72 protein-coding genes and 1 pseudogene (2 of these 73 cut by a window edge) are annotated in these 57008 nt (G+C 36.9%); 70 read left to right on the top strand and 3 right to left on the bottom strand.

Features of this window, described 5'->3' with window-relative positions:
* The 42 genes and pseudogenes from fusA to murB all read left to right on the top strand — a co-directional run.
* Positions 1 to 153, top strand: partial view of an elongation factor G gene (gene fusA, locus G7081_RS02030; protein ID WP_166006971.1) — the 3' end only. It extends 1932 nt beyond the left edge of the window; only the last 153 of its 2085 coding nucleotides appear in the window; its start codon lies off the left edge, out of view; the stop codon is at positions 151 to 153.
* Positions 154 to 259: 106 nt separating this feature from the next.
* Positions 260 to 1447, top strand: coding sequence for an elongation factor Tu (gene tuf / locus G7081_RS02025; protein ID WP_166006969.1), 1188 nt, complete (start codon positions 260 to 262; stop codon positions 1445 to 1447).
* 492 nt (positions 1448 to 1939) lie between these two features.
* Complete coding sequence (gene rpsJ, locus G7081_RS02020; protein WP_126831842.1) at positions 1940 to 2248, top strand: 30S ribosomal protein S10; 309 nt, start codon at positions 1940 to 1942, stop codon at positions 2246 to 2248.
* A gap of 25 nt (positions 2249 to 2273) precedes the next feature.
* Positions 2274 to 2903, top strand: a complete 630-nt coding sequence (gene rplC, locus G7081_RS02015) for a 50S ribosomal protein L3 (protein WP_166006967.1) — start codon at positions 2274 to 2276, stop codon at positions 2901 to 2903.
* Positions 2904 to 2928: 25 nt separating this feature from the next.
* Positions 2929 to 3552 (top strand): 50S ribosomal protein L4, encoded by a 624-nt coding sequence (gene rplD / locus G7081_RS02010; protein WP_166006965.1) that lies wholly within the window; start codon positions 2929 to 2931, stop codon positions 3550 to 3552.
* Positions 3552 to 3842: a 50S ribosomal protein L23 gene (locus tag G7081_RS02005; protein ID WP_166006963.1), complete on the top strand. Its 291-nt coding sequence runs from the start codon at positions 3552 to 3554 to the stop codon at positions 3840 to 3842. The genes rplD and G7081_RS02005 overlap by 1 nt, the downstream gene beginning before the upstream one ends.
* Before the next feature lie 43 nt (positions 3843 to 3885).
* Positions 3886 to 4719: a 50S ribosomal protein L2 gene (gene rplB, locus G7081_RS02000; protein ID WP_166006961.1), complete on the top strand. Its 834-nt coding sequence runs from the start codon at positions 3886 to 3888 to the stop codon at positions 4717 to 4719.
* A 49-nt stretch (positions 4720 to 4768) separates the two neighbouring features.
* A complete protein-coding gene (rpsS, locus tag G7081_RS01995) occupies positions 4769 to 5047 on the top strand; it encodes a 30S ribosomal protein S19 (RefSeq protein ID WP_166006959.1) in 279 nt (92 codons plus the stop codon).
* A 22-nt stretch (positions 5048 to 5069) separates the two neighbouring features.
* Complete coding sequence (rplV, locus tag G7081_RS01990) at positions 5070 to 5417, top strand: 50S ribosomal protein L22 (protein WP_166006957.1); 348 nt, start codon at positions 5070 to 5072, stop codon at positions 5415 to 5417.
* Positions 5418 to 5435: 18 nt separating this feature from the next.
* On the top strand, positions 5436 to 6101 hold the full coding sequence (rpsC, locus tag G7081_RS01985) for a 30S ribosomal protein S3 (protein ID WP_166006955.1): 666 nt from the start codon (positions 5436 to 5438) through the stop codon (positions 6099 to 6101).
* A gap of 2 nt (positions 6102 to 6103) precedes the next feature.
* Positions 6104 to 6538 carry a 50S ribosomal protein L16 gene (rplP, locus tag G7081_RS01980; RefSeq protein ID WP_166006953.1) on the top strand — a complete coding sequence of 145 codons (435 nt, stop codon included), beginning with the start codon at positions 6104 to 6106 and terminating at the stop codon, positions 6536 to 6538.
* Positions 6528 to 6716, top strand: a complete 189-nt coding sequence (gene rpmC / locus G7081_RS01975; protein ID WP_166006950.1) for a 50S ribosomal protein L29 — start codon at positions 6528 to 6530, stop codon at positions 6714 to 6716. The genes rplP and rpmC overlap by 11 nt, the downstream gene beginning before the upstream one ends.
* Before the next feature lie 23 nt (positions 6717 to 6739).
* Positions 6740 to 7012: a 30S ribosomal protein S17 gene (rpsQ, locus tag G7081_RS01970; protein ID WP_166006948.1), complete on the top strand. Its 273-nt coding sequence runs from the start codon at positions 6740 to 6742 to the stop codon at positions 7010 to 7012.
* Positions 7013 to 7065: 53 nt separating this feature from the next.
* A complete protein-coding gene (gene rplN / locus G7081_RS01965) occupies positions 7066 to 7434 on the top strand; it encodes a 50S ribosomal protein L14 (RefSeq protein ID WP_166006946.1) in 369 nt (122 codons plus the stop codon).
* Between the two features lie 33 nt (positions 7435 to 7467).
* Positions 7468 to 7779 (top strand): 50S ribosomal protein L24, encoded by a 312-nt coding sequence (rplX, locus tag G7081_RS01960; RefSeq protein ID WP_166006943.1) that lies wholly within the window; start codon positions 7468 to 7470, stop codon positions 7777 to 7779.
* A 24-nt stretch (positions 7780 to 7803) separates the two neighbouring features.
* Positions 7804 to 8346 carry a 50S ribosomal protein L5 gene (rplE, locus tag G7081_RS01955; protein ID WP_238786666.1) on the top strand — a complete coding sequence of 181 codons (543 nt, stop codon included), beginning with the start codon at positions 7804 to 7806 and terminating at the stop codon, positions 8344 to 8346.
* A gap of 18 nt (positions 8347 to 8364) precedes the next feature.
* Positions 8365 to 8550, top strand: coding sequence for a type Z 30S ribosomal protein S14 (locus G7081_RS01950; RefSeq protein ID WP_016184192.1), 186 nt, complete (start codon positions 8365 to 8367; stop codon positions 8548 to 8550).
* 33 nt (positions 8551 to 8583) lie between these two features.
* Complete coding sequence (rpsH, locus tag G7081_RS01945) at positions 8584 to 8982, top strand: 30S ribosomal protein S8 (protein WP_166006938.1); 399 nt, start codon at positions 8584 to 8586, stop codon at positions 8980 to 8982.
* A 29-nt stretch (positions 8983 to 9011) separates the two neighbouring features.
* The gene (gene rplF, locus G7081_RS01940) at positions 9012 to 9548 is read left to right on the top strand and encodes a 50S ribosomal protein L6 (RefSeq protein ID WP_166006935.1); all 537 of its coding nucleotides are present in this window, start codon (positions 9012 to 9014) and stop codon (positions 9546 to 9548) included.
* An 87-nt stretch (positions 9549 to 9635) separates the two neighbouring features.
* Positions 9636 to 9989 carry a 50S ribosomal protein L18 gene (gene rplR, locus G7081_RS01935; RefSeq protein ID WP_166006933.1) on the top strand — a complete coding sequence of 118 codons (354 nt, stop codon included), beginning with the start codon at positions 9636 to 9638 and terminating at the stop codon, positions 9987 to 9989.
* Between the two features lie 20 nt (positions 9990 to 10009).
* Positions 10010 to 10510 (top strand): 30S ribosomal protein S5, encoded by a 501-nt coding sequence (gene rpsE / locus G7081_RS01930; RefSeq protein ID WP_166006931.1) that lies wholly within the window; start codon positions 10010 to 10012, stop codon positions 10508 to 10510.
* 13 nt (positions 10511 to 10523) lie between these two features.
* Complete coding sequence (rpmD, locus tag G7081_RS01925) at positions 10524 to 10703, top strand: 50S ribosomal protein L30 (RefSeq protein WP_166006928.1); 180 nt, start codon at positions 10524 to 10526, stop codon at positions 10701 to 10703.
* 38 nt (positions 10704 to 10741) lie between these two features.
* The gene (gene rplO / locus G7081_RS01920) at positions 10742 to 11182 is read left to right on the top strand and encodes a 50S ribosomal protein L15 (protein ID WP_166006926.1); all 441 of its coding nucleotides are present in this window, start codon (positions 10742 to 10744) and stop codon (positions 11180 to 11182) included.
* A complete protein-coding gene (gene secY / locus G7081_RS01915; protein WP_166006924.1) occupies positions 11182 to 12486 on the top strand; it encodes a preprotein translocase subunit SecY in 1305 nt (434 codons plus the stop codon). The genes rplO and secY overlap by 1 nt, the downstream gene beginning before the upstream one ends.
* 38 nt (positions 12487 to 12524) lie before the next feature.
* Entirely contained in the window at positions 12525 to 13175 is a 651-nt protein-coding gene (locus G7081_RS01910; RefSeq protein ID WP_166006922.1) for an adenylate kinase, read from the top strand.
* Between the two features lie 203 nt (positions 13176 to 13378).
* Entirely contained in the window at positions 13379 to 13597 is a 219-nt protein-coding gene (gene infA / locus G7081_RS01905; RefSeq protein WP_077275915.1) for a translation initiation factor IF-1, read from the top strand.
* 32 nt (positions 13598 to 13629) lie between these two features.
* On the top strand, positions 13630 to 13743 hold the full coding sequence (rpmJ, locus tag G7081_RS01900; protein WP_009488082.1) for a 50S ribosomal protein L36: 114 nt from the start codon (positions 13630 to 13632) through the stop codon (positions 13741 to 13743).
* A 16-nt stretch (positions 13744 to 13759) separates the two neighbouring features.
* Complete coding sequence (rpsM, locus tag G7081_RS01895) at positions 13760 to 14125, top strand: 30S ribosomal protein S13 (protein ID WP_166006920.1); 366 nt, start codon at positions 13760 to 13762, stop codon at positions 14123 to 14125.
* Between the two features lie 27 nt (positions 14126 to 14152).
* Positions 14153 to 14542 (top strand): 30S ribosomal protein S11, encoded by a 390-nt coding sequence (gene rpsK / locus G7081_RS01890; RefSeq protein ID WP_166006918.1) that lies wholly within the window; start codon positions 14153 to 14155, stop codon positions 14540 to 14542.
* A gap of 80 nt (positions 14543 to 14622) precedes the next feature.
* Positions 14623 to 15561 carry a DNA-directed RNA polymerase subunit alpha gene (locus tag G7081_RS01885; protein WP_166006915.1) on the top strand — a complete coding sequence of 313 codons (939 nt, stop codon included), beginning with the start codon at positions 14623 to 14625 and terminating at the stop codon, positions 15559 to 15561.
* A 26-nt stretch (positions 15562 to 15587) separates the two neighbouring features.
* Positions 15588 to 15968 (top strand): 50S ribosomal protein L17, encoded by a 381-nt coding sequence (gene rplQ, locus G7081_RS01880; RefSeq protein ID WP_166006913.1) that lies wholly within the window; start codon positions 15588 to 15590, stop codon positions 15966 to 15968.
* A 352-nt stretch (positions 15969 to 16320) separates the two neighbouring features.
* Complete coding sequence (locus G7081_RS01875) at positions 16321 to 17160, top strand: energy-coupling factor ABC transporter ATP-binding protein (protein WP_166006911.1); 840 nt, start codon at positions 16321 to 16323, stop codon at positions 17158 to 17160.
* Positions 17136 to 18011 carry an energy-coupling factor ABC transporter ATP-binding protein gene (locus G7081_RS01870; protein ID WP_166006909.1) on the top strand — a complete coding sequence of 292 codons (876 nt, stop codon included), beginning with the start codon at positions 17136 to 17138 and terminating at the stop codon, positions 18009 to 18011. Before G7081_RS01875 ends, G7081_RS01870 begins: the two co-directional genes overlap by 25 nt.
* Positions 18005 to 18802, top strand: a complete 798-nt coding sequence (locus G7081_RS01865; protein WP_166006907.1) for an energy-coupling factor transporter transmembrane component T family protein — start codon at positions 18005 to 18007, stop codon at positions 18800 to 18802. The genes G7081_RS01870 and G7081_RS01865 overlap by 7 nt, the downstream gene beginning before the upstream one ends.
* Before the next feature lie 48 nt (positions 18803 to 18850).
* Entirely contained in the window at positions 18851 to 19594 is a 744-nt protein-coding gene (gene truA, locus G7081_RS01860; RefSeq protein WP_166006905.1) for a tRNA pseudouridine(38-40) synthase TruA, read from the top strand.
* A 164-nt stretch (positions 19595 to 19758) separates the two neighbouring features.
* Positions 19759 to 20187 carry a 50S ribosomal protein L13 gene (gene rplM, locus G7081_RS01855; protein ID WP_338064556.1) on the top strand — a complete coding sequence of 143 codons (429 nt, stop codon included), beginning with the start codon at positions 19759 to 19761 and terminating at the stop codon, positions 20185 to 20187.
* Positions 20188 to 20200: 13 nt separating this feature from the next.
* Positions 20201 to 20593 carry a 30S ribosomal protein S9 gene (rpsI, locus tag G7081_RS01850; protein ID WP_166006901.1) on the top strand — a complete coding sequence of 131 codons (393 nt, stop codon included), beginning with the start codon at positions 20201 to 20203 and terminating at the stop codon, positions 20591 to 20593.
* Between the two features lie 113 nt (positions 20594 to 20706).
* Positions 20707 to 21702 (top strand): ribose utilization transcriptional repressor RbsR, encoded by a 996-nt coding sequence (gene rbsR, locus G7081_RS01845; RefSeq protein WP_238786653.1) that lies wholly within the window; start codon positions 20707 to 20709, stop codon positions 21700 to 21702.
* Between the two features lie 108 nt (positions 21703 to 21810).
* A complete protein-coding gene (rbsK, locus tag G7081_RS01840) occupies positions 21811 to 22719 on the top strand; it encodes a ribokinase (protein ID WP_166006899.1) in 909 nt (302 codons plus the stop codon).
* A 19-nt stretch (positions 22720 to 22738) separates the two neighbouring features.
* Positions 22739 to 23134 (top strand): D-ribose pyranase, encoded by a 396-nt coding sequence (gene rbsD / locus G7081_RS01835; RefSeq protein ID WP_166006897.1) that lies wholly within the window; start codon positions 22739 to 22741, stop codon positions 23132 to 23134.
* Between the two features lie 50 nt (positions 23135 to 23184).
* Positions 23185 to 24066, top strand: a complete 882-nt coding sequence (gene rbsU / locus G7081_RS01830) for a ribose/proton symporter RbsU (protein ID WP_166006895.1) — start codon at positions 23185 to 23187, stop codon at positions 24064 to 24066.
* A 103-nt stretch (positions 24067 to 24169) separates the two neighbouring features.
* Positions 24170 to 25068 (top strand): annotated as a pseudogene (gene murB, locus G7081_RS01825) (UDP-N-acetylmuramate dehydrogenase).
* Between the two features lie 27 nt (positions 25069 to 25095).
* On the opposite strand, the gene G7081_RS01820 reads toward murB, so the two are convergent.
* On the bottom strand, positions 25096 to 25707 hold the full coding sequence (locus tag G7081_RS01820) for an ECF transporter S component (protein ID WP_166006893.1): 612 nt from the start codon (positions 25705 to 25707) through the stop codon (positions 25096 to 25098).
* A gap of 86 nt (positions 25708 to 25793) precedes the next feature.
* A complete protein-coding gene (locus tag G7081_RS01815; protein ID WP_166006891.1) occupies positions 25794 to 26801 on the bottom strand; it encodes an acrylyl-CoA reductase family protein in 1008 nt (335 codons plus the stop codon).
* A gap of 174 nt (positions 26802 to 26975) precedes the next feature.
* On the opposite strand from G7081_RS01815, the gene G7081_RS01810 reads away from it, so the two are divergent.
* The 11 genes from G7081_RS01810 (at position 26976) to G7081_RS01760 (ending at position 37273) form a co-directional block, all read left to right on the top strand.
* A complete protein-coding gene (locus G7081_RS01810; protein ID WP_166006888.1) occupies positions 26976 to 27518 on the top strand; it encodes a helix-turn-helix domain-containing protein in 543 nt (180 codons plus the stop codon).
* 15 nt (positions 27519 to 27533) lie between these two features.
* On the top strand, positions 27534 to 28622 hold the full coding sequence (locus G7081_RS01805) for an ABC transporter ATP-binding protein (protein WP_166006886.1): 1089 nt from the start codon (positions 27534 to 27536) through the stop codon (positions 28620 to 28622).
* Between the two features lie 11 nt (positions 28623 to 28633).
* Positions 28634 to 29446, top strand: a complete 813-nt coding sequence (locus tag G7081_RS01800; RefSeq protein WP_166006884.1) for an ABC transporter permease — start codon at positions 28634 to 28636, stop codon at positions 29444 to 29446.
* Positions 29446 to 30270: an ABC transporter permease gene (locus G7081_RS01795; protein ID WP_166006882.1), complete on the top strand. Its 825-nt coding sequence runs from the start codon at positions 29446 to 29448 to the stop codon at positions 30268 to 30270. The genes G7081_RS01800 and G7081_RS01795 overlap by 1 nt, the downstream gene beginning before the upstream one ends.
* Position 30271: 1 nt before the next feature.
* Positions 30272 to 31345 carry an ABC transporter substrate-binding protein gene (locus G7081_RS01790; RefSeq protein WP_166006881.1) on the top strand — a complete coding sequence of 358 codons (1074 nt, stop codon included), beginning with the start codon at positions 30272 to 30274 and terminating at the stop codon, positions 31343 to 31345.
* A 72-nt stretch (positions 31346 to 31417) separates the two neighbouring features.
* Positions 31418 to 32272, top strand: a complete 855-nt coding sequence (gene ispE, locus G7081_RS01785) for a 4-(cytidine 5'-diphospho)-2-C-methyl-D-erythritol kinase (RefSeq protein WP_166008364.1) — start codon at positions 31418 to 31420, stop codon at positions 32270 to 32272.
* Positions 32273 to 32384: 112 nt separating this feature from the next.
* Positions 32385 to 33071, top strand: a complete 687-nt coding sequence (locus G7081_RS01780; protein ID WP_166006879.1) for a metal ABC transporter ATP-binding protein — start codon at positions 32385 to 32387, stop codon at positions 33069 to 33071.
* Positions 33044 to 33883 (top strand): metal ABC transporter permease, encoded by an 840-nt coding sequence (locus tag G7081_RS01775; RefSeq protein ID WP_166006877.1) that lies wholly within the window; start codon positions 33044 to 33046, stop codon positions 33881 to 33883. The genes G7081_RS01780 and G7081_RS01775 overlap by 28 nt, the downstream gene beginning before the upstream one ends.
* Positions 33884 to 34002: 119 nt before the next feature.
* The gene (gene purR / locus G7081_RS01770; RefSeq protein WP_166008363.1) at positions 34003 to 34818 is read left to right on the top strand and encodes a pur operon repressor; all 816 of its coding nucleotides are present in this window, start codon (positions 34003 to 34005) and stop codon (positions 34816 to 34818) included.
* A gap of 20 nt (positions 34819 to 34838) precedes the next feature.
* A complete protein-coding gene (gene glmU, locus G7081_RS01765) occupies positions 34839 to 36212 on the top strand; it encodes a bifunctional UDP-N-acetylglucosamine diphosphorylase/glucosamine-1-phosphate N-acetyltransferase GlmU (RefSeq protein ID WP_166006876.1) in 1374 nt (457 codons plus the stop codon).
* 86 nt (positions 36213 to 36298) lie between these two features.
* A complete protein-coding gene (locus tag G7081_RS01760) occupies positions 36299 to 37273 on the top strand; it encodes a ribose-phosphate diphosphokinase (protein ID WP_166006874.1) in 975 nt (324 codons plus the stop codon).
* 53 nt (positions 37274 to 37326) lie between these two features.
* Here the strand turns inward: G7081_RS01760 and mscL are convergent, their stop codons facing one another.
* On the bottom strand, positions 37327 to 37722 hold the full coding sequence (gene mscL, locus G7081_RS01755) for a large conductance mechanosensitive channel protein MscL (RefSeq protein WP_166006872.1): 396 nt from the start codon (positions 37720 to 37722) through the stop codon (positions 37327 to 37329).
* A gap of 183 nt (positions 37723 to 37905) precedes the next feature.
* Between mscL and yfmF the strand changes: the two genes are divergently transcribed.
* The 17 genes from yfmF to G7081_RS01670 form a co-directional block, all read left to right on the top strand.
* Positions 37906 to 39168: an EF-P 5-aminopentanol modification-associated protein YfmF gene (gene yfmF, locus G7081_RS01750; RefSeq protein WP_166006870.1), complete on the top strand. Its 1263-nt coding sequence runs from the start codon at positions 37906 to 37908 to the stop codon at positions 39166 to 39168.
* A complete protein-coding gene (gene yfmH, locus G7081_RS01745) occupies positions 39169 to 40473 on the top strand; it encodes an EF-P 5-aminopentanol modification-associated protein YfmH (protein WP_166006868.1) in 1305 nt (434 codons plus the stop codon). It abuts the gene before it with no gap.
* A 113-nt stretch (positions 40474 to 40586) separates the two neighbouring features.
* The gene (locus tag G7081_RS01740) at positions 40587 to 41441 is read left to right on the top strand and encodes a helix-turn-helix domain-containing protein (protein WP_166006866.1); all 855 of its coding nucleotides are present in this window, start codon (positions 40587 to 40589) and stop codon (positions 41439 to 41441) included.
* Between the two features lie 69 nt (positions 41442 to 41510).
* The gene (gene pgsA / locus G7081_RS01735; RefSeq protein ID WP_420824507.1) at positions 41511 to 42050 is read left to right on the top strand and encodes a CDP-diacylglycerol--glycerol-3-phosphate 3-phosphatidyltransferase; all 540 of its coding nucleotides are present in this window, start codon (positions 41511 to 41513) and stop codon (positions 42048 to 42050) included.
* A 109-nt stretch (positions 42051 to 42159) separates the two neighbouring features.
* A complete protein-coding gene (locus G7081_RS01730; RefSeq protein ID WP_166006862.1) occupies positions 42160 to 43422 on the top strand; it encodes a CinA family nicotinamide mononucleotide deamidase-related protein in 1263 nt (420 codons plus the stop codon).
* 69 nt (positions 43423 to 43491) lie between these two features.
* Positions 43492 to 44520, top strand: a complete 1029-nt coding sequence (gene recA / locus G7081_RS01725) for a recombinase RecA (RefSeq protein WP_166006860.1) — start codon at positions 43492 to 43494, stop codon at positions 44518 to 44520.
* Positions 44521 to 44764: 244 nt separating this feature from the next.
* Positions 44765 to 46321 (top strand): ribonuclease Y, encoded by a 1557-nt coding sequence (gene rny, locus G7081_RS01720; RefSeq protein ID WP_166006858.1) that lies wholly within the window; start codon positions 44765 to 44767, stop codon positions 46319 to 46321.
* 118 nt (positions 46322 to 46439) lie between these two features.
* Entirely contained in the window at positions 46440 to 47240 is an 801-nt protein-coding gene (locus G7081_RS01715) for a TIGR00282 family metallophosphoesterase (protein WP_166006856.1), read from the top strand.
* A gap of 16 nt (positions 47241 to 47256) precedes the next feature.
* Positions 47257 to 47667 (top strand): YlbF family regulator, encoded by a 411-nt coding sequence (locus G7081_RS01710; protein WP_166006854.1) that lies wholly within the window; start codon positions 47257 to 47259, stop codon positions 47665 to 47667.
* Entirely contained in the window at positions 47667 to 50231 is a 2565-nt protein-coding gene (mutS, locus tag G7081_RS01705) for a DNA mismatch repair protein MutS (protein ID WP_166006852.1), read from the top strand. Before G7081_RS01710 ends, mutS begins: the two co-directional genes overlap by 1 nt.
* Before the next feature lie 24 nt (positions 50232 to 50255).
* Positions 50256 to 52181, top strand: a complete 1926-nt coding sequence (gene mutL / locus G7081_RS01700) for a DNA mismatch repair endonuclease MutL (protein ID WP_166006850.1) — start codon at positions 50256 to 50258, stop codon at positions 52179 to 52181.
* Between the two features lie 104 nt (positions 52182 to 52285).
* Entirely contained in the window at positions 52286 to 52912 is a 627-nt protein-coding gene (gene ruvA, locus G7081_RS01695; protein WP_166006848.1) for a Holliday junction branch migration protein RuvA, read from the top strand.
* A 61-nt stretch (positions 52913 to 52973) separates the two neighbouring features.
* A complete protein-coding gene (ruvB, locus tag G7081_RS01690) occupies positions 52974 to 53933 on the top strand; it encodes a Holliday junction branch migration DNA helicase RuvB (protein ID WP_238786665.1) in 960 nt (319 codons plus the stop codon).
* A gap of 101 nt (positions 53934 to 54034) precedes the next feature.
* Positions 54035 to 55069 carry a tRNA preQ1(34) S-adenosylmethionine ribosyltransferase-isomerase QueA gene (queA, locus tag G7081_RS01685; RefSeq protein ID WP_166006844.1) on the top strand — a complete coding sequence of 345 codons (1035 nt, stop codon included), beginning with the start codon at positions 54035 to 54037 and terminating at the stop codon, positions 55067 to 55069.
* Between the two features lie 129 nt (positions 55070 to 55198).
* Entirely contained in the window at positions 55199 to 56344 is a 1146-nt protein-coding gene (gene tgt / locus G7081_RS01680; RefSeq protein ID WP_166006841.1) for a tRNA guanosine(34) transglycosylase Tgt, read from the top strand.
* 94 nt (positions 56345 to 56438) lie between these two features.
* Positions 56439 to 56804 carry a preprotein translocase subunit YajC gene (yajC, locus tag G7081_RS01675; RefSeq protein WP_166006839.1) on the top strand — a complete coding sequence of 122 codons (366 nt, stop codon included), beginning with the start codon at positions 56439 to 56441 and terminating at the stop codon, positions 56802 to 56804.
* 58 nt (positions 56805 to 56862) lie between these two features.
* A protein-coding gene (locus tag G7081_RS01670) for a post-transcriptional regulator (RefSeq protein WP_166006837.1) crosses the window boundary here: on the top strand, positions 56863 to 57008 show its 5' end (the start). 148 nt of this gene lie beyond the right edge of the window; only the first 146 of its 294 coding nucleotides appear in the window; its start codon is at positions 56863 to 56865; its stop codon lies off the right edge, out of view.

Here is a 57008-nt window from a genome sequence, read left to right as displayed (position 1 = left end):
ATGATTCCATTAGCTGAAATGTTTGGTTACGCTACAACGTTACGTTCTGCGACTCAAGGTCGTGGTGTGTTCACAATGACATTTGATCATTATGAAGATGTACCGAAATCAGTACAAGAAGAAATCATCAAGAAAAATGGTGGCTCTAACTAATTGACTTCTCTTGTCAATCTAGTGGGTTATCGTGTAAAATTGTAATAACGACGTCAGGACTATCCTGTCTCGAAATAAAAAATACTATTCCTAGGAGGAACTTAAAATGGCTAAAGAAAAATTTGACCGTTCAAAACCACACGTAAACGTTGGTACAATCGGACACGTCGATCATGGTAAAACTACTTTATCAGCTGCGATCGCAACTGTATTATCTAAAAAAGGATTCGGTGAAGCTCAAAACTACGCTGATATCGATAACGCTCCTGAAGAAAAAGAACGTGGTATCACAATCTCTACTTCACACATCGAATACGAAACTGAAAACCGTCACTACGCACACGTAGACTGTCCAGGTCACGCGGATTATGTTAAAAACATGATCACTGGTGCTGCACAAATGGATGGAGCTATCTTAGTAGTTTCTGCTGCTGATGGCCCAATGCCACAAACTCGTGAGCACATCTTACTTTCACGTAATGTTGGTGTTCCTTACATCGTTGTATTCTTAAACAAAATGGATATGGTTGATGATGAAGAGTTATTAGAATTAGTAGAAATGGAAGTTCGTGACTTATTAAGCGAATATGATTTCCCAGGTGACGATACTCCAATCGTTGCAGGTTCTGCTCTTAAAGCCTTAGAAGGCGAAGAAAAATATGAAGATAAAATCATGGAATTAATGGCTGAAGTTGATTCATATATCCCAACTCCAGAACGTGACCATGACAAACCATTCATGATGCCAGTTGAGGATGTATTCTCAATCACTGGTCGTGGTACAGTTGCTACTGGTCGTGTTGAACGTGGTAGCGTTTCTGTAGGTGACGAAGTTGAATTAGTTGGTATCGCTGAAGAAATCACTAAAACAACTGTTACAGGTGTTGAAATGTTCCGTAAATTATTAGATTACGCTGAAGCTGGCGATAACATTGGAGCTTTATTACGTGGTACTGCCCGTGAAGATATCCAACGTGGTCAAGTATTAGCTGCTCCTGGAACAATCACTCCACACACAAAATTCAATGCTGAAGTTTATGTATTATCAAAAGAAGAGGGTGGACGTCACACTCCATTCTTCACTAACTACCGTCCGCAATTCTACTTCCGTACAACTGACGTAACTGGTGTTGTTGAGTTACCAGCTGGTACTGAAATGGTAATGCCTGGTGATAACGTAACTATCGACGTTGAATTAATTCACCCAATCGCGATCGAAGAAGGAACTCGTTTCTCTATTCGTGAAGGTGGACGTACTGTTGGTTCAGGCGTTGTATCTACAATCACTAAATAATTATTTTAAAAGAACTGAGATTAACTTCTCGGTTCTTTTTTTATATTTCTATTTTGTTTCGCTATTATATAGAAGAAAGATGAATGTAGTGTAAATGGCACGCCCGGATTTTCGATAAATGCAAGCTGCTTCCGTATTGAATACAAAAAAGTGTTAAATTTAAAAAAATATAATATAAAATAGTGCAAAAAATATATTTTCGAACAAAAAACATGAGAAATGACTCTTTTAACGAGTTGAAACTGGTTACAAAATTGTAATAAAAAAAATATAGAAAAAACCTTAAAAAAGGTTGATTTGACGGTTTTTATTTAGTATACTGTTAAAGGTGCTGCAACTATAAAGTTGTATTGCCGACAGTGGGGACCTGTAGAAACCCCACGGCTATGAAGCGAGAGGTTGCGACACGCCCGGACGCATTGCCATGGGCGAGCGTGTTGGTGTTTTCGTGGAGCTATGTCTACTTTTAAAATAGGCGAAGGAGGGAAAAAAATGGCAAAACAAAAAATTCGTATCCGTTTAAAAGCGTATGAACACCGTATTTTGGATCAATCAGCGGAAAAAATCGTTGAGACAGCGAAAAGAACTGGAGCTGACGTATCGGGACCGATTCCGTTACCGACAGATCGTTCAGTCTACACTGTGATCCGTGCAACGCACAAATACAAAGATTCTCGTGAACAATTCGAAATGCGAACTCACAAACGTTTAATCGATATTGTGAATCCAACACCAAAAACAGTTGACGCTTTAATGAAGCTTGACTTGCCAAGTGGTGTAAACATTGAAATCAAGTTATAAAAATTAAAAGGATGGAGGTGCACTCATGACTAAAGGAATCTTAGGAAAAAAAGTGGGAATGACACAAGTCTTCACTGAGAATGGTGAATTAATCCCTGTTACTGTAATCGAAGCGACTCCAAACGTTGTTTTACAAGTTAAAACAATGGAGACTGACGGTTACGAAGCAGTTCAATTAGGTTACCAAGACAAACGTGAAGTATTATCAAACAAACCTGCGAAAGGTCATGTTGCAAAAGCAAACACGGCTCCTAAGCGCTTCATTAAAGAGTTTAAAGATGTTGAGCTAGGAGAATACGAAGTAGGTAAAGAAATTAAGGTTGATGTATTCGAAGCAGGTGACATCATTAACGTTACAGGTACAACTAAAGGTAAAGGTTACCAAGGGGTTATTAAACGCCATGGTCAATCTCGCGGACCAATGAGTCACGGTTCTCGTTACCACCGTCGTCCTGGGTCAATGGGTCCAGTAGATCCGAATAGAGTATTTAAGAACAAAAAATTAGCTGGTCAAATGGGTGGCGATCGTGTCACTATTCAAAATCTAGAAGTTGTACGTGTAGATCTTGATAAAAACGTTATCTTAGTAAAAGGTAATGTGCCAGGTTCTAAAAAATCATTAGTACAAATCAAATCAGTGAAAACTGGGAAATAATTGTTGAAGAGAGGAGGACTAAGGAATGCCAACTGTAGCATTATTTAAACAAGACGGTTCTAAAAACGGAAACATCGAGTTAAACTCAGATATCTTCGGAATTGAACCAAACGAAAGCGTTGTATACGATGCAATCATCATGCAACGTGCTTCATTAAGACAAGGTACACACGCGGTTAAAAACCGTAGCGCTGTTCGCGGCGGTGGACGTAAGCCATGGAGACAAAAAGGAACTGGACGTGCTCGTCAAGGTTCTATCCGCTCACCACAATGGCGTGGCGGTGGTGTAGTCTTCGGACCAACTCCACGTTCATACAGCTACAAACTTCCTAAGAAAGTTCGTCGTTTAGCAATCAAATCTGTTTTATCAGAAAAAGTTGCTGAAGAAAAATTTGTTGTTGTTGATTCATTAAGTTTCGGCGCACCAAAAACGAAAGAATTCAAAGAAGTATTAGCTAAATTAGATGTAACAACTAAAGTTTTAGTCGTTTTAGAAAACGGCAATGATTTTGCAGCATTATCAGCTCGTAACTTACCAAACGTTTCTGTCGTAGCGTCAGATAACGTAAGCGTGTTAGATGTAGTAGCTAACGATAAAATGTTAATTACTAAAGCTGCTCTTACTCAAGTAGAGGAGGTGCTTGCATAATGGAATTACTAGATGTAATTAAACGCCCGGTTATCACTGAAGCTTCAATGTTAGCGATGGACGAGAAAAAATACACGTTTGACGTGGATACTCGTGCTAACAAAACTCACGTGAAACAAGCGGTTGAGGCTGCGTTTGACGGTGTTAAAGTTAAAAACGTTAACATCATGAACGTTAAACCAAAATTTAAACGCATGGGTAAATATGCAGGATATACAAGAAAACGTCGTAAAGCTATCGTGACGTTGACTAACGATTCAAAAGAAATTCAATTGTTTGACGCTGAATAACATCAGCTCAGGACTCTAATTTTTAATAGGAGGGAACAGAGACGTGGGAATTAAAAAGTATAAACCGACCTCAAATGGACGTCGTAATATGACAAGTTCTGATTTCGCTGAAATCACAACTTCTACCCCTGAAAAAACGTTATTACAACCAATGAAAAACAACGCTGGACGTAACAACATGGGACGTATTACAGTTCGTCATCAAGGTGGCGGTCACAAACGTCAATACCGTGTTATTGACTTCAAACGTAACAAAGACAACGTTGTTGGACTTGTTAAAACAATCGAGTACGATCCAAACAGATCTGCTAACATCGCTTTAATCCACTATACAGATGGTGTGAAAGCATACATCTTAGCACCAAAAGGATTAGAAGTAGGAATGCAAGTTGTATCAGGAGAAAATGCTGATATTAAAATTGGTAACACATTACCATTAGCTAACATTCCAGTTGGTACTGTAATTCACAACATCGAAATGAAACCAGGTAAAGGCGGACAATTAATCCGTTCTGCTGGTACTAAAGCTCAAGTGTTAGGTAAAGAAGGTAAATACGTATTAGTTCGCTTGAACTCAGGCGAAGTTCGTATGATTCTTGCTACTTGTCGCGCTTCAATCGGTGCTGTAGGTAACGAACAACACGAATTAATCAACATTGGTAAAGCCGGCCGTAGCCGTTGGATGCGCAAGCGCCCAACTGTTCGTGGTAGCGTAATGAACCCTAACGATCACCCACATGGTGGTGGTGAAGGTAAAGCTCCAATCGGACGTCCTAGCCCAGTTACACCTTGGGGTAAACCAACGCTTGGTTACAAAACTCGTAATAAAAAAGCTGCATCTGACAAACTTATTGTTAGACGTCGTAAAACAAAATAATAAAAGACTCATGGCTGCTTAAGCCATATAATTTGAGAGGAGGTTCACCATGGGCCGTAGTTTGAAGAAGGGACCTTTTATTGATGAGCATTTAATGAAAAAGGTTGAAGCTCAAAAAGATTCTGAAAAGAAAAGTGTCATTAAAACATGGTCACGTCGTTCAACAATCTTCCCTAACTTTGTAGGGTATACAATTGCTGTATACGATGGACGTAAACATGTTCCAGTCTATATTCAAGAAGACATGGTAGGACACAAATTAGGTGAATTCGCACCAACAAGAACATATCGTGGGCACGTTGCAGACGATAAAAAAACAAAACGCTAATTATTGAGGGGAGGAATTTCAAATGTCAGAACAAATTACTTCAGCAAGAGCAACTGCAAAAACAGTTCGTACTTCACCTCGTAAAACGCGTATTACGATCGATTTAATCAGAGGGAAAAGCGTAGCAGAAGCTATTTCAATCTTAAAATTCACGCCGAACAAACCAGCGGGAATTATTGAAAAAGTATTGATGTCAGCTGTTGCCAATGCAGAAAACAACTATGATTTAGATGTTGAAAACTTGGTAGTTTCTGAAGCATTCGTAAACGAAGGACCAACGATGAAACGTTTCCGTCCTCGTGCGAAAGGTTCAGCTTCACCAATCAACAAAAGAACAAGTCACATTACAGTAGTAGTGACTGAGAAGTAAAAAAAGGAGGGACAACCAGTGGGTCAAAAAATTAATCCTACGGGACTTCGTGTCGGCGTTATCCGTGATTGGGACGCTAAATGGTATGCAGAAAAAGAGTATGCAGAATACCTACATGAAGATTTAAAAATTCGTAAATTTGTCTCATCTAGACTAGCCGATGCCGCTGTGTCGAAAGTTGAAATTGAACGTGCTGCAAAGCGTGTTAATGTTTCACTACACACTGCTAAACCAGGAATGGTTATTGGTAAAGGTGGATCTGAAGTTGAGAACGTTAGAAAAGAACTAGTAAAAATTACTGGTAGAAAACCTAATGAAATCCACATCAACATTGTGGAAATCAAAAAACCAGATTTAGATGCAAAATTAGTAGCAGAAGGTATTGCTCGTCAATTAGAAAATCGTGTGGCTTTCCGTCGTGCGCAAAAACAAGCAATCCAACGTACAATGAGATCAGGAGCTAAAGGGATTAAAACTCAAGTTTCAGGTCGTTTGAATGGTGCAGATATTGCCCGTGCTGAAGGTTATTCAGAGGGTACAGTTCCACTTCATACATTACGTGCTGATATTGACTATGCATGGGAAGAAGCGGATACTACATACGGAAAACTAGGAGTTAAAGTGTGGATTTACCGTGGAGAAATTCTTCCTGGAATGAAAAACATTGAGAAAGGAGGGAAATAATCATGTTAGTACCTAAACGTGTAAAACACCGTCGTGAGTTTAGAGGTAAAATGCGTGGAGAAGCTAAGGGTGGTAAAGAGGTTGCATTCGGAGAATACGGTTTACAAGCTGTTGAATCAAAATGGATCACTAACCGTCAGATTGAAGCATCACGTATCGCTATGACTCGTTATATGAAACGTGGCGGGAAAGTGTGGATTAAAATTTTCCCTCACAAATCTTATACATCGAAAGCAATTGGCGTTCGTATGGGTAAAGGTAAAGGAGCTCCAGAAGGTTGGGTAGCACCAGTTAAACGTGGTAAAATCATGTTTGAAATTGCTGGCGTACCAGAAGACGTAGCTCGTGAAGCGTTAAGACTTGCTTCTCACAAATTACCTGTTAAAACTAAGATTGTAAAACGCGAAGAAATGGGTGGTGAATCGAATGAAGGTTAAAGACATCAAAGCGTTAACCACTGCCGAAATGCTTGTTAAAGAAAAGGAATTCAAAGAAGAATTATTCAACTTAAGATTCCAACTTGCTACAGGTCAGCTAGAAAACACTGCACGTATTCAAGAAGTGCGCAAATCGATTGCACGCATTAAAACAGTGTTGCGTGAACAAGAAAAGTAACATTGGAAGGAGGCCATTAACGAATGACTCAAGATCAAGAAAGAAATCAACGTAAAGTTTACCAAGGTCGCGTCGTTTCAGATAAAATGGACAAAACAATTGTCGTTGTAGTTGAAACTCGTAACGCTCACAAGAAATACGGTAAACGTGTTAAATATTCAAAAAAATATAAAGCGCACGATGAAAACAATGTTGCGAAAGCAGGAGACATCGTGAAAATTATGGAAACTCGTCCATTATCCGCTACAAAACGTTTCCGTTTATTAGAGGTCGTTGAAGAAGCAGTTATTATCTAATCGAGTTTTTCCTATATAGATTTAAGCTTAAAGTCTGAAAGGGGGATACTATAGTGATCCAAACAGAAAGTCGTTTGAGAGTTGCTGATAACTCAGGTGCTCGTGAAGTACTAACAATTAAAGTGTTAGGCGGATCAGGACGTAAAACAGCGAACATCGGTGATATCATCGTAGCTACTGTTAAGCAAGCCACTCCTGGTGGTCTTGTTAAAAAAGGTGAAATCGTTAAAGCTGTAATCGTTAGAACTAAAACTGGAGCTCGTCGTACTGACGGTTCTTACATTAAATTCGATGAAAATGCTTGTGTAATTATCCGTGACGACAAGAGTCCTCGTGGAACACGTATTTTCGGACCAGTCGCTCGTGAATTACGTGATAGCAATTTCATGAAAATCATTTCACTTGCACCGGAAGTATTATAATTAATTATTGTCCAAAGGAGGTGCCAAACAATTATGTTTGTTAAAAAAGGCGATAAAGTAAAAGTTATCACTGGTAAAGACAAAAATAAAGAAGGCGTGGTTTTAACTGCGTTTCCAAAACAAGATCGTGTCATCGTTGAAGGTGTTAACATGATCAAAAAACATCAAAAGCCTAGTGCTGCTGCTCCTCAAGGAGGCATCATTGAAACTGAAGCGTCAATTCACGTTTCTAACGTAATGATCGTAGATCCAGCTACTGGTGAACCAACTCGTGTTGGATTTAAAGATGTTGATGGTAAAAAAGTCCGTGTTGCTAAACGCACAGGAAATGTATTAGATAAGTAATAAAGAACGAAAGGAGGGACCTACATAATGAACCGCCTGAAAGAAAAATATGTAAAAGAAATTACTCCATCATTAATGGAAAAATTTAACTATTCATCAGTTATGCAAACACCAAAAATTGATAAAATTGTTATCAACATGGGTGTTGGTGAAGCTGTAACAAACGTTAAAAACTTAGATAAAGCCGTTGAGGAATTGACTATTATTTCTGGTCAAAAACCAATCATTACAAAAGCTAGAAAATCTATCGCTGGTTTCCGTTTACGTGAAGACATGCCTATCGGTTGTAAAGTTACTTTACGTGGCGAAAGAATGTTTGAATTCTTAGACAAACTAGTAACAGTTTCTCTACCTCGTGTACGTGATTTCCACGGTGTAAGCAACAAAGCATTTGATGGTCGTGGTAACTACACTTTAGGGGTTAAAGAACAATTAATCTTCCCTGAAATTGACTACGATTTAATCGACAAAGTTCGTGGTATGGACATCGTTATCGTTACAACAGCTAACACTGACGAAGAGTCTCGCGAATTATTAACACAACTTGGAATGCCATTCCAAAAATAATAAAAGGAGGCGAATCACTTGGCTAAAAAATCAATGATTGCTAAAAACAAGCGTCCAGCAAAATTCTCAACACAAGAATATACGCGTTGTGAACGTTGTGGTCGTCCACATTCAGTTTATCGTAAATTTAAACTTTGCCGTATTTGCTTCCGCGAACTTGCCTATAAAGGACAAATTCCCGGCGTGAAGAAAGCTAGCTGGTAACAAAAAACCCGCATAAAGGAGGTAAATAGTTCAATGGTCATGACAGATCCAATTGCAGACTTCCTAACACGCATTCGTAATGCGAACATGGTTAAACATGAAATGTTAGAAGTACCTGCGTCAAAAATCAAACTTGATATCGCAGAAATCTTGAAACGAGAAGGTTTCATCCGCGACGTAGAAACAATTGAAGATGATAAACAAGGCATCATTCGTGTTTTCTTAAAATACGGTAAAAATGAAGAGCGTGTTATCACTAACTTAAAACGTATTTCAAAACCTGGTTTACGTGCTTATGTTAAAGCTGATGAAGTACCAAAAGTCTTAAATGGTTTAGGTATTGCTATCGTTTCAACATCTGAAGGTGTTATCACTGATAAAGAAGCAAGAGAACGTAACATTGGTGGAGAAGTTATCGCATACGTGTGGTAATTGAAACAAATCTGAAGGAGGTGTCTTGAGTGAGCCGTATTGGTAATAAAGTTGTAATCATCCCTGCTGGTGTAACAGTTGACCAAAAAGGAAATGATATTACAGTTAAAGGACCTAAGGGTGAATTAACTCGTACTTTCGTAAGTAACATTGCAATGAATGTTGAAGGTAACGAAGTAACATTTACTCGTCCAAATGATAATAAAGAAAACCGTGCCTTACATGGTACGATGCGTGCTAACTTCAACAACATGGTTATTGGTGTTAGTGAAGGCTTTGAAAAAGCTTTAGAACTTATCGGGGTTGGGTACCGTGCGCAATTACAAGGATCAAAACTTGTTCTTAACGTTGGGTATTCTCATCCAGTAGAGTTTAACGCTCCAGAAGGCATTACAATCGAAGTTCCTAATAACACAAGTGTTATTGTTAAAGGAGCAAACAAAGAACATGTTGGCGAATTAGCTGCTAACATCCGTGGAGTTCGCCCTCCAGAACCTTACAAAGGCAAAGGTATTCGCTATGTTGGTGAACACGTACGCCGTAAAGAAGGTAAAACAGGTAAATAATAAACTACTGACTTTGAGGTTGGGATTTAGATCTTATGACCTCCAAGTAGCATAGTTTAGACAAATAAAATTAAAGAGGTGACAATTGTGATTTCAAAACCAGATAAGAATAAAGTACGTTTAAAAAGACATGCACGCGTACGTGGTAAAATCTCTGGTACTGCTGAGTGCCCACGCTTGAACGTTTTCCGTTCTAACAAAAACATCTACGCACAATTAATTGATGACGTAGCGGGTGTGACGCTAGCAAGTGCCTCAACCTTGGATAAAGGTATTTCAGGAACAAAAACTGAATCAGCTCAAGCTGTCGGCGAAGCAATCGCTAAAGCTGGAAGCAAAAAAGGTATTAAAAAAGTTGTTTTTGACCGTGGTGGATACTTATACCATGGCCGTGTTGCAGCACTAGCTGAAGCAGCACGCGAAAACGGACTAGAATTTTAGTAGAAGGAGGAACACCATTCATGGTTTATATTGATCCAAAAGGTTTGGAATTAGAAGACCGCGTTGTTGCGATTAACCGTGTAACAAAAGTTGTTAAAGGTGGACGTCGTCTACGTTTTGCTGCTCTAGTTGTGGTTGGTGACAGAAATGGTCATGTAGGATTTGGTACTGGTAAAGCACAAGAAGTTCCAGAAGCCATCCGTAAAGCAATTGAAGATGCTAACAAAAACTTAATCGAAGTACCGATGGTTGGTTCTACTATCCCTCACGAAGTTATCGGAGTTTATAGCGGTGGACGCATTATGATGAAACCTGCTGTAGCCGGTGCCGGAGTTGCCGCTGGTGGCCCTGTTCGTGCCGTATTAGAATTAGCTGGAGTTGCTGATGTAACAAGTAAATCACTAGGTTCAAACACACCAATTAATGTTATTCGTGCAACAGTCGAAGGACTTTCACGTCTAAAACGTGTTGAAGATGTGGCTGAATTACGTGGTAAAACTGTAGAAGAAATTTTAGGATAAGGAGGACAAAATAATGGCTGAGTTAAAAATTACTTTAAAACGTAGCGTTATCGGACGTCCTCAAAACCAAAAAGATACAGTTAAAGCTTTAGGTTTGAAAAAAACTAACAGCTCTGTTGTGAAAACTGATAATGTTGCCATTAAAGGTATGATCAACACTGTTTCACATTTAGTGGACGTAGAAGAAGTTTAATAATTTGATTGATTACTAAAAGAGGAGGTGCCAATAATATGAAACTTCATGAGTTAAAACCTTCAGAAGGTTCAAGACACGTACGCAATCGCGTTGGTCGCGGAACTTCATCTGGTAATGGTAAAACTGCAGGACGTGGACAAAAAGGTCAAAAATCTCGTTCAGGTGGTGGCGTACGTTTAGGATTCGAGGGTGGTCAAACACCATTATTCCAACGTTTACCAAAACGTGGTTTTACTAACATTAACCGTAAGGAATATGCCGTAGTAAACTTAGATGTTCTTAACAGATTCGAAGATGGAACTGAAGTAACACCAGCATTGCTAGTGGAATCAGGTATCATCAAAAACGAAAAATCTGGTATTAAAGTATTAGCTAAAGGTGAGTTAACTAAGAAATTAACAGTGAAAGCTGCTAAATGTTCTAAGTCAGCTCAAGAGGCTATCGAAGCCGCTGGCGGTTCAATCGAGGTGATCTAATGTTTAAACTGTTGAAAGATGGTTTTAAGGTTAAAGATATTCGTAAGAAAATATTTTTCACTCTATTCATTTTATTAGCTTTCCGAATCGGAGCGCATATTACTGTTCCAGGTGTAAATGCTGGAGCACTTGCTGAATTAAGCAAAAACCCTCTATTTACAATGATGAATACAGTAAGTGGTAGTGCTATGGAGAATTTCTCACTGTTCGCAATGGGTGTTTCTCCGTACATCACGGCCTCAATTGTTATTCAATTGTTGCAGATGGATATTGTACCTCGTTTTGTTGAATGGTCTAAACAAGGTGAAGTTGGTCGTCGTAAACTAAATCAAGCAACTCGTTATTTAACTTTAGTACTTGGATTTATCCAATCTATTGCTATCACGGCTGGATTTAATCGTTTTGCGGGAACAGGTTTAGATTTTGTTGAAAAACCAAATGCTACGACTTTCGTAACAATTGGGATTATTTTAACAGCTGGGACAATGTTGGTAACTTGGATGGGTGAACAAATCACAGATAAAGGCATCGGAAACGGTGTTTCAATGATAATTTTTGCAGGTATTATTTCGCGATTACCGTCCGGTATCAAGAATATAATCGAAACATATTTTATTAATATTAAATCTGGAGAATTATGGAAATCTATTCTATTCGTTGTATCACTTGTAATTGCGATTTTATTAATCATCACGTTTGTGACGTATGTCCAACAAGCTGAACGAAAAATTGCTATTCAATATACAAAACGTGTAGCTGGTGCTCCACAAAGTAGTTATTTACCATTAAAAGTAAATGCAGCTGGTGTTATTCCAGTAATCTTTGCAAGTTCACTTATTTCAACACCAAGTGCTATTATGCATTTATTTGCAAGCACAAAAGGAGATCAAACATGGTTTAAAGTGTTATCTCAATTATTTGATTATTCTACTATTCCAGGTGGAATACTCTATACTGTGTTAATTGTAGCCTTCACGTATTTTTACGCGTTTGTTCAAGTTAATCCAGAGAAAGTTGCTGAAAACTTACAAAAACAAGGAAGTTATATTCCGAGTGTTAGACCAGGTAAAGGGACAGAGAAATATATCTCTGACTTGCTACTTCGTTTAAGTACAGTTGGTTCAATTTTCTTAGCATTAGTGGCTATTTTGCCAATCATTGCACAAAACATCTGGCATCTGCCACCGTCTATCGGTTTAGGTGGAACTAGCTTGTTAATTGCAATTGGTGTTGCGTTGGAAACAACTAAACAACTTGAAGGGTTATTGATGAAGCGTCAGTATAAAGGATTTATCGTCAAGTAAGAGTTAAATAACTCGAACTTTTTAGGAGGAAGAACGTTATGAATCTTGTTATAATGGGGCTGCCAGGAGCTGGTAAAGGAACTCAAGCAGAGCGTATCATCGATGCCTATGGTATCCCGCATATTTCTACTGGAGATATGTTTAGAGACGCAATGAAAAACGAGACCGCCATGGGATTGGAAGCAAAATCCTATATTGATAAGGGAGCGTTAGTTCCTGACGAAGTTACCAATGGTATTGTGAAAGAACGTTTAGCACAACCAGATACAAAATCTGGCTTCTTGTTAGATGGTTTCCCACGTACAATTGATCAAACAAATGCATTAGAAGAAATTCTTAAAAGTTTAGACAAGAAGATTGATGCTGTCATCAATATTCATGTAGAAGCGGATATCTTAGTAGATCGCTTAGCTGGCCGATTCATTTGCCGAGATTGTGGTGCCACTTATCACAAAGTGAACAACAAACCTAAAGTTGAAGGTACATGTGACCGTTGTGGAGGACATGATTTCTACCAACGTGAAGATGATAAACCTGAGACGGTTAAGAATCGTTTATCTGTCAACATTACAGGTAGCCAACCAATCTTAGAATTCTACGAAGATCAAAAACTTCTACAAACAATCGATGGAAATCGTGAAATTGATGCTGTTTTTGCTGACGTTAAGTCAATCATTGATAGTATTTAATTGAAACATGAACAGTAACGAACTATTCTTGTTAACTTGTCAAACTTATCACCAAAAGGTAAGGCTTAAATCGTTAGTTTCCTTTGAATAGCTAGCTTGCTATGCTATAATGTATTGGTTAAGGCGTTTTTAATTGTTGACAATGAATCCCAACGATTATGATCGTGTGAATAACACGAAACAAGTATAAGGAGGTACTATTTGTGGCGAAAGAAGAAATGATTGAAATTGAAGGTACAGTCGTCGAAACTTTGCCGAATGCAATGTTTAAAGTAGAATTGGAAAACGGACACGTAATTCTAGCGCATGTATCTGGTAAAATCAGAATGCACTATATTCGTATCCTTCCAGGAGATAAAGTGACTGTTGAATTATCACCGTATGATTTAACGCGTGGTCGCATTACTTATCGCTTTAAATAGTTGTACTCCGTAAAATTCAAGGAGGTATAATCATGAAAGTAAGACCATCAGTAAAACCAATTTGCGAAAAATGCAAAGTAATTCGTCGTAAGGGACGCGTTATGGTTATTTGTGAAAATCCAAAACATAAACAACGTCAAGGATAATGGAGGTGTAGTATAAATGGCTCGTATTGCAGGAGTAGATATCCCTCGTGACAAACGTATTGTTATTTCATTAACGTATATTTTCGGTATTGGAAAAACAACTGCGCAAAAAGTCTTAGAGACTGCAGGAGTATCTGAAGACATTCGCGTTCGTGAACTAACGAATGATCAATTAGATAAAATCCGTGCAGAAGTGGATAAATTAAAAGTTGAAGGTGACTTACGTCGCGAAACAAACTTAAACATTAAACGTTTAATGGAAATCGGTTCATACCGTGGTATCCGTCACCGTCGTGGTTTACCAACACGTGGACAAAATACTAAGAACAATGCTCGTACTCGTAAAGGCCCAGCACGTTCAATCGCTGGTAAGAAAAAATAATTCATAAGTGAAGGAGGTTAGATCTTCATGGTAGCAAAAAAAGTTAGCAGAAAACGCCGTGTGAAAAAGAATATTGAATCTGGGATTGCACATATCCACTCAACATTCAATAATACAATCGTAATGATTACCGATGTTCATGGAAATGCTATTTCTTGGTCATCAGCTGGATCATTAGGATTCAGAGGTAGTAAAAAATCAACACCTTTTGCAGCTCAAATGGCAGCAGAAGCAGCAACTAAAGTTGCAATGGAACATGGTTTAAAAACTGTAGATGTTACAGTTAAAGGACCTGGTTCAGGACGTGAAGCAGCAATTCGTTCATTACAAGCAACAGGATTAGAAGTGACAGCAATTCGTGACGTCACTCCAGTTCCGCATAATGGATGCCGCCCTCCAAAACGCCGTCGTGTTTAATGAGCGTCTTTCATTTTAAGTGCGAACTTAATAACGTCATTGAACAAGACACTTTCAGTTTGAAGGGGGTATAGAGAAGAATGATTGAATTTGAAAAACCAAGAATTACTAAAATTGATGAAGATCGTGATTATGGAAAGTTCGTTATTGAACCACTAGAAAGAGGTTACGGTACAACTTTGGGTAACTCACTTCGTCGTATCTTATTATCTTCTTTACCAGGTGCAGCCATTACAACGTTACAAATTGATGGTGTTTTACATGAGTTCTCAACTGTAACAGGTGTGAGAGAAGATGTGACTCAAATCATTTTAAACATTAAAGGTTTAGCCTTAAAGCTTTATGCTGAAGAAGAAAAAACATTAGAAATTGATGTTACTGGACCAGCTAATGTAACTGCAGGTGATATTATCACTGATAGCGATGTTGAAATCTTAAATAAAGATTTACACATTTGTACAGTTGCTGAAGGGGCTACTTTCCGTGCTCGTCTGACTGTTAAACCAGGTCGTGGTTATGTACAAGCAGATGAGAATAAAACTGAAGATATGCCAATTGGTGTTTTACCAGTTGATTCAATTTATACACCAATTCGTCGTGTGAACTACCAAGTAGAAAACACTCGTGTTGGACGTAGAGATGATTTTGATAAACTGTCATTAGATGTTTGGACTGATGGATCAATCATGCCACAAGAAGCTATTAGTTTAGCTGCTAAAATTCTGACTGAGCATTTAGATATCTTTGTAAACTTAACTGATGAAGCTAAAAATGCTGAAATCATGGTTGAAAAAGAAGAAACTCAGAAAGAAAAAATGTTGGAAATGACCATTGAAGAGTTAGACTTGTCAGTACGTTCATACAACTGTCTGAAACGTGCCGGTATTAATACCGTTCAAGAATTAACTGATAAATCTGAACCAGAAATGATTAAAGTCCGTAACTTAGGTCGTAAATCTTTAGAAGAAGTTAAAATTAAACTTCATGATTTAGGATTAGGATTACGTCAGGACGACTAATACTTTCTTAAAAAGGAGGGAAACACATGGGTTACCGTAAATTAGGACGCACAAGCAGCCAACGTAAAGCTATGTTGCGTGATTTAACAACTGATTTAATCATCAACGAAAGAATCGTAACAACTGAAGCTCGCGCTAAAGAAGTACGTTCAACTGCTGAAAAAATGATTACATTAGGTAAACGTGGAGATCTTCATGCTCGTCGTCAAGCTGCTGCTTTCGTAAGAAACGAAGTTGCTGATGTACGTGAAGAAAATGAAGGTGTTGTGGTTGAAACTGCATTACAAAAATTATTCAGTGATATCGCACCTCGTTACGCAGAACGTAATGGTGGTTATACACGTATTTTAAAAACTGAACCTCGTCGTGGCGATGCTGCGCAAATGGTAGTTTTAGAATTAGTATAGTCATTTAATAACTATCACTTTCTAGATGATTCATTTAGAGTGTTATGATGTTGGGGGATTTCCTCCGAGTCTAGCTCGTTGCAACTCTCTGGTAGTTTTACCAGAGAGTATGCACTCATCATAAAATATTTTTATCTGTCTATGATATTCATAGTTAGATAAAAGTATTTTAAAAGAAGCAACTAAGGAATGAATCATAAAAAAGTGTTGTTGGCAGATTTGAATTGTTGTCACTCAGCCTAATATTTGTTAATCTTATATTTAGAAATGTATGATTAGCCCAAGTAAAAGCTAACAATCATCTGTTAGCTTTATTTTTTTAATCAAAAAGAAGCCATGAGAGGAAACTATTATGAAACCAATAATTGAACTAAATAATTTGAAATTTAAATATGATGATGATTCAGATAAATATGCATTAAATGATATTTCTTTTTCTATCAATGAGGGTGAATGGGTCGCGATTATTGGTCATAATGGTTCTGGTAAATCGACACTGGCTAAGACGATAAATGGGCTAATTTTGCCCGATAGTGGCAGTTTAAAAGTGTGTGGGTTAGATATGACAGAAGAAAATGTGTGGGAAATTCGTAAAAAAGTCGGCATGGTTTTTCAAAATCCTGACAATCAATTTGTTGGTTCAACAGTAGAAGATGATGTGGCGTTTGCTCTTGAAAATCAAGGAGTTCCACGAGATGAAATGCTCACTCGTGTTGAAAATGCTTTAGAAAAAGTTCGCATGACAGAGTTTAAAACCAAAGAACCGGCACGTTTATCTGGTGGACAGAAACAACGTGTTGCAATTGCTGGAGTAGTTGCGCTAAGTCCTGATGTCATTATTTTGGATGAAGCTACAAGTATGCTTGACCCAAAAGGGCGTTTTGAGGTAATATCTGCAATCAAGGAAATTAAATCAGAAAAAGATTTAACAGTCATTTCGATTACCCATGATATTGATGAAGCGGCCCATGCGGATCGTATTTTTGTCATTAAACAAGGGGAATTAATTGATGAGGGTGATGCAGATGATATTTTCTCTGCGGGTGAAGAATTAGTTAATATGGGATTGGATGTCCCATTTCCTGAAAAATTAAAAAAGGAATTAAGTCGTTTAGAAGTGTCAGTACCTGATGAGTACTTGTCTGAAGAAGGGATGGTTGATTGGTTATGCAAATTGAATTTAAACAAGTAGGATTTGTCTACCAACCAAATAGCCCCTTTGAGCATAGAGCATTAAAAAATGTTGATCTAACAATCCAAGATGGTGCCTATACTGCAATTATTGGTCACACAGGAAGTGGTAAATCGACATTGTTACAGCATTTAAATGCATTGTTAAAACCGACAGAAGGTCAAGCTATAATTGGTGACCGTGTGATTAACAAGGAGTCTGACAATAAAAATTTAAAAAGCATTAGACAGGAAGTAGGAATAGTTTTTCAATTCCCAGAAGCACAATTGTTTGAAGAAACAATTGCTAAAGATATTGCTTTTGGTCCTAAAAATTTTGGTGCTACTGATGAAGAATTGGGTGATTTAGTAAAAGAATCACTTGAAATGGTCGGATTAGATGAGAGTTATATGGAAATCTCACCATTCGATTTATCAGGTGGTCAAATGCGTCGTGTTGCAATTGCTGGTGTATTAGCGATGAAACCAAGTGTTTTAGTACTTGACGAACCAACTGCTGGATTGGATCCGCAAGGGCGTTTGGAAATGTTGGAAATGTTTGAACGATTAAATAAAGAAAAAGGCATTACAATTGTTCTCGTAACACATGTCATGGATGATGTTGTAAATTATGCTGATAATGTTGTTGTGCTTGAAAAAGGAACAGTCGTTAAATCCGGATCACCTAAGGACGTTTTTGATGATGTTCAGTGGTTAAAAGAAAAACAACTGGGTGTTCCTACTGCGAGTGAGTTTGCATTGAAACTTATTGATAAAGGTTTACAATTTGATGAGTTACCATTGACATCAAAGGAATTAGCAGCAGAACTCGCAAAATTATCTGTTAAGAAGGCGGGTGACGCGTCATGTTAGAAAAATTAATATTTGGACGCTATATTCCCGGTCAATCAGTTATTCATAACTTAGATCCTCGGGCAAAACTTTTAGCAAGTTTTTATTTCATAGGATTAATTTTCTTATGTAATAATTGGCAATCGTATTTACTTGCCTTTGCCTTTACACTTGTTGTCATTAAGCTATCAGGAATTAGTTTGAAGTTCTTCATAAGAGGAGTTAAGCCCCTTATATGGTTGATTTTATTCACGGTTATTCTCCAAGTGCTCTTTACTAAGGGCGGAACAACTTATTTTGAGTGGGGTGTTATTTCAATTACCCAATTTGGGTTAATGAATGGAGCGTATATTTTTTGTCGTTTTGTCTTAATTATTTTCATGTCGACATTACTGACGTTAACGACTGCTCCCTTAGCTTTATCAGATGCAATTGAGTACTTGCTAAGACCGCTTAAAGTAATTAAGTTTCCGGCACACGAAGTATCGTTAATGCTTTCAATTGCCTTACGCTTTGTTCCCACACTAATGGATGAGACAGAAAAAATTATGAATGCACAACGTGCTCGTGGTGTTGACTTTAGTGAAGGTAATTTAGCACAACGCATGAAAGCGATTGTTCCATTGTTGATTCCGCTGTTTGTAAGTAGCTTTAACCGCGCTGAAGATTTAGCTGTTGCCATGGAAGCTCGTGGTTATCAAGGTGGAGAAGGTCGTACAAAATACCGTAAACTACAGTGGCGAATGAAAGATAATATGGTTATCATTGCGTTTGCATTATTAACAATTGGTTTGGTATTTTTACGTTATTAATTCAAAGCATCTTCTATAGAAGATGCTTTTTTATAAGGAGACATCAACATGGCAAGATATAAAGCAGTCATAGCATATGACGGAACAAATTATTGTGGATTTCAGACACAAGAAAATGGAAAGACAGTCCAATCCGAACTTGAAAAGACCTTAACAAAATTTAATAATGGCATTCATGTCCCAATTCAGGGTTCTGGAAGAACAGATTCTGGTGTCCATGCTGAAGGGCAAGTCATTCATTTTGATATGCCGAATGAGCGTGATGAAGAAAAATTACGCCACGCTTTTGATACCCAGTCGCCAGCAGATATTGCGGTGAAATCAGTTGAAATGGTAGATGATGAATTTCATGCTCGTTACCTGGCGAAGGGGAAGACCTATCATTTTTATGTTGACACAAAACGTCCTCGTAGCCCTTTTACGAGATATTATGCGGCATTCTTTCCCTATGATTTAGATATTAAAAAAATGCAAGAGGCTGCAAAACTATTATTGGGGACACATGATTTCTCAGGTTTTTGCGCAACTGGAACTGAAATAGAAGATAAAGTCCGCACAGTTTATCAAGCAGATGTAGAAGAAATCGAACCAGGTCGATTGAGATTTAGTTTTTCTGGTAATGGTTTTTTATATAAGATGGTGCGTATTATGGTTGGGACGTTATTGAAAATCGGGAATGATCGGATGGAAGTAGAGAATATTTCGAAAATATTGGAAACAAAAGATCGCAATTTAGCAGGACCAACAGCCCATCCAGAGGGGCTATATCTGATGGAAGTTCGATATGAATAATGAAAATAAAAATGATATTTATTTCCGGAAAGCATTGACATCGCAGTGATTTAACTATATCATGATAGATGGTATTGTTTGCCCCACGATGAGCCCCGGAAACTTATCGCGTCAAACAAAAACAGACTTATAAATTGGAGGAAACAAAAGTGCGTACAACATATATGGCCAAAACTGGCGAAGTAGAACGTAAATGGTACGTAGTGGACGCTACAGACATCCCAATGGGACGTTTATCTGCAGTAGTAGCATCTATTCTACGTGGTAAAAATAAACCAACATTCACACCTCATGTGGATACAGGCGATTTCGTAATCGTAATCAATGCAGACAAAGTTAAATTAACAGGTAACAAAGCTAAAGACAAAATGTACTACCGTCACAGCATGTACCCAGGTGGTTTAAAATCAGTTTCTGCTGGTGAATTACGTGATAAAAACTCTCGTCGTTTAATTGAAACATCAATTAAAGGCATGCTTCCTAAAAATACTTTAGGACGTAAACAATTATCTAAATTACACGTGTACGGCGGAGAAGAGCATTCTCACCAAGCACAACAACCAGAAGTTTTAGATATTACTAACCTAATTTAAGGAGGAAAAATCATTGGCTAAAGTACAATATATCGGCACAGGCCGTCGTAAAAATTCTGTAGCTCGCGTTCGTTTAATGCCAGGTACAGGTAAAATCGTTATGAATGATAAAGCAATCGAAGAATATATTCCACATGCTGACTTACGTGCAGTTATCAACCAACCATTTGCTGCTACAGCAACTGAAGGTGCGTATGACGTATTCGTAAATGTTCACGGTGGTGGATATTCAGGTCAATCAGGCGCTACTCGTCATGGTATCGCTCGTGCGTTATTAAACGTTGATCCAGATTTCCGTGCTCCATTGAAATCAGCTGGTCTTCTTACTCGTGACTCACGTATGGTTGAACGTAAAAAACCAGGTCTTAAAAAAGCCCGTAAAGCTTCACAATTCTCAAAACGTTAATTCGTATATACAGAATATACCAACACTCTCCATCTGGAGGGTGTTTTTTTATAGACACAATTCCGACGTATGTTACAATGAATAAAGAATATTTGAAGGGGATGTGCAGGTTAATGAGTAAGAAAACAACCATTAAAGATGTGGCAAAGTTAGCAGGCGTTTCAACAGCTTCAGTATCTCAAGTTCTAAATGGCAATGCTAATAGTTTTCATAAAGATACCGTTGCCCGAATCATTGCTGCAAAAGAATCGTTGAATTATACACCGAATTATTTTGCTCAAAAAATGACTAAAAAAAGTAGCCAAATGATTGGCGTTTTAGTACCTGATATTAGTAATCCATTCTTTTCGACCTTAGTAAGTGGTATAGAGGATGTTTTATATAAAAATGGTTATATTACAATTTTAAGTAATGTTGGTTTTGAAGCAGAAAAGGAAAAGAAACATATTGAAGAGTTTGGAAGAAGAGAAGTGGATGGTTTTGTTGTGGCTTCTTCGGCTACTTCGAAAGTAGAGGCGGCAGCTCAACTTAATAAAGAAGGTAAGCCATATGTTCTTTTAGATCATGAAACAGTTTACGCTAACGGTGATGCCATTTCTGTTGATAGTTATGGCGGTGGTGAGCTAGCCGGACGACACCTACAAGAGTTAGGTCATAGAGATGTGGTAATTGTTGCACCCGTCAATCCTTCAGCAACTATTCAAAATAGAATATCTGGTTTTTTACGAGTTTTTCCAAATTGTAAAAATGATATAATTTACACCGATTTATCTCCAGAAGGTGGTCGAATTGCGGCTGCAGAGGTTGTTAAAACTGCTGCTACAGCGATCTTTGCAATAAATGATGAGCTTGCAATAGGGCTTAGTTCTGGATTGTCAGAGTTAGGTAAAAGCGTCCCTGCTGACTATAGCTTAATTGGGTATGATAATATTGCAATGGGTAATTATATTAAACCCAAATTAACAACTATTGCTCAGCCTATTACAGAATTAGGTGAAAGAACGGCATCTATGTTGCTTTCAAGAATCGCTAATCCAACTAAAGATCCAGAACATATTATCTTACCAGTCAAATTAATTAAAAAAGATTCGACAGCACCCTTGAACTAATATTTAAGGTGTGCTATATTTTTGTCAGAGAGTTAAACCGTTTTAATAAACCGATTTAACTAAATGTGTTACCAATATAATTATTAAAGGGAAATGGAGCGGATAAAAATGAATGCGGTTACAATAATTGGGAGTGTTAATCTAGACACAACACTTCGTGTCAATGAAATGCCAAAACCTGGGGAAACATTACATGCAGTTGAACACTTTACTTCCGGTGGTGGAAAAGGTGCCAACCAAGCTGTTGCAGCGAAACGATTGGGAGCAACAACTAACTTTATCGGTGCGATTGGTAATGATAAAGAAGGTACAGTAATGATGGAGTTATTAAATCAAGAAGAAGTTAACACAGATGCCGTTGCAGTTATCGAAGGTGAATCAACGGGGCAAGCTTTTATCGTTGTTGATAGCCATGGTGAAAATAGTATTATGATTTATTCAGGTGCAAACAATGAATTTACACCAGCGCATGTTAATGCGTATAAAGAAACTATTAAAGCAAGCGATTTTTTAATTGCTCAATTTGAAAGTGATATGGATTCAACTATTGAAGCGTTTAAAATTGCAAGAGATTGTGGTGTGAAAACTATTTTAAACCCTGCGCCTGCGTTGGAAAATGTTCCTCAAGAATTATTAGCGGTAACGGATATGATTATTCCCAACGAAACGGAAACAGAAATTATCACAGGCATTAAAGTCACTGATGAAGAAACAATGAAAGAAGCTGCCAAGGCACTTCACGAATTAGGTATTGAAGCAGTTATCATTACAGTTGGCAGTAAGGGTGCATTTTTCGACAATGGTGTTAAATCAGGTATTGTACCTGCCTTTAAGGTTGAAGCAGTGGATACAACAGCAGCTGGAGACACGTTTATTGGTGCTTTAAGTAGTGTTCTTAAAGCGGATTTTAGTAATTTAGAAGAAGCGATTCTTTTTGGTAATCAAGCGTCATCATTAACAGTTCAAAGATTTGGTGCCCAACCATCAATTCCGTATTTAAACGAGCTAAACAAATAAATTAATTGGGGGCTTTAAAATGAAAAAAACTAAAGTAATTAATTCAGATATCTCACGAGTTATTTCACAAATGGGTCATTTTGATAAATTAAGTATTGGTGATGCTGGCATGCCAGTTCCAATGTCTGTTGAAAAAATTGATTTAGCTGTGACACATGGATTACCAACGTTTATGGATGTTTTAAAAAATGTCTTGGAAGAACTTGAAGTTCAAAGAATCTTTTTGGCGGAGGAAATTAAAACAGCAAACCCAAATATCTTAGCTGAAATTAAAGAAACATTACCAACGACAGAAATTATTTTTTATCCACATGAAGAAATGAAGAGAGATTTAAATAATTGTCATGCGTTTATTAGAACAGGCGAAGTAACACCATATGCAAATGTTGTTTTAGAAAGTAATGTTGTTTTTTAAAGAAAATAGGTTTGTTGAAATGAAAATACAAATTAATAGGAGTGTGTAAAATGAATGCTACAGCTTTATTAATCGGATTAGGACCTTTATTAGGTTGGGGGTTGTATCCAACTATTGCTTCAAAAATCGGGGGAAGACCAGTTAACCAAATACTTGGATCGACATTAGGAACATTAATTTTTGCCCTTGTATTTGCCTTTGTTCAAGGAATTGAGTTAGCGAGTGGTAAAGATTTAATTTTTGCAATTTTATCAGGTGTGGGTTGGGCATCCGCTCAAATCATTACGTTCAAATCATTTGGTATGATTGGATCATCTCGTGCGATGCCGATTACAACTGCCTTCCAACTGTTAGGCGCATCATTATGGGGTGTTATTGCTCTAGGTAACTGGCCAGGTGTAACGGCTAAGGTTCTAGGAAGTCTTGCATTAGTTTTAATCGTTATTGGGGCGGCATTAACCGTTTGGTCAGAAGAAAAAAATCAAGAAAATTCAAGTTTATTAAAAAAAGCGATTATTTACTTAGCTATTGGTGAAATTGGTTATTGGGCATACTCAGCAGCGCCACAAGCAACTAATTTAGATGGTATGCAAGCCTTTCTACCGCAGGCAATTGGTATGTTGCTGGTAGCAGTTGTTTATGCAGTTGTTTTATCAGGGAAAGAAAAGTCAGCCTTTTCAGAAGTGGTGACATATAAACATATTTTCTCTGGTTTCTTCTTTGCTTTTGCAGCATTAACATATTTAATTTCTGCACAACCGAACATGAATGGATTAGCGACAGGATTTATTTTATCTCAAACTTCAGTTATTTTGGCAACATTAACAGGTATCTGGTTCTTGGGACAAAAGAAAACAACAAAAGAAATGCGTGTTACAGTGTTAGGGTTAGTATTAATTATTGTCGCAGCGACAGTAACTGTCTTAATATAAACTAAAAGTCTAGCCATCTGGGCTAGACTTTTTTATTGACTGGAAAGAGAATGCATCTCGTGATAAAATAAACGAGATGTTTCAATTGAAAGGAACCTAACTTATGACTATTACAAAAATAAAAAATGATTTAAAAGCGATTAATCTAAAATTTAATGAGCCACTTGCGAAGTATACATATACGGAAACTGGTGGACCGGCGGATGTGTTAGCATTTCCAAAGACGGTTTCAGAAGTTAAAGAAGTGTCAGAATATTGTACTGTTAATAATATTCAGATGACAATTCTTGGGAATGCAAGTAATCTAATTGTTAGTGATCTAGGTATCGAAGGGTTAGTTATGATATTAACGGATATGTCAGCATGTGAAGTGGTTGGCACAGAGCTTCATGTTGAAGCGGGTGCCAAACTAATCGATACGGCTCGTGTTGCACTAGAGGCAGGTTTAACGGGGTTAGAGTTCGCTTGTGGTATTCCTGGCAGTATTGGGGGGCAATGTATATGAATGCTGGGGCCTATGGTGGAGAAGTTGCGGATGTTGTAAAAACAGTTGATTACATTACCCAAACAGGTGAAGTTAAAACCTTAACGAATGAGGAATTAAAGTTCTCTTACCGTCATAGTATTTTTCAAGATGAACCAAGTATTATTTTATCAGTTGTTTTTGCCTTGGAAAATGGTGATAAGGCTGTTATTAATGAGAAAATGCTTGAGTTAACAGACTTACGTGAAAGTAAGCAACCGTTGGAATATCCATCTTGTGGCAGTGTTTTTAAGAGGCCAGAAGGGCACTTCACTGGTAAGTTAATCCAAGATGCCGGACTGCAAGGTTATCAATTAGGTGGAGCGCAGGTTTCAGAAAAACATGCTGGGTTTATTGTCAATGTAGACAATGCTACGGCAACAGACTATGTTCAATTAATTGCACATATTCAAGATGTGATTAAAGAAAAATTTGATGTGAGTTTAGAAACGGAAGTTAGAATAATTGGCAGAAAATAAAAAGAGAAGCGCTCAGCGCTTCTCTTTTTATTTATGATCAGGTGATAAACTTGTAGCTTTAAAGATGGCATTAACAATTAGCGGAGTGATAATAATCGCTGCAATTAATTCAGGAATACCATTTGTAAATGCTAAGGCTGCTAAAAATTTAAATAAGCCATCGGTATTTGTTTCAAATGCCGAGGCAACTGGTCCGCTGTAAAGTAAGCCCATCAAACCTAATACTAAAACAGTATTTGTAATAGTTGCGGCCGTTGCCGCAGTGACAGTTGCAATATTTTGTTTACCAGTTTTTTTGTAAATAGTAATGAATAAATAACCTGCGACAGCTCCGACGGCAATTCTTGGTAAAACAGAAATGATAGGATTGGTGAAAACTAACGAATCTAATGGCATTGTCGGCATTGTCCAAGCTCTAATTAAGGTGATCAGGCCCCAGACTAAACCGATGAACATGCCATCTTTAGGCCCTAATGTAATCGCTGCGATAATCACAGTAATATGAATGATTGTGATATTCACAACCCCCAATGGGATGTATCCCATGAAAGGAATCATGCCCTGGACAATAATAATCGCCGTTAAAATTGCTCGAATGGTTAATTGATAAGTATTTCTTTTTCTATTTTTGTTTTTCATAAGTGCTCCTTCAAAATAACGTATTGTTATAATTTTAAAGGAGTTACTCCTTTAAAGTCAAGTGAGACAATGCTGTCAATGCATTCTTACTTAGTAACGTTTACTAAGTAACGCCCAGTCATTTCACCTTGCAATAGTTTATTGAAAGCAGGTACTAAATCTGACAGGCTAACGGTGTCGGAAATAATGCATTCTAAATTATCAGGGTGCATATCTGTGGCTAAGCGATTCCAAATGTACAATCGTTTTTCAAAAGAAATGTTAACAGAATCAATTCCTAAAATACTCACGCCTCTAAGAATATGTGGTAAGACGGTTGTTTCGAATTTAATCCCACCAGCATTACCGCATAGTGCAATGCTACCATCGTAACTAATTTGTGGGATAATGGCCTCTAGTTGTTTGCCACCAACAGTATCAATGACGTAATCGAAATTTTGAGCCATTAAAGGTTTGATTTTATCAGGGGTGAACTCTTCAGGAGAAAGTACTTTCGTTAAACCAAGTGAGTTGAAAAAATCTTTCGCTGTTTCTTTTTTACGTGTTAAAGCGGTTATATTGTTGTATCCTAACGTTTTAAGAATACTGATAGCAATACTTCCGACACCACCAGATGCACCCGTTACTAGAATACTAGCATCATTTTTTTGACGAAGTCCTTGTCGTTCGATGGCGTTCACAGCTAAAGCCGCTGTTAGACCTGCTGTCCCTAACGTCATGACGTCTTTTAATGACATCCCTCCTGGAATGGGAACAATCCATTCATTAGGAACTTGAGCATATTCACTAAAGCCGCCACTATGTGCGACCCCAGTTTTGTAACCTGTAACAAGTACTTCTTGGCCAATTTTAAATTGTGAATCTCCTGACTCGACAATTATTCCACTTAAATCAATCCCAGGGATAATTGGGTATGAACGAACAACCCCTGATTTAGGATTGGTTGCGAGAGCATCTTTATAGTTGATGCTTGAATAGGCAACTTTAATTAGGACATCTCCATCGGATAATTGATCTTTAGTGATACGTTTGATTTTTGGTTCAATTAGTTCTTTTTCATTATAATCGAGCATTAAGGCGTTAAATTCTTTCATTCTATTCCCTCCTCAAAATGATAAAACATTGACTAACTTTAGTATAAGTAATTTTTGTGACAAAAGCGATTGTTATTGCTAATTATGATTGAATTATAAGAAGGAAATTAGTATACTGAATTAACTAGTAAACAATTTGTTTAGTAATATCAAACAAGAGGAAGGGCTGGTTTAATGAGTATTGGTAGTAAGATAAGAAACTTAAGAATTCAAAAAAATCTAACACAGGAAGAATTGGCGGAACGAACAGATTTAAGTAAAGGCTACATCAGTCAATTGGAACATGATTTTAGCTCGCCGGCAATGGATACTTTTTTTAATATTTTAGAAGTGCTGGGTACAACACCAGCTGCCTTTTTCAAAGGACAGAGTGATGAGCAAAAGGTTGTTTATACAAAAGAAGAACAAACAATTTATTGTGATGAAGAGATGGGGTATCAAGTGAACTGGCTAATTTCTGAGTCCAACGAAAAGGAAATGGAGCCTATTTTATTAAGCTTAGACAAGCAAGGAGAATATAAGGAATTTGATCCATCTGAAGCTGAAACTTTTGTTTATATTTTATCAGGCAGTGTGTCCCTGGAATTAGGTACAGAAAAGTATGCTGTAGGTTCAGGTGAGAGCTTATACTTTAAGGCAGTTGCCAATCATAAAATTAAAAACACAGCAAATGGTCGCAGTGATATTTTAATTGTTGTAACAGAATCATACTTATAGTGAGGTGCGAATTTAATGAAGGAACCGATTATTACATTTAAAAAAGTTAAGAAAAATTATGATGAGACGGTGGTCTTAAATAACGTCAGTTTTGATATTGAGCAAGGTAAATTTTACACATTACTAGGCCCATCAGGTTGTGGAAAAACAACTATTTTACGATTGATTGCCGGGTTTGACGAAGCTAGTCAAGGTGAAATTTTACTTGAAGGAAAACGAGTGAATGATATTCCAGCAAATAAGCGAAAAGTAAACACGGTATTTCAAGACTATGCCTTATTTCCCCATATGAATGTTTTTGAAAATATTGCTTTTGGTTTGAGAATTAAAAAAGTTTCTCAAACAATCATAGAAGAAAAGGTAAAAGAAGTTTTGAAAATGGTTCAATTAGACGGCTTTGGTAATCGTGAAATCAGTGAAATGTCAGGTGGCCAACGTCAAAGAGTTGCAATTGCGCGTGCGCTTGTTAATGAGCCAGAGGTATTGCTTTTGGATGAACCACTGTCTGCCTTAGATTTGAAGTTAAGGACAGATATGCAATACGAATTAAGAGAATTACAAAAGCGTTTAGGCATTACATTTATTTTTGTGACACACGATCAAGAAGAGGCGCTCGCTATGAGTGATGAGATATTTGTGCTAAGAAAAGGGAAAATCATTCAAAGTGGAACTCCAGTTGATATTTATGATGAACCAATTAATCGATTTGTGGCGGATTTCATTGGCGAAAGTAATATTGTTCCTGGAAATATGATTGAGGATAACTGCGTAGAATTTGTTGGCAAGAGTTTCGAGTGTGTTGATGGTGGAATGAAATCAAATGAATCAGTCGAAGTGATGATTCGCCCTGAAGATTTATCATTAACAACTGTTGAAAATGGTAAGCTGCAAGTTAAGGTGGACAGTCAGTTATTTAGAGGAGTTCACTACGAAATTGTGGGACATGATGATGATGGCAATGAATGGGTGGTCCATTCTACAAGAAAAGCGAAAGAAGGCTCAAGAGTGGGGCTTTCTTTTGAACCGGAAGACATTCATGTTATGCGTTTCAACGAAACGGAAGAAGAATTTGATGCAAGACTAGAAAGTTACGACGAAGAGTAAGGAGGAGTACGATGACAAATACAAAACGGTTATATTCTATCCCGTACATACTATGGTTGGTTTTATTTGTTGTAACACCTGTGTTATTAATTATTTATCAGTCGTTTAAAGGGATTGATGGTAATTTTAGTCTTGTTAACTATAAAGAGTATTTTTCGTCAACAACTTATTTGGCAATGACGTTTAACTCAGTCTGGTATGCTTTTTTAATTACGCTAGTTGTCTTATTTATTAGTTATCCGACTGCTTACTTTTTAGTTCGTACTAAACACAAACAACTTTGGTTGATGCTGATTATTTTACCAACCTGGGTTAACTTACTATTAAAAGCATACGCATTTATCGGTATTTTCAGTGCTCATGGTAGCATTAATCAATTTTTAGAAATGACAGGATTAGGCTCGCAACAAATTTTATTTACGGATTTTAGTTTTATTTTTGTAGCAGCATATATTGAGATTCCTTTTATGATAATGCCAATTTTTAATACGCTTGAAGAATTAAATCCTTCTTTAATAAGTGCCAGTCGAGATTTAGGAGCAAGTAGTTGGGAAACGTTTAGAAGAGTGATATTTCCTTTATCTATGAATGGTGTTAAAAGCGGGGTTCAAGCAGTATTTATTCCATCATTAAGTTTATTTATGTTGACTCGTTTAATTGGTGGAAACCGTGTCATTACATTAGGAACAGCGATAGAAGAGCATTTTATGGTGACTCAGAATTGGGGAATGGGTTCAACAATTGGTGTAGTTCTGATTGTAGCCATGTTAGTAATTATGTTAATAACTGGTGAAAGAAAGAAAAAAACAGGAGGTAATAAATAATGACAAAAAAGTTTAAATGGTCAAATGTCTATTTGGCATTTGTATTTTTGCTATTATATCTCCCGATTTTTTATTTAATTTTCTATTCTTTTAATGCAGGTGGTACGATGACAGAATTTACAGGTGTGACTTTTGAACATTATCTAAATGTTTTTTCGGATCGACGTTTAATCGGGATAGTACTAAATACATTCTTATTAGCTTTTTTATCTGCGCTGATCGCGACAGTGATTGGTACATTTGGAGCTATGATGATTTACTATACAAAGCAACGAAAAAAACGTAATGCGCTATTAAGCTTTAACAATATTTTGATGGTCTCACCTGATGTTATTATAGGTGCTAGTTTTTTGATTTTCTTTACATTTTTAGGGTTTAAACTAGGATTTTTATCAGTGCTATTATCACATGTTGCCTTCAGTATTCCGATTGTTGTTTTAATGGTTTTGCCCAAGCTGAAAGAGATGAACCATTCAATGGTTGATGCAGCTAAAGATTTAGGCGCTAGTAGTTGGCAAGTGATTAGAAAAGTTATTCTCCCTTTTATCACACCAGGTATTATTGCAGGTTATTTTATGGCCTTCACGTATTCCTTAGATGATTTTGCTGTGACGTTCTTTGTGACAGGTAACGGCTTTAGTACGTTGGCGGTTGAAATATATTCTCGAGCTAGACAGGGTGTTAGTTTAGAGATAAATGCCTTAAGCGCCCTATTGTTTTTATTCTCAATCTTATTAGTAGCAGGTTATTATTTTATTACAAAAGAGTCACATAGTAAAAAAGGCAAACAAACTCAACGACCAGTTGGAAAGGGGTTGAGTTAGCATGAATAAGTTAAGAAGTTTAGTCATTGGGATTTTATTTATTATTCTTATTTTATTTTTTGGTAATCAAGCATTGGAAAAGTCACAAGGTTATACAGCTAATAATATTTTGACAGTCTATAACTGGGGAGATTATATCGATCCATCTTTAATTACTAAGTTTGAAGATCAAACAGGTTATAAAGTTCGGTATGAAACATTTGATTCTAATGAAGCCATGTTTACAAAAATTCAACAAGGTGGTACGGGCTACGACATCGCTATTCCTAGTGAGTACATGATTCAAAAAATGATGAAAGAAAAATTGTTATTACCGATTGATAAAAATAAATTAATCGGACTTGAAAATATTTCGGAACAATTTTTAAATCAAGAATTTGATCCAGAAAATAATTATTCTATTCCTTATTTTTGGGGAACGTTAGGAATAATTTATAATGATAAATTTATTGATTCAAAAAACATGACATCTTGGGATGATTTATGGCGTCCGGAGTTAAGAAATAATTTAATGTTAATTGATGGTGCCCGTGAAGTTTTGGGGTTATCGTTAAATAGTGTAGGGAACAGTTTGAACAGTAAAAATGAAACAGAATTAATTAACGCTAAAATAAAATTAATGGATTTAGTCCCAAACGTGAAAGCGATTGTGGCAGATGAAATTAAAATGTATATGATAAATGAAGAAAGTGCAGCTGCCGTATCATTTTCTGGAGAAGCAGCAGAAATGTTAGAAAACAATTCACATTTACATTATGTTATCCCAGAAGAAGGTTCGAACTTATGGTTTGATAACATTGTTATTCCAAAAACAGCACAGAACATTGAAGGGTCATATGCATTTATCAATTTTATGTTAGAACCAGAGAATGCAGCAATCAATGCGGAGTACATTGGGTATGCCACACCGAATAAAAAATCTTTGGAATTACTACCAAAAGAAATGACATTGGATGAGCAGTTTTATCCAAAGGATGAACTGATTAATAAACTAGAAGTTTATGAGGATTTAGGACCAAAATATTTAGGTGTGTACAATGATTTATTCTTAGAGTTTAAGATGCACAGAAAATAATTGGATGTCTGACAATTTTGAAGCTTCCAGTCAATTAAGGTATAATAATAAAAAAGATAAGGAGTGAGTGAAATGGAAATCATCGAAAAAGCACCTGCCAAGATCAATCTAGGGTTAGATATTTTGCATAAACGTGATGATAATTATCATGAAGTAAAAATGATCATGGCAAGTGTTGATTTAGCTGACAAAGTTTCACTGACGGAATTACCAACTAGTGAAATTAAAGTGGAAACCGATTGTAGTTTTCTCCCTCTAGATGAAAAAAATCATGTCTATCAAGCTGCGAGGCTAGTGAAAGAAACTTATAATATTGAAATGGGCGTACATATTAGAATAGACAAACGCATTCCCGTTGCAGCTGGTATGGCTGGGGGAAGTAGCGATGCGGCAGCAACTCTAAGAGGATTAAACAAGCTCTGGGATTTACAACTATCCCAAGAAACGCTAGCAGAACTAGGAGCTAAAATCGGTTCGGATGTGCCATATTGCGTAGCAGGAGGAACTAAATTAGCAACAGGTCGTGGCGAAATATTATGTGATTTGTCTGATGTTCCACCTTGTTGGGTTGTGATAGTAAAACCGCCTATCAGTGTTTCAACATGGACCATTTTTACGGAATTAGACATTGCTAAACTAGGTCATCCCGACATTAAATTGTTACGAAGTAGTATCGAAAATAACGACTACCAAGAAATGATTAAACATATGGGGAATTCTTTGGAAAAAGCCACTAGTGAAAAATATCCGATTGTGGCACAGATTAAGAATAGAATGCTTGATTACGGCGCAGATGCTGCAGTAATGAGTGGAAGTGGCCCAACAGTAGTTGCGTTGTGTGATAAACACTCTAGAGCACAACGAGTTTATAATGGTGTTAAGGGTTTTTGTGACGAAGTATATTTAGTTAGAACGTTGAAAAGTTAGCCTAATGGGTTAACTTTTTTAGTTTTATTGACTTGATGTCTAAAGTGATTAGTGCTATTCTTTTAAAAGGTATTAAAACGGAAAGATTACGTTTTAGGATAGGTGGTTTCGAATGGATACACGATATATAGATGTGAGTGGTTTAAGTTTTAATTACGGAGAGGAACCCGTCTTGGAGGGTGTTTCATATCATATAAGTCCGGGTGAGTTTGTGACCTTAACTGGAGAAAATGGTGCTGCAAAGTCAACTTTGATAAAAGCGACGTTAGGTTTATTAGAACCAGCAAAAGGTAAGGTTAAAGTGGCAAAGAAAAATGCTGATGGCGAGAAATTGTCAATTGGTTACATTCCACAACAAGTTGCTTCTTTTAATGCGGGATTCCCAAGTACTGTATTGGAGTTAGTTCAATCTGGTCGTTTTCAGCGAGGGAAATGGTTTAAAAGATTATCAAAAGAAGATCAAAATCACGTTGAACGAGCATTAAAATCTGTGGATATGTGGGAAATGAGAAACAAACCTGTAGGGGCTTTATCGGGAGGGCAAAAACAAAGAATTTGTCTAGCAAGAATGTTTGCTACTGATCCGGATTTATTTGTATTGGATGAACCAACAACGGGTATGGATGAGGTTTCTCGTAATAAATTTTATGAACTATTACGACACAACGCACATGATCATGGGAAAGCGATTTTGATGGTTACTCACGATCATGAAGATATTAAAAAATATGCGGATAGAAATATTCATTTAGTTAGAAAGGAGAATACCGAATGGAGATGTTTTCATATGAGTTCATGAGAAGAGCGTTTTTAGCAGCTAGTTTTATGGCGGTTATTGCGCCTTTGTTAGGTGTTTTTCTGGTTGTTAGGCGACAATCCTTATTAGCAGATACGTTATCACATGTTTCGTTAGCGGGTATTGCATTAGGCTTTTTTATTAATATGAATCCAACAATCACAACGTTAATTGTGGTCATCATTTCAGCGGTGATTTTAGAGTACCTACGCCAAGTTTACAGCACGTATTCTGAAGTTTCGACCGCTATTCTAATGTCAGGTGGGCTTGCGTTAGCTTTGGTTTTAATGAATGCTAACAAAGGGAATTCTTCAATGAAAATCCAACAATATTTATTTGGCTCAATTGTGACAATTAGCCAATCTCAAGTGGTTATTTTAGGTATCCTATTAGCTCTATTAGTTTCAGTTTTTATTTTATTTAAGCGTCCAATGTATGTTATGACGTTTGATGAAGCAACGGCGCATGTCGATGGACTGCCGGTTAAATGGATGTCACTTTTATTTAATGTTTTAACAGGAGTGGCCATAACAGTTATGATTCCAATTGCAGGTGCCTTGTTGGTTTCAGCCATCATGGTTTTACCAGCAGCAATTGCTATGCGAATAGGGAAAGGGTTTAATCAAGTGTTGCTACTTAGTGTTATCGTAGGCTTAATTGGGATGTTAAGTGGTTTAGTGACATCTTATCAAGTAGATACTCCTCCAGGAGCAACAATCACACTTATTTTTATAGGACTCTTTATAATCGTGATGGCTATCAAGGCTGTCGTTGGTAAAATTCGGAAAGTAAGTATAAGAAAGCAGACTATGTAGTCTGCTTTTTATATTGGGAATAAATAACCGAACATTAGTTAGGAAATTATAAAAAAGACTAGGTTTTTGAGTGATTTAATCATATAATATAAAGAAGAAATAGAGAAGAGGTGGCTATTATCAAAGTCCGGAGAAGTGAACGCTTAGTTGATATGACTCAATACTTATTAGAGCATCCCCATACACTGATAACATTACCGTTTTTTGCAAAACGTTATGGTTCTGCTAAATCCTCTATTAGTGAGGACTTAGGAATTATTAAAAAAACCTTTATCGCTAGAGATAAAGGCTTCTTAGAAACGTTACCTGGGGCAGCAGGAGGAGTCAGATTTATTCCTAAAATGTCAGAATCAAGTGCCCTTGAAATAGTGGAAGAACTTTGCAAACGATTGTCAGAAAAAGATCGTTTATTGCCAGGAGGTTACGTTTATCTCTCTGATTTACTTGGAGAGCCAGAATTACTACGCCAAGTTGGGCAGATTATTGCCTCGAAATATTCTGATCAAAAGATCGATGCGGTGATGACAGTAGCGACGAAAGGTGTACCAATTGCACAAGCAGTTGCCTATCATTTGAACGTACCATTCGTGATTGTGAGACGAGATTCTAAAATTACGGAAGGTTCAACGGTTAGTGTCAATTATGTTTCTGGTTCTTCAGAAAGAATTGAGAAAATGGAACTATCAAAACGAAGCTTAAAGCGTGGGTCACGCGTGCTCGTTGTAGATGACTTCATGAAGGGTGGAGGAACAGTTAACGGAATGAAAGGTCTGATTGAAGAATTTGAATCAGAGCTTGCGGGCATAATGGTATTTGCTGAATCAACATTTAGCGGTCGTCGAATGATTGATTCTTATGACTCGCTTCTATGTGTTGAAGCCGTTGATTCACAAACAAAAACAATCAAAGTAGTTCCCGGTAACTATTTTAAATAAAATTAATGGAGGTCATGATAATGACTAAAAGATTTGCGATTATTTTAGCAGCGGGACAAGGTTCTCGTATGAAATCAAAAAAATATAAGGTATTACATGAAATTGCCGGTTATTCAATGGTTGAACATGTTATCGGTAATGTTGAAAAATTAAATCCCGAAAAAATTGTCAGTGTCGTAGGTTTTGGTGCTGAAAGTGTGAAAGAAAAATTAGGTGACCGTTGTGAATATGCTTTGCAATCAGAGCAATTAGGGACAGGTCATGCAGTCTTGATGACAAAAGAATTATTAGCGAGTGAAGAAGGGACGACATTAGTTGTTTGCGGCGATACGCCGCTAATTACGGCAGATACATTAGACGCCTTGTTCACTGAGCACGAATCAAGTAAAGCTAAAGCAACTATCTTAACAGCGCATGCTGAAAACCCATTTTCATACGGTCGCATTATTCGTAATGCTAATGGTCATGTTGAAAGAATTGTTGAGGAAAAGGATGCGAATGAATCAGAACGCCTAGTTCAAGAAATTAATACCGGAACGTTCTGTTTTGATAACAAAGCCTTGTTTGATGCTTTAGAGCAAGTTGGCAATGACAATGCTCAAGGTGAATATTATTTACCGGATGTTATCGGCATCTTACAACAACAAGGTGAAATTATTTCAGCTTATCAAATGGCAGAATTTGCAGATTCAATCGGAATTAACGATCGTATTGCATTATCTGTTGCAACAAAAACAATGCGTCAACGTATCAATCGTGAACACATGGTTAATGGTGTGACATTTGTTGATGCAGACAGTACTTATATTGATGCTGGCGTAGTCATTGGAAATGATACGGTTGTTGAAGCGGGTGCAGTCATCAAAGGCAACACTGTGATTGGTTCAAACTGCTTCATTGGAGCCCATTCGCAAATCGTGGATAGCAAACTGGGTGACGGTATTACAGTGACATCTTCTCACATTGAAGGAGCTGTGATAGGGAATGGCAGTGATGTTGGACCATTTGGACGTTTACGTCCGGGAGCTGTTTTGGCAGAGAATGTTCATATTGGTAACTTTGTAGAGGTTAAAAATGCCCAAATTGCAAATGGATCAAAAGTCGGGCACTTAACATATATTGGAGATGCTGATTTAGGTAAGAATGTAAATGTTGGTTGTGGCACAGTGTTTGTTAATTATGATGGCAAAGCAAAACATCAATCAGTTATTGGAGATAATGTCTTCCTAGGATGTCATACAAGTATTGTTTCACCTGTTAATGTTGGTGATGGAGCATTTACTGCAGCAGGATCAACGATTACTAAAGATGTTCCAGCTGATTCATTAGCGATTGCGCGTTCGGAACAAGTCAATAAAGAAGGATATGCTAAAAAACTACCATATTCTAATTAAAATATCGGTCTAGACTTGATTTAAGTCTCAAAAATGGCTACTATTTAGATGTAAACTATTTCCTTATAAAGAAAGCGGAGGGCCCCATGTCAAAACATTACTTTGATCCAAGATTGAAAATATTTGCATTGAACTCAAACAAGAAATTAGCTGAGAAGATTGCTGATGCAGTAGGAGTAGAACTAGGAAAATCATCTGTAAACCAATTTAGTGATGGAGAAATCCAAATTAACATCGAAGAAAGTATTCGTGGCGACCATGTTTACTTAATTCAATCAACAAGTTATCCAGTCAATGATAACTTAATGGAATTACTAATTATGATTGACGCTTTAAAACGTGCAAGTGCGAAAACAATCAATATTGTTATGCCATATTACGGCTACGCTAGACAAGACCGTAAAGCTCGTTCACGTGAGCCAATCACAGCTAAATTAGTTGCTAATATGTTAACGGCAGCAGGAGCAAATCGCGTGTTAGCGTTAGATTTACACGCTTCACAAATTCAAGGATTCTTTGATATCCCAGTTGACCATCTAATGGCAGCACCATTGCTAGCAGATTACTTTGTTGAGCATGGTTATGTAGGAGAAGACACAGTTGTTGTATCACCTGACCATGGCGGTGTAACACGTGCGCGTAAATTAGCTGAGTTCTTGAAAGCGCCGATTGCAATTATTGATAAACGCCGTCCAAAAGCAAACGTTGCTGAAGTGATGAATATTATTGGTAATGTAAAAGGAAAAAAATGTATCTTAATTGATGATATGATTGATACGGCAGGAACGATTACGTTAGGAGCACAGGCGTTGAAGGATGAAGGCGCTGTTGAAGTGTTGGCTTGTTGTACACATCCAATTTTCTCAGGTCCAGCTTTTGAACGTTTAGAGGCTTCACCAATTGAAAAAGTTATCGTAACAGATTCGATTTATCTTTCAGATGAGCGTCGTACTGATATGATTGAAGAAGTGAGTGTAGGAGCGTTAATTGGAGATGCTATTAAACGTATTCATGAAAATAAACCAGTTAGCCCGCTATTCGAACAAAAAAAGAAAAAGTAAAGTAACATAAAAAAAGCTAAGTGCATTCGCACCTAGCTTTTTTATGTTACTCATTATTTTTTAGATAATAGATCTCTAATTTCAGTTAATAATTCTTCTTGAGTTGGAGCAGCTGGTTCTTCCGCAGCAACCTCTTCTTCTTGTTTGATCGCACTTGATTGAACTTTATTTACACCTTTAACTAACATGAAAACAACAAACGCTGTAATGAAGAATGCAATAATTCCTGAAATAACCATTCCGTATTTAAAATCAACGCCATTGAATGTAAATTCTAATTTACCGACATTTTCAACGCCAAAAGCACTAATAACTAACCCAACTAGTGGTGTGATAAGACCTTCAACAATTGATGTTACGATTGCAGTGAATGCACCACCAACAACAACCCCGACAGCCATATCCATAACATTTCCACGTGAAATAAATTCTTTAAACTCTTTAATCATAATAAAAAATCTCCTTTTTCTTTTAATACCTATTATTATAACTAAAAACTTTCAAAAGTTAAAGTTTTAAGAGGTGCGAGCAATGATAAGAATCTATAATATAAGTGTGACATGTGCTATCATAAAATAAGTTGAAGTTAATAATTTAAGAAGTTTAAAGAATGCTTTGTCAGGAGAATATAAATGAATTATCAGTTAAAAAAAGGTGTTAATTTACACGTTGTACCTACAAAAAAATATAAAACAATTCGAGTGATGATTCGTTTTGGAACTGATTTATCCGTAGAAAAAATAAATCAGCGCACATTATTATCAAGCTTGTTAGAAACAAATTCAAAAAAATATCCTTCTCAACAAGAGATGAACGAATTTTTGGCAGATTTATATGGAACTAGTTTTGGAGCGGCTGTTGGTCGGAAAGGTGATCGTCACTATTTAAGTGTCGTGTTAAATACAGTGAATGAAAAATATTTGGCATCAAAAGAGCCAGTGTTAAAAATAGCATTTGATTTTATAAATGAGGTTATTTTTCATCCGAATGTTAAAAACGGCAAATTTGATGACGAAACCTTTAATCGTGAAAAAGAAAACCTTGTGGAGTATATTTCATCCGTAAATGATGATAAACAAAGTCAGGCAGCGCTTAAAGTACAGAAATTATATTTTGAGGATTCTTTAGAACAAGGGATGGCAAGTTTTGGTTCTAGTAGTGGTGTGGCAGCATTAACAGCGGATGCATTATATAGCTATTATCAAGAAATGCTTGAACTTGATGAAATCGATATTTTTGTATTAGGCGATGTTGATCCGTTAGAAGTGCGTGAATTATCTAAGGTTTTTGGTTTTACAGATCGAGAAGAAATCTCTGGCTCAGGATTATACAAAACCAGGAATATTCGTGAAGTAATTGAAAAAACAGATGAATTACCAGTTTCACAAGCAAAACTCAACCTAGCATATCAAACAGGTGTTTTTTATCATGAAAAAGATTATTTCCCATTGATTGTGTTTAATGGTTTATTCGGAGGTTTCCCGCATTCTAAGTTATTTATGAATGTCCGTGAAAAAGAAAGTATGGCCTACTATGCGTCAAGCAGCTTAGATACGTTCAGAGGATTTTTGACAGTTCAAACAGGAATTGAGTCAAAAAATAAGAATAAGGTAGTGGATTTAATCACTGTTCAATTGGATTCATTAATTGCAGGCGAGATTACAGCTGAAGAATTATCTCAAACAAAAGAAATGTTGAAAAATCAATATGTGTCTTCCTTGGATAATCCGGCATCCGTTTTGGAGTCAGAATTCATTAAAATTAAGTATCCGCAATCAGATATTACTCAAAGTAAATGGATGGAACAAGTTGAGTCGGTAACAACAGCTGACGTTGCTGATATTGCCCGAAAAATAAAATTACAAATTGTTTATTTCATGAAGGGAGAAGAATAGATGAACAAAGTTGAAAATAAAAACCTTGATGAAGTATATTACTGTGATGTTTTAGAAAATGGGTTGCAAGTGACAATTGTTCCCAAAGAATCCTTTTCAAAATCCTACGCTTTATTTACGACAAATTACGGCTCAATAGATAATTCTTTTGTACCATTAGGAGAATCGAATGTAACAGCTGTCCCAGATGGAATTGCTCACTTTTTAGAACACAAATTATTTGAAAAAGAAACGGGTGATATCTTCCAAGTCTTTGGGCAACAAGGAGCTTCGGCAAATGCTTTTACTAGTTTTACAAGAACGAGTTACTTATTTTCATGTACAGAGGGATTCGAAGCGAATCTAAAAACATTATTGGACTTTGTTCAAGAACCGTATTTTACTGAAGAAACAGTGGAAAAAGAGAAAGGCATTATTGCACAAGAAATCCAAATGTATCAAGATGACCCGAACTGGCGTCAGTTTTTTGGAGTGATAGGTAATTTATACCCGAATCATCCTTTAAGTATTGACATAGCAGGGACAGTGAAGAGCATTCAAACAATCACAGCCGAACATTTACATACTTGTTATCAAACCTTTTACCATCCGAGCAACATGAATTTAGTAGTTGTTGGAAATGTTAACCCTGAGGAAACAATTGCGTTAGTTAAGAATAATCAGAGCGAGAAAGAGTTTTTGCAAATAAAAGGAATCGAAAGAAGATTTCCGCCATTTGATAAAAAAAATGTCATACCAAAAAATCGCATTCAAATGGATGTCAATCGTTCTAAAGTAAGTATTGGTATAAAAGGGAATCACGAAAATATTAGTCAAGAAAATCGAGTGCTTTACCAAGCGGCTGCAAATCTATTGTGTCAATTATTATTTGGAGATACATCGACACATTATCAAACTTTATATGACCAAGGTTTAATTGACGATACATTTGGATTCGAGTTTACTTTAGACCGTGAATTTTGTTTTGCGGACTTCGGAGGAGATACGAATCGTCCTGAGGAGTTAGCTAGTAGCATTAAAGAAATTTTATTAGGTGCAGCGACAGATGAAAATTTAAATAGCCAACATTTAGATTTGTTGAAGAGAAAAGCGACAGGGAAATTTTTGCAGTCTTTAAATTCCTTAGAATACATTGCGACGAAATTAAGTCAGTTACCAGGTAATGAAAAAGCATTATTTGAATACGTTGCAATGATTGATTCAATTCAATTGGATGATATAAAAATGATTGCTCAAGAACTTTTTGTAAGTGACTTAATGACAGAATTTTATATTGACCCGCTTGAGTCTTTAAATAAAAAGTAAAAGTTGTTTAGTATGTGATTAAAATATTACGCAAATCATTAAATTTATGATAAAGTGATAACTAACTGACAGTTTAGTGCTGTTTATATAATCAAAAGAAAGCAGGTGAAATCGTGGAGACAATTGGAGACATTTTAAAAACGGCAAGAATGAGGAGAGGTTTAACAATTGAAGAACTTCAACAATCAACTAAAATTCAAAAAAGGCATTTAGTCTCGATTGAAAAAAACGATTTCGAAGCGTTGCCTGGACCCTATTATGCAAGAACTTTCATTCGTCAATATGCAGCAGAGGTGGGTGTTGATGGAAGTTACTTAATTAGTATGTATGAAGGCGATAAAAAACCTGCTGTCAATAAAGAAACACCGCTGTCAACTAGGACAGAAACAAGCATTGAAAAACCCGTTAATAGAAATGTTGAAGTGGTGAAAAGTAATCTTCCCCTTGCAGTTTTATTTTTTTCTGCGGTACTGATTATTTTAGGTATTGGGTACTTCACTCTGAAGGACGGTAACGATCAACCGATGATTACGCCACCCAAAGAAATTGTGACAGAAACGAAAGTGGAAGATGAAAAAACGAAAGAAACATCTAAAGAGACCGAAGAGGAAAAAGAACCAAAAGAGAAGAACACAGAATCGCTTACTATTAATTATCTTGGGACAGAAGGCTACGCAAGTAATTTTTCAATTGCTAATGTTGAAAAAGATATCGACTTGGAATTAGAGGCGGTTAATGAAACGTGTTGGGTTGGTATCCAAGTAAATGGCGAATATGTTCATGATGAAATGCTTGAACCAGGAAAGAAATCAAGTTATACCTTTAAAGATAAACCTGCTACAGTTGCGGTAGTTGTTGGTAATGTCAGCAATATGAAAGTAAAAATGAATGGTAAAGACGTTGATTATAACCCTGAAAAAGAAGTAGCCGTAAAAAAAGATGTGAACTTTTCAATTACATATAAATAATGAATACTATAGAAAAAGGGTGGATTTACCGTGAACTTACCAAATAGATTAACAGTTTTAAGAATTTTAATGATTCCGTTATTTTTGATTATTGCTAGTGAAAAATTATTTTTTGGTAATATGACAATTTTAGGGACAGAGCTACCAATTAATCAATTCATTGCAATGCTTATTTTTGCAGGTGCGAGTATCACTGATTGGTTGGATGGAGTGATTGCAAGATCTCAAGGGCTAGTTACGAACTTCGGGAAATTTGCGGATCCTCTAGCTGATAAAATGCTAGTAATGTCAGCCTTTATCGTATTGGTTGGACAAAATAAAATTGCACCATGGATTGTTGCGGTGATTGTCTGCCGTGAATTAGCAGTTACAGGGTTACGTTTATTGTTAGTTGAAGATGGAGAGGTCATGGCAGCTGCTTGGCCTGGAAAGGTTAAGACGGCAACACAAATGTTAGCCATTATTTTCCTACTTCTTAACAACGCTCCATTCCAAGCGATCGGTTTTCCTTTTGCGACAATCTTAGTATATATTTGCTTATTCTTTACAGTATACTCAGGTGTGGATTACTTTATTAAAAATAGTCATGTGTTTAAAGATTCAATGTAAAAGCCTGTGCGGATAAAATTCCGCTCAGGCTTTTTTTTATTTGCCTATGATATAATTAAATGAAGATATGAAAGAGTAGAGAACATTTATAAGTAAGGGCGTGTTGATTTTGAAAACAGAAATTATAGCAGTAGGAACAGAATTATTACTCGGACAAACGGTAAATACAAACGCCACCTTTTTATCACAAGAGTTAGCACAGATTGGTTATGAAGTTTATTATCAAAGTGTCGTTGGAGATAATGAAAGTAGAATATCAGAACTTCTAGAAATCGCTGTTGATAGAAGTGAGCTGGTTATTTTGTGTGGAGGACTAGGGCCAACGGAAGATGATTTAACTAAACAAGCTGTTGCTAACTATATAGGGACGAAGTTACGAACAGATGATGACGCACTTGAAAAACTCACGCGACGAATCCAGTCTGCTGGCCGTGTCTTAACAGAAAATAACATTAAACAAGCTCAGTATATAGAGGGCGGTGAAGTTATTAAAAATGATCGCGGTTTGGCAATCGGTTCATTAACTAAATATAAGAATGTTTATTTCTTATTACTTCCTGGGCCGCCTTCTGAATTGAAACCAATGGTAAAAACGCATGTTATTCCCAAATTAATAGAGCTATTGCCAAATCAGAATTTGTTAACGTCAAAAGTTTTGAGGTTTTATGGGTTGGGAGAATCAGGAATCGCAGATAAATTGAACGATTTAATTGTTGCTCAAACTAATCCAACGATTGCACTCTACGCCAAAGAAAATGAAGTAACGCTAAGATTAACTGCAAAAGGCATCTTAGAAAAAGAAAATTTAGCATTAATCCAACCGTTGGAACAAGAAATAATCGCTCGCCTAAAAGAGTACTTTTATGGTTACGGTGAGGAAAACAGCTTGAGTCAAGAGTTGTTTAAACTTATTCCTAAAGAATCTATCATCAGAATAGAAGATTATTTTACCGAAGGTCGGTTAGGTTTAAGTTGGCAAAAGGTAATTACTTCTCAAGCCTCTGGAGTAAAATTATTTAATCAAAATAGTAACGATGAACTTGTTTTGGTAGATAAATCGGGTGATATAGTTCCTAAACCATACACAACAACTACTATTAAAAAAATCTATTCAGATGACTTATCCGCTCCAAGTGGAGACATCCATATAACGGTTCTAGGTGACCAATATTTAGAAAAGAGTGGACAGTTTTACGAAGCTGAAGTGTGGGCGATTATTAGTCTAAATCAAGAGATATTTATAAAAAAATCAATTTTTGCGAACAATTATGATTCTGTAAAAAATCAATCAACTCTTGATATTACTGCATTTCTTCTTTCTGTTTTAAAAGAACAAGAACAAAAAGCGAACAAACATTCGCAAAATGCTTGATTTTTAAAAATAAAAAAAGTATGATTAGTTTAACAAAGAACTTCGGAAACGAAGAAGGAGGATTTATAAATGGCAGATGATCGTAAAGTAGCATTAGATGCTGCGTTGAAAAAAATAGAAAAAAACTTCGGTAAAGGTTCAATTATGAAGCTTGGTGAAAAAGTGGATACACAAGTACAAACAATCCCAAGTGGTTCGTTGGCACTGGATGTTGCTTTGGGTGTAGGTGGTTATCCACGCGGGCGTATTGTTGAAATTTACGGACCAGAAAGTTCGGGTAAAACAACTGTGGCGTTACATGCGATTGCAGAAGTTCAAAAACAAGGTGGTACAGCAGCGTTTATCGATGCCGAGCATGCTTTGGATCCAGCTTATGCCGAAAAACTAGGCGTTAACATTGATGAGCTATTATTATCACAACCAGACACAGGGGAGCAAGGTTTAGAAATTGCTGACGCTTTAGTATCCAGTGGAGCAATTGATATTGTGGTTATCGACTCGGTAGCTGCTTTAGTACCTCGTGCGGAAATTGATGGCGAAATGGGTGACTCTCACGTAGGGTTACAAGCTCGTTTAATGTCTCAAGCTCTTAGAAAATTATCAGGTTCTATTAATAAAACAAAAACAATTGCGTTATTTATTAACCAAATTCGTGAAAAAGTTGGCGTTATGTTTGGTAATCCAGAAATTACACCGGGTGGGCGAGCTCTTAAATTCTATGCGACTGTTCGTTTAGAAGTTCGTCGTGCTGAGCAATTGAAAAATGGCACGGATATTATTGGTAATAGAACAAAAGTTAAAGTAGTAAAAAATAAAGTTGCGCCACCATTCAAAGTAGCAGAAGTTGATTTGATGTATGGTGAAGGTATTTCTAAAGCAGGGGAACTTTTAGATATGGCATCAGATCGTGATATCGTAGATAAAAGTGGTGCATGGTACTCTTATAAAGAAGAACGAATTGGTCAAGGTCGTGAAAATGCTAAAAAATATATCATGGATCATCCAGATATGTTTGCCGAAATTGAACAGCGTGTTCGTAATGAGTATGGTATTGGTGAAGAAGTTGCTGATGAAACAACGGAAACCGAAGCTGAATAGGTTAAAAGCTATCCTTTGTGGTAGCTTTTTTTATTTACTGTGAATCTGTGAAACACGCATAAAATCAAGGGGTTTCAGATATTTCAAGTTGACACACTGCCCTTATAATATTAGAATGAATGTTGTATAAGTTATTATTTATACATAGTTTTCAACAAATATGCATGTAGGGCATATTGATAAGGTATAAAGGTTTTTATCAACTAAAAAACTACAAATAGATAGGAAAGTTGGAGGTGTCCGTATGGGACTATCAGCAATTCTCGCTATCGTCGGTTTAATTGTCGGACTTCCAGTAGGGTTTGTTGCTTCAAATTCACGTCACAAAAATGCTGTGAATGGTGCGCAAAATTCAGCAGTTACAATCGTTGAAGGTGCTAAAAAAGAAGCAGTTACACTTAAAAAGGAAGCTCTATTAGAAGCTAAAGAAGAGAATCAAAAATATCGTCTTGAAATTGAAAGTGAACTTAAAGAACGTCGTGAAGAAGTAAAAATGCAAGAAACTCGTCTATTACAAAGAGAAACAAATCTTGATCGCAAAGATGAAACTCTAGTAAAACGTGAACGTTCACTTGAAGAGAAAGAAGAAAAGTTAGATTCTAAACACAAGTTAATTGGCGAACGTGAGACAGAGATTACCGTATTAATTGAGGAACGTCAAAAAGAATTAGAAAAAGTTAGTGAATTATCAAGAGAAGAAGCCAAAAGTATTATCATGCAAACGATGGAAGATGAGTTAGCTCATGAATCTGCCGTTATGATTAAAGAAAATGAACGTAAAGTTAAAGAAGAAGCAGATCGTAATGCTAAAAACATCTTGTCTCTTGCGATGCAACGTTGTGCAGGTGATCAAGTGTCAGAAGCCACAGTTTCGGTTGTTAACTTACCTAACGATGAAATGAAAGGTCGTATTATTGGTCGTGAAGGTCGTAATATTAGAACTTTAGAAACGTTAACAGGTATTGACTTGATCATTGATGATACGCCGGAAGCGGTGGTATTATCAGGTTTTGATCCAATTCGTCGTGAGATTGCAAGAATTGCATTAGAAAAATTAATCCAAGACGGCCGAATTCATCCTGCTCGTATTGAAGAAATGGTGGAAAAAGCGCGTAAAGAAATGGATGAAACGATTCGTGAATATGGTGAAAATGCTGCCTTTGAGGTTGGTGCTCATTCATTACATCCAGATTTAATTAAAATTATGGGTCGTATGCGTTTCCGTACAAGCTATGGTCAGAACGTATTAAATCATTCGATCGAAGTTGCTAAGTTGACAGCGTCTCTTGCAGCGGAGCTAGGTGAGGATGTTGAATTAGCTAAGCGTGCTGGATTCTTACATGATATTGGTAAGGCGTTAGACCGTGAAGTTGAAGGCTCGCATGTTGAAATTGGAACAGAGCTAGCTAAAAAATACAAAGAACACCCAGTTGTGATTAATGCGATTGCATCACATCATGGCGATACTGAAGCGACATCAGTTATTTCAGTTCTTGTGGCAGCAGCCGATGCTTTATCAGCTGCCCGTCCAGGAGCACGAAGTGAATCACTTGAAAACTATATTAAGCGTTTAGAACGTTTGGAAGGTATTTCAAATGACTTCCCTGGTGTTGATTCAAGTTTTGCTATTCAAGCAGGTCGTGAAGTTCGTGTCATGGTTAAACCTGACCAAATTTCTGATGATGAAGCGACATTGTTAGTTCGTAAAATTCGCAAACGTATTGAGGATGAACTGGATTATCCAGGACACATCAAAGTGACGGTTGTTCGTGAAACCCGATCAGTAGATTACGCAAAATAATCTTTTAAAAGGTAGAAGAATCTAATTCTTCTATCTTTTTTTATTGACACGATTTCTTTCAATTACCTTGAAAACTTGTTAAAATGGTAAAAGATATTAAAGAGAAGAGGATGCTGCAATGCGCTTATTATTTGTAGGAGATGTCGTCGGTTCAATGGGTCGCGATACGGTAACGGAATATTTACCAAAGTTAAAAAAGAAATATAGACCTCAAGTTACTATTTTAAATGGTGAGAATGCTGCTGCGGGCAGAGGGATTACTGAAAAAATTTATAAAAAATTCTTACAAGATGGCGTAGATGTCGTAACGCTAGGAAACCATACATGGGATAATCGAGATATTTTTGAATTTATTGATGATGCTAAAAAAATGATTAGACCAGCCAACTTTCCAGAAACAACGACTCCGGGAAAAGGGATTGTTTATGTGAAAGTCAATGCAGTGGAACTTGCGGTTATTAATTTACAAGGTCGGACATTTATGGTTGATCTTGATGATCCCTTTAAGAAAATTGAAGAAATGGTAGAAGAAGCACGTAAACGGACGCCGTTAATCTTTGTTGATTTTCATGCGGAAACAACAAGTGAAAAACAAGCAATGGGTTGGTTTTTAGATGGTCATGTTTCGGCAGTTGTCGGTACGCATACGCATGTTCAAACGAATGATGCTCATGTCTTGCCAGGAGGCACAGCCTATCTGACAGATGTAGGGATGACTGGACCGTATGATGGGATTTTAGGAATGAAGCGGGATGCAGTAATTGGTAAATTTAGAACAGCCTTGCCACATCGGTTTGAAGTGGTTGAACAAGGGCGTTCTAACCTATCCTACTGTGTGATTGAGTTAGATGATCAAACGGGAAAAGCTAAAAGTATTCAAGTGGGTCAAGTAAACGAAGATACGCCATTTAAAGATTAAAAAAGGAGATGACACAATGACGATTGCGGAAGAATTTGAAAAGAATCCACAAGTAGCAGATGCGTTAGCTAACGTTCTTGAGAAGTTAGAAGCAAATTCAGTCATTAAAGAATTTCGTGACATCTCAAAAAAAGTTGAAGATCATGAAGGGTTACGTCAGTTGACGGAGCGAATTAAGGTTGAACAAAAAAATGCAGTTCAGTGTGCTCACTATGGGAAACCAGAAGCGGAAAAACTAGCCAAACAAGAAGCTGATCGACTAACAGAAGAATTTGATCAGCATCCGCTAGTGATTCGCTATCGTGAAAAGTTAGTTGAAGCAAATGATTTATTACAGCATTTAACAAATAAAATCGAACGTGATTTTAATGATCAATTAGAAGAAAAATTAGATGATCTAGACAATTTAGGAAAGGAGGCAAAATAATGCCGCAAAAAACAAAGCACACACCAATGATGGAACAGTATTTTAATATTAAGGCGGATTATGAAGATGCCTTCTTGTTTTATCGTTTAGGAGACTTCTATGAAATGTTCTATGATGATGCAATTAAGGCATCTCAAATTTTAGAGTTAACTCTGACAAGTCGTAATAAAAATGCCGATGATCCAATTCCAATGTGTGGTATTCCTCATCACGCAGCAGCAGGCTATATTGATACTTTAATTGATAAAGGTTATAAGGTTGCCCTATGCGAACAAGTTGAAGATCCCCGTGAAACAAAAGGGATGGTCAAACGTGAGGTAGTTCAGTTAATTACACCAGGGACTGTGATGGCATCTAAAGGGTTATCAGCAAAAGAAAATAATTATTTAAGTGCAATTGTATGGGATGCTCAAACGAACCATTTTGGATTTTCCTATGCAGATTTAAGTACGGGGGAATTGAAAGCGGCTGTCTTGGCGACGCCAGACAGTGTTGTTAATGAAGCATCAGCTATTCAAACAAAGGAAATTATTTTAGGTAGTGAAATACCTGATTCGTTGAAAGAAATCCTTGCTCAACGTTTGAATGTAGTTTTTTCTACTCAAGAAAATGAGTTAGTAAGTTCAGAACTGAGTTATTTAGTAGCGAACATTGACAGTGATTTGACAAAGGCTGCAAGTATCAAGCTATTAACTTATTTATCAGAAACTCAAAAACGTAGTTTGGGTCATTTACAACAAGTGCAAGAGTATCAACCTGCTGATTACTTAAAGATGGATCATTATTCTAAATTTAATTTAGAACTGGCTCAATCAATCAGAACCGGTAAAAAACAGGGGACACTCCTTTGGTTACTAGATGAAACTAAAACAGCTATGGGTGGTCGATTATTAAAACAGTGGTTAGACCGACCACTAATTGATGAGAAAGCCATTGTTAAACGTCAAAATATGGTCCAAAGTCTTTTGGATTCATTCTTTGAGCGTGCGGATATTCAAGAAAATTTAACTAAAGTTTATGACTTGGAACGGTTGGCAGGACGAATTGCCTTTGGCAGTGTAAATGGACGCGACTTAATTCAATTGAAGACATCATTAAATCAAGTACCAGTCGTAGAGCAACTAGTTCGAGGAATTGATCAAGGGCAGTGGACGGGACTGTTAGAAGATTTAGATCCAGTAGCAGATGTTGCTGATTTAATTGAGCGTGCGATTAATGAAGAGGCGCCGTTAACAATCACTGAAGGTTCAGTGATAAAAAATGGTTATAATGAACAGTTAGATGTCTATCGAGAAGCAATGACAAACGGCAAGCAATGGTTGGCGGAGCTAGAAGCTAAAGAACGTGAAGCCACAGGCATTAAAACGTTAAAAATTGGCTTTAATCGAGTCTTTGGTTATTTTATTGAAGTATCTAAAGGACAAATTAATAATGTGCCAGAAGGACGCTATGAACGCAAACAAACTTTATCTAACGCTGAACGATTTATTACACCGGAATTGAAAGAAACAGAACGATTGATTTTAGAGGCGGAAGAGAAATCTAAAGGATTAGAGTATCAATTATTTATCCAAGTCCGTGATCAAATTAAATCAGCGATTAGTCGCATTCAAGTTTTAGCACATGGGATTGCCACTGTCGATGTCTTACAAAGTTTTGCAACGGTTAGTGAGAAGTATGGTTATGTACGACCGACATTGACTAGTCAAAGCAGAGATTTGGAACTTATTGAAGGTCGTCATCCAGTCGTAGAAAAAGTAATGGGGCATCAAGAGTATGTTCCGAACAGTGTTGAGCTTCCAAAAGGGACAGATATTATGTTGATTACCGGACCAAATATGTCGGGTAAGAGTACATATATGCGTCAATTAGCCTTAACAGTTATCATGGCTCAAATGGGTTGTTTCGTACCGGCTGAAAAAGCCAATATGCCAATTTTCGATCAAATATTTACGAGAATCGGGGCGTCGGATGATTTAATTTCTGGTCAAAGTACATTTATGGTAGAAATGATGGAAGCCAATGAAGCATTACGGCACGCAACTCCTCAAAGTTTAATTTTATTTGATGAAATTGGTCGAGGTACAGCCACATATGATGGGATGGCTTTAGCTGAAGCGATTATTCATTATATTCATCGACATGTCCATGCCAAAACCCTATTTTCAACGCATTACCATGAGTTAACAATGTTAGAAAATAGTCTGGATAATTTAATTAATTGTCATGTGGGTGCAGTTGAAAAAGATGGTGAAGTTGTATTCCTGCATAAAATGCTAGCGGGTCCTGCTGATAAGAGCTACGGAATCCATGTAGCTAAATTAGCAGGCTTACCAACAGAATTATTAACACAAGCTAGCCAAATATTGAATGCTTTAGAAAATGGCACTCACCTATCCGAGGAAGATCTTTCAGTAGAGGTTTCTCAGTTAGATTTATTCGCAGGGCAAGATCAAACAAATAATGATGTTATTTGCGACTTGAACGCATTGGACTTAACAACAATGACACCTCTTGAGGCGTTGAACGCGTTAAATGATTTGCAGAAAAAAATGACAAAATAATTTGGAAAGAAGGGAGCTTATTAAATGAGTAAAATTATCGAGTTGTCAGAAACTTTAGCCAATCAGATTGCAGCTGGTGAAGTTGTTGAACGACCGTCATCGGTTGTCAAAGAACTGGTTGAAAATGCTTTGGATGCGAATAGTAGTCAGATTGATATTTACTTAGAGGAAGCTGGCCTGCGCAAAATTCAAATTATTGATAATGGTGATGGGATTGAGAATGAAGATGTATTGAATGCTTTTAAACGTCATGCCACAAGTAAAATTCACAATCGAGATGACTTATTCAGAATTAAAACATTAGGTTTCCGTGGAGAAGCTTTACCCAGTATTGCCTCAGTCTCAGAGATGACTATCGAAACATCAACGGGAACTGAAGAAGGCCGTTTTGTTAAAATGTCTGGCGGGAAAGTGGTGGAAGATAAACCGCATTCATTGCGCAAAGGCACGAAGGTTACCGTTGAAAACCTATTCTTCAATACACCAGCACGTTTAAAATATGTAAAGACATTACAAACCGAATTAGCCAATATTGGAGATATGGTAAATCGTCTAGCGTTAAGTCATCCTGAAGTGGCGTTTCGTTTAATTCACGATGGCAATCAAATGTTAACTACATCAGGGAATGGTGATTTGAAACAAACAATTGCCGGTATCTATGGAGTTGCCACAGCTAAAAAGATGTTAGAGATTGGCCAAGGGGATTTAGATTTTAAAGTATCAGGTTATGTTTCTTTACCAGAAGTAACACGAGCGAGCCGTAATTACATTTCAATCATCATTAATGGTCGCTATATTAAGAATTATTTATTAAATAAGGCAATTGTTGAAGGTTACGGTTCAAAATTAATGATTGGTCGTTTTCCGATTGCAGTTATTAAAATTGAGATGGATCCGTTACTTGTGGATGTCAACGTTCATCCGACGAAACAAGAAGTTCGCTTGAGTAAAGAAAAAGAGTTAATGGCGTTGATTTCTAAAGGTATACGTGAGGTTTTAGAAGACCAACAATTAATTCCGAAAGTTGATAGTAATCTAGCGTTTAAGAAAGAGTTGCCGAAAGAATCAAAAATTTCACAACCGTCTATGTTTGATCAGGAACAAGAAAAAACTAAAGCGCCTGATAAAGGAACACTGGCTTTTGATTCTAGTAATAAACAGTTTTATATTCCGAGAAAAAATGATAAAGAGTGGGCATCTGATCCGATACTCTATAATGAGCCATTATCAGACAATCGGACGATTGCATTAGAAAAAGTTAATGAACCATTATTTGATGATCCCTTTAAAAGTGAGTTTCATGATGAGCAGGAGACTGAGGAGTTAGTGCCAATCGTTGACTCGAATGGTTCAGTGGGTGCATTTCCAGAATTAGAATACTTTGGTCAAATGCATGGGACGTATTTATTTGCTCAAAGCGAAAAGGGTCTGTATATATTAGATCAACACGCGGCTCAGGAACGAATTAAATATGAATATTTCCGTAAAAAAATTGGTGAAGTTGGATCTGATTTACAGGAATTGCTTGTACCAATAGTTTTAGATTATCCGCAGTCTGATAGTTTGAAGATTAAAGAGAGTATGCCAGAGTTAGAATCAGTTGGTATTCACCTAGAAGAGTTTGGTCAAAGTAGTTATCTTTGTCGTGCGCATCCGACTTGGTATCCGGCGGGGATGGAAGAATCAATCATTCGAGAGATGATTGAATTAGTTTTAGAGACTGGTAAACTGGATGTTGCAAAATTTAGAGAAGATACGGCAATTATGATGAGTTGTAAGCAATCAATAAAAGCAAATCATCATCTAGACGAGGCACAGTCGCGTCAATTGTTAATTGATTTAGCTAAATGTGAAAATCCTTATAACTGTCCTCATGGTCGTCCAGTTTTGGTTCATTTTGATAATAAAGACATGGAAAAAATGTTTAAACGTATTCAAGATTCACACTAAGAAAAGCCTGCACAAAATGCAGGCTTTTTTATTAAGGAATATTCACTAGTCAGTTTTTATGATACAATAAATAAGAACGTATGTGCTTATTGGAGGAAGATGTTATGTATGAATATATCAAAGGCTATATTACTTTTGTTAGTCCCTATTATATTGTTGTAGAAGTCATGGGAATAGGCTATCAAGTAGCAGTTGCGAATCCATTCTCATATAAAGTTGATGAAGATAAAGAATGTCATATCTATATTCAACAAGTAGTGAGGGAAGATTCTGAAACGTTATATGGATTTAACAACCTAGAGGAAAAGCAGTTATTTATTAAATTAAATAGTGTATCTGGGATCGGTCCGAAAAGCGCCCTTGCTATTATGGCAGGCGATGATCATGGGGCTTTAATACAAGCAGTAGAAACGGAAGACGCTACATTCCTAACAAAATATCCTGGTGTTGGTAAAAAAACGGCTCAGCAAATGGTCCTAGATTTAAAAGGCAAGCTGTTAGAAATAGGGTTACCATCTGAAGGTTACGTAACAAGTGAAGTGGATGGTACCGGGCAAACAGAATTACTAACAACAGGAAATGTAATGTTGGAAGAGGCTATTGAAGCGCTATCGGCATTAGGCTACAGTGATCGCGAATTGAAACGGATTAATAAAGATCTTGAGAAGGTTGAAGCGAGTTCAACAGATGATTATTTAAGACAAGGCTTAAAATTATTAATGAAAAAGTAAGGAGCTGATTTAAGTGGAGGAAGAACGTATTTTATCTAGTGAAGCAACTGAGTCTGAAGAGATGAGCGAATTATCTCTTCGTCCGCAATATTTGTCTCAGTATATTGGCCAAGATAAAGTAAAAAAAGAACTATCAATTTACATTCAAGCAGCTAAAGCCCGTTCTGAATCTTTAGATCATGTTCTTTTATATGGACCACCTGGATTAGGTAAAACGACAATGGCAATGGTTATTGCAAATGAAATGGACGTACAAGTGAGAACGACTAGTGGTCCGGCAATTGAGCGACCAGGAGATTTAGTTGCTTTATTAAATGAGCTGGAACCAGGTGACGTTTTATTTATTGATGAAATTCATCGCTTACCAAGAGTGGCTGAAGAATTGTTATATTCTGCGATGGAAGACTTTTATGTCGATATCATGGTTGGCCAAGGGCCGACGTCTCATCCGGTTCATTTTGAGTTGCCACCATTTACTCTAGTAGGAGCGACGACGCGTGCAGGCATGCTGTCAGCGCCATTACGTGATCGCTTTGGCATTATTTCTCACATGGAATATTATGAAACGGATGATTTGAAAGAAATTGTTCGTCGTTCTGCAGATATTTTTGATACTGAAATTGTTGAAGAAGGTGCGTTTGAACTTGCTCGTCGTTCTCGAGGTACACCAAGGATTGCTAACCGTTTGTTGAAACGTGTGCGAGATTATGCGCAAACACAGAGTGACGGTGTCATCAATCGTCAAATTGCCGACGCTGCTCTTACAATGCTACAAGTGGATCATGAAGGGTTAGATTATGTCGATCAAAAAATTCTCAAGACGATGATTGATCTTTACCAAGGCGGTCCGATTGGATTAAGTACATTAGCTGTTAATATTAGTGAAGAGACCGAGACGGTTGAGGATATGTATGAGCCATACTTAATTCAAAAAGGGTTTATCAAGCGGACACCTCGTGGACGTATGGCAACAGCGAAAGCGTATGAGCATTTAGGGTATGACTATATAGAAAATAAGTAAACTTCGACTCCGTGTTGAAGTTTTTTTATTTGGTCGCAACGAGGTGTTAAACGTGATAAACTAACTAAGAGAAATTATGAGATGAAAGAGTGGAATAAGAGATGACATATACAACAGCCGATTTTGATTTTGAATTACCAGAAGAGTTAATTGCACAAACGCCATTAGCTGACCGTCAAACTTCTAAACTATTGGTTCTAGATAAAGAAACAGGAAATATTCAAGATAAACATTTCTATGATATTTTAGAAGAGTTAAATGAAGGTGATGCTTTAGTGATGAATAATACCCGAGTATTACCTGCTCGTCTTTATGGGGAAAAACCAGAAACAGGAGGACACTTAGAAGTCTTGTTGTTGACGAATACTGAAGGGAATCAATGGGAAACATTAATTAAACCAGCGAAGCGTGCTAAAAAAGGTACAGAGATTTCTTTTGGAGATGGTAGACTAAAAGCTGTGGTTTTAGAAGAATTAGATCATGGTGGACGAATTATTGAATTTAAATATGAAGGAGTCTTCTTAGAGATTATTGAGTCACTAGGAGAAATGCCGTTGCCACCCTATATCAAGGAACGGTTAGAAGACCCGGAACGATACCAAACTGTTTATGCAGAAGAAAATGGTTCAGCAGCAGCTCCGACAGCGGGATTACATTTCACACAAGAGTTATTAGATAAAATTTCTGCCAAAGGAGTAGAGTTAGTGTATTTAACTCTGCATGTTGGCTTAGGCACGTTTAGACCAGTCAGTGTGGATTCGATTGAAGATCATGAAATGCATAGTGAGTTTTATAAATTAACGGCAGAAGCGGCAGATAAATTGAATACAGTGAAAGAAAGTGGGGGTAGAATAGTTGCGGTAGGGACGACTTCTATCAGAACATTAGAAACAATTGGGACTAAATTTGATGGTGAAATCAAACCGGACAGTGGTTGGACAAGCATTTTTATTACACCAGGGTATCAATTCAAAGTTGTTGATGCTTTTACAACGAATTTCCACTTGCCAATGTCAACACTAGTTATGTTAGTGAGTGCGTTTGCAGGCCGCGATAAAGTGATGGTTGCTTATGACCACGCTGTGGCAGAAAAGTATCGATTCTTCAGTTTTGGAGATGCCATGTTCTTAAAATAAAAGCTTACTTAGGTAAGCTTTTTTTATTTAATTCAGGGTAGTCTCATCTTGCTAAAAGCCGGAAACAACGGTATTATATTTAAGGTATGTAAGTAGAAAAAATATATGATATGAAAGTAGGTTAAGGTTATGACAGAACCAGCCATTCGTTATCGTTTAATCAAAAAAGAAAAACACACGGGGGCACGATTAGGTGAAATAATCACGCCTCATGGGACATTCCCAACTCCGATGTTTATGCCAGTTGGAACGTTGGCAACTGTAAAAACTATGGCGCCGGAAGAATTAAAAGAAATGGGCGCAGGAATTATCTTGGCTAATACGTATCACTTATGGTTACGACCTGGTGAGGATTTAGTTGAACAAGCAGGTGGATTACATAAGTTTATGAACTGGGATCAAGGGATTTTGACAGATTCAGGTGGCTTTCAAGTTTGGTCGTTATCTGATATGCGTAATATTACTGAAGAAGGTGTGAGTTTTAAAAACCATTTGAATGGTTCGAAAATGTTCCTATCTCCAGAAAAAGCAATCGGTATCCAAAATAAATTAGGCCCAGATATTATGATGAGTTTTGATGAATGTGCACCATTCCATGAAAGTCATGATTATGTCAAAAAATCTATTGAACGAACAAGTCGTTGGGCAGAACGTGGTTTAGAAGCGCATGCTAATCCAGATCGTCAAGGTCTGTTTGGGATTATTCAAGGTGCGGGGTATAAAGACTTACGTGAGCAAAGTGCTAAAGATTTAGTTAGCATGGATTTCCCAGGGTATTCGATTGGTGGCTTGTCAGTAGGTGAAACTAAAGAAGAGATGAACAGTGTCTTGGAATATATGGGTGGTTTGATTCCAGAAAATAAACCGCGTTATTTAATGGGTGTTGGAACAGCGGATTCTCTAATTGATGGTGTTATTAATGGTGTTGATATGTTTGACTGTGTCTTACCAACACGTATCGCTCGTAACGGTACATGTATGACAAGTAAAGGACGTTTAGTTGTGAAAAACGCCAAATACGCAGAAGATTTCCGTCCTCTTGATGAAAAATGTGATTGTTACACATGCCGTAACTATACTCGTGCATATATTCGCCACTTAATAAAATGTGATGAAACGTTTGGTATTCGATTGACGTCATATCATAACTTATATTTCCTGCAGACAGTAATGCAAGGGATTAGACAAGCGATTATGGATGATAACTTATTAGAGTACCGTGAAGCTTTCTTTGAAGAGTACGGCTTTAATAAAGAAAATGCAAAAAATTTCTAGTTTGTTTACGTTTAAAATAGTAGCGTTATCATAATATTTTTGATAAAGTGAAGTGGAAGTAAGAGAAAATCTAAAAAATAAGGTGGACAATAAAATGAGCTCAACATTACTAATGTTAGTTGTCTTAGGTGGAATGATGTTTTTCATGACGCGTTCTCAAAAGAAACAACAACAAAAAAGACAAGATTTATTAAATTCAATGACAGTTGGAAGTAAAGTAGTAACAATCGGTGGTTTACACGGTGTTATTTCTGAAATTGATCAAACTAAAGATACAGTTTGGTTAGATTGCGAAGGCATTCAATTAGAATTTAACCGTTCAGCAATTGCAACAGTAACTGAAACGCCAGCAGCTGATGTAGTGACAGAAACGGTTACAGAAACAACTGTTGAAACGCCAACTACTGATGAAGTAGTCGAAGCAGTTGAAGTCGAAATTGAAGAACCAAATAACAAATAATAATTAAGGTGGGGCTAATAAAGCCTCCCTTTTTTATTTCGAGTACAGGGGCAGTGTTATGAAAAAGAAGAACCGATTGGGAATTATAAAAAAGCAAAAATTGAATACAAAGGTTAAGGTTAAAGCAGCCGAGTTACAAGAAGAAGGCTACAAAAAAGTGGTACCTAGTAGTTTGTGGGACTATATTATAGCCTATCGTTGGAA

It is taken from the genome of Vagococcus coleopterorum, from assembly GCF_011303955.1.
GTDB classification, from domain to species: domain Bacteria; phylum Bacillota; class Bacilli; order Lactobacillales; family Vagococcaceae; genus Vagococcus_D; species Vagococcus_D coleopterorum.
This window is presented reverse-complemented; position numbering and strand designations above follow the sequence as displayed.

Bases quoted from the DNA above. Each gene is read 5' to 3' on its own strand.
- rpmC (WP_166006950.1), top strand. From the start codon at position 6,528: ATGAAGGTTAAAGACATCAAAGCGTTAACCACTGCCGAAATGCTTGTT.
- yfmH (WP_166006868.1), top strand. From the start codon at position 39,169: ATGAACAAAGTTGAAAATAAAAACCTTGATGAAGTATATTACTGTGAT.
- G7081_RS01820 (WP_166006893.1), bottom strand. From the start codon at position 25,707: ATGAAAAACAAAAATAGAAAAAGAAATACTTATCAATTAACCATTCGA.
- G7081_RS01810 (WP_166006888.1), top strand. From the start codon at position 26,976: ATGAGTATTGGTAGTAAGATAAGAAACTTAAGAATTCAAAAAAATCTA.
- G7081_RS01760 (WP_166006874.1), top strand. From the start codon at position 36,299: ATGTCAAAACATTACTTTGATCCAAGATTGAAAATATTTGCATTGAAC.
- rpsH (WP_166006938.1), top strand. From the start codon at position 8,584: ATGGTCATGACAGATCCAATTGCAGACTTCCTAACACGCATTCGTAAT.
- tgt (WP_166006841.1), top strand. From the start codon at position 55,199: ATGACAGAACCAGCCATTCGTTATCGTTTAATCAAAAAAGAAAAACAC.
- G7081_RS01870 (WP_166006909.1), top strand. From the start codon at position 17,136: ATGCAAATTGAATTTAAACAAGTAGGATTTGTCTACCAACCAAATAGC.
- rpsQ (WP_166006948.1), top strand. From the start codon at position 6,740: ATGACTCAAGATCAAGAAAGAAATCAACGTAAAGTTTACCAAGGTCGC.
- ruvB (WP_238786665.1), top strand. From the start codon at position 52,974: ATGAGCGAATTATCTCTTCGTCCGCAATATTTGTCTCAGTATATTGGC.
- rpmJ (WP_009488082.1), top strand. From the start codon at position 13,630: ATGAAAGTAAGACCATCAGTAAAACCAATTTGCGAAAAATGCAAAGTA.
- rplV (WP_166006957.1), top strand. From the start codon at position 5,070: ATGTCAGAACAAATTACTTCAGCAAGAGCAACTGCAAAAACAGTTCGT.
- rny (WP_166006858.1), top strand. From the start codon at position 44,765: ATGGGACTATCAGCAATTCTCGCTATCGTCGGTTTAATTGTCGGACTT.
- G7081_RS01775 (WP_166006877.1), top strand. From the start codon at position 33,044: ATGGAGATGTTTTCATATGAGTTCATGAGAAGAGCGTTTTTAGCAGCT.
- truA (WP_166006905.1), top strand. From the start codon at position 18,851: ATGGCAAGATATAAAGCAGTCATAGCATATGACGGAACAAATTATTGT.
- rplX (WP_166006943.1), top strand. From the start codon at position 7,468: ATGTTTGTTAAAAAAGGCGATAAAGTAAAAGTTATCACTGGTAAAGAC.
- recA (WP_166006860.1), top strand. From the start codon at position 43,492: ATGGCAGATGATCGTAAAGTAGCATTAGATGCTGCGTTGAAAAAAATA.
- pgsA (WP_420824507.1), top strand. From the start codon at position 41,511: ATGATTCCGTTATTTTTGATTATTGCTAGTGAAAAATTATTTTTTGGT.
- G7081_RS01910 (WP_166006922.1), top strand. From the start codon at position 12,525: ATGAATCTTGTTATAATGGGGCTGCCAGGAGCTGGTAAAGGAACTCAA.
- rbsD (WP_166006897.1), top strand. From the start codon at position 22,739: ATGAAAAAAACTAAAGTAATTAATTCAGATATCTCACGAGTTATTTCA.
- mscL (WP_166006872.1), bottom strand. From the start codon at position 37,722: ATGATTAAAGAGTTTAAAGAATTTATTTCACGTGGAAATGTTATGGAT.
- G7081_RS01715 (WP_166006856.1), top strand. From the start codon at position 46,440: ATGCGCTTATTATTTGTAGGAGATGTCGTCGGTTCAATGGGTCGCGAT.
- G7081_RS01875 (WP_166006911.1), top strand. From the start codon at position 16,321: ATGAAACCAATAATTGAACTAAATAATTTGAAATTTAAATATGATGAT.
- rplO (WP_166006926.1), top strand. From the start codon at position 10,742: ATGAAACTTCATGAGTTAAAACCTTCAGAAGGTTCAAGACACGTACGC.
- rplM (WP_338064556.1), top strand. From the start codon at position 19,759: ATGGCCAAAACTGGCGAAGTAGAACGTAAATGGTACGTAGTGGACGCT.
- rplC (WP_166006967.1), top strand. From the start codon at position 2,274: ATGACTAAAGGAATCTTAGGAAAAAAAGTGGGAATGACACAAGTCTTC.
- rplQ (WP_166006913.1), top strand. From the start codon at position 15,588: ATGGGTTACCGTAAATTAGGACGCACAAGCAGCCAACGTAAAGCTATG.
- yfmF (WP_166006870.1), top strand. From the start codon at position 37,906: ATGAATTATCAGTTAAAAAAAGGTGTTAATTTACACGTTGTACCTACA.
- glmU (WP_166006876.1), top strand. From the start codon at position 34,839: ATGACTAAAAGATTTGCGATTATTTTAGCAGCGGGACAAGGTTCTCGT.
- queA (WP_166006844.1), top strand. From the start codon at position 54,035: ATGACATATACAACAGCCGATTTTGATTTTGAATTACCAGAAGAGTTA.
- yajC (WP_166006839.1), top strand. From the start codon at position 56,439: ATGAGCTCAACATTACTAATGTTAGTTGTCTTAGGTGGAATGATGTTT.
- rbsK (WP_166006899.1), top strand. From the start codon at position 21,811: ATGAATGCGGTTACAATAATTGGGAGTGTTAATCTAGACACAACACTT.
- rpsJ (WP_126831842.1), top strand. From the start codon at position 1,940: ATGGCAAAACAAAAAATTCGTATCCGTTTAAAAGCGTATGAACACCGT.
- mutS (WP_166006852.1), top strand. From the start codon at position 47,667: ATGCCGCAAAAAACAAAGCACACACCAATGATGGAACAGTATTTTAAT.
- rpsS (WP_166006959.1), top strand. From the start codon at position 4,769: ATGGGCCGTAGTTTGAAGAAGGGACCTTTTATTGATGAGCATTTAATG.
- secY (WP_166006924.1), top strand. From the start codon at position 11,182: ATGTTTAAACTGTTGAAAGATGGTTTTAAGGTTAAAGATATTCGTAAG.
- G7081_RS01710 (WP_166006854.1), top strand. From the start codon at position 47,257: ATGACGATTGCGGAAGAATTTGAAAAGAATCCACAAGTAGCAGATGCG.
- G7081_RS01865 (WP_166006907.1), top strand. From the start codon at position 18,005: ATGTTAGAAAAATTAATATTTGGACGCTATATTCCCGGTCAATCAGTT.
- G7081_RS01790 (WP_166006881.1), top strand. From the start codon at position 30,272: ATGAATAAGTTAAGAAGTTTAGTCATTGGGATTTTATTTATTATTCTT.
- G7081_RS01800 (WP_166006884.1), top strand. From the start codon at position 28,634: ATGACAAATACAAAACGGTTATATTCTATCCCGTACATACTATGGTTG.
- G7081_RS01795 (WP_166006882.1), top strand. From the start codon at position 29,446: ATGACAAAAAAGTTTAAATGGTCAAATGTCTATTTGGCATTTGTATTT.
- rpsK (WP_166006918.1), top strand. From the start codon at position 14,153: ATGGTAGCAAAAAAAGTTAGCAGAAAACGCCGTGTGAAAAAGAATATT.
- ruvA (WP_166006848.1), top strand. From the start codon at position 52,286: ATGTATGAATATATCAAAGGCTATATTACTTTTGTTAGTCCCTATTAT.
- G7081_RS01780 (WP_166006879.1), top strand. From the start codon at position 32,385: ATGGATACACGATATATAGATGTGAGTGGTTTAAGTTTTAATTACGGA.
- rpmD (WP_166006928.1), top strand. From the start codon at position 10,524: ATGGCTGAGTTAAAAATTACTTTAAAACGTAGCGTTATCGGACGTCCT.
- G7081_RS01885 (WP_166006915.1), top strand. From the start codon at position 14,623: ATGATTGAATTTGAAAAACCAAGAATTACTAAAATTGATGAAGATCGT.
- rplD (WP_166006965.1), top strand. From the start codon at position 2,929: ATGCCAACTGTAGCATTATTTAAACAAGACGGTTCTAAAAACGGAAAC.
- rplP (WP_166006953.1), top strand. From the start codon at position 6,104: ATGTTAGTACCTAAACGTGTAAAACACCGTCGTGAGTTTAGAGGTAAA.
- G7081_RS01805 (WP_166006886.1), top strand. From the start codon at position 27,534: ATGAAGGAACCGATTATTACATTTAAAAAAGTTAAGAAAAATTATGAT.
- rpsM (WP_166006920.1), top strand. From the start codon at position 13,760: ATGGCTCGTATTGCAGGAGTAGATATCCCTCGTGACAAACGTATTGTT.
- rbsR (WP_238786653.1), top strand. From the start codon at position 20,707: ATGAGTAAGAAAACAACCATTAAAGATGTGGCAAAGTTAGCAGGCGTT.
- rbsU (WP_166006895.1), top strand. From the start codon at position 23,185: ATGAATGCTACAGCTTTATTAATCGGATTAGGACCTTTATTAGGTTGG.
- G7081_RS02005 (WP_166006963.1), top strand. From the start codon at position 3,552: ATGGAATTACTAGATGTAATTAAACGCCCGGTTATCACTGAAGCTTCA.
- tuf (WP_166006969.1), top strand. From the start codon at position 260: ATGGCTAAAGAAAAATTTGACCGTTCAAAACCACACGTAAACGTTGGT.
- rpsE (WP_166006931.1), top strand. From the start codon at position 10,010: ATGGTTTATATTGATCCAAAAGGTTTGGAATTAGAAGACCGCGTTGTT.
- mutL (WP_166006850.1), top strand. From the start codon at position 50,256: ATGAGTAAAATTATCGAGTTGTCAGAAACTTTAGCCAATCAGATTGCA.
- ispE (WP_166008364.1), top strand. From the start codon at position 31,418: ATGGAAATCATCGAAAAAGCACCTGCCAAGATCAATCTAGGGTTAGAT.
- G7081_RS01815 (WP_166006891.1), bottom strand. From the start codon at position 26,801: ATGAAAGAATTTAACGCCTTAATGCTCGATTATAATGAAAAAGAACTA.